The 56,937-nt window shown below is 68.3% G+C and carries 54 protein-coding genes (1 of these 54 cut by a window edge); 29 read left to right on the top strand and 25 right to left on the bottom strand.

Annotated features, from left to right (window positions below; genetic code table 11):
* The 6 genes from LFM09_RS05120 to LFM09_RS05095 form a co-directional block, all read right to left on the bottom strand.
* Nucleotides 1-2,336 carry the 5' portion of a glycosyltransferase gene (locus LFM09_RS05120; protein ID WP_414095075.1) on the bottom strand. 157 nt of this gene lie to the left of the window's left edge, so the window shows 2,336 of its 2,493 coding nt (coding positions 1-2,336); the start codon lies at nt 2,334-2,336; its stop codon lies off the left edge, out of view.
* Between the two features lie 3 nt (nt 2,337-2,339).
* Nucleotides 2,340-2,888: a hypothetical protein gene (locus tag LFM09_RS05115; protein WP_414095074.1), complete on the bottom strand. Its 549-nt coding sequence runs from the start codon at nt 2,886-2,888 to the stop codon at nt 2,340-2,342.
* The gene (locus LFM09_RS05110) at nt 2,885-3,403 is read right to left on the bottom strand and encodes a hypothetical protein (RefSeq protein ID WP_414095073.1); all 519 of its coding nucleotides are present in this window, start codon (nt 3,401-3,403) and stop codon (nt 2,885-2,887) included. The genes LFM09_RS05115 and LFM09_RS05110 overlap by 4 nt, the downstream gene beginning before the upstream one ends.
* 3 nt (nt 3,404-3,406) lie before the next feature.
* Nucleotides 3,407-4,255, bottom strand: coding sequence for a glycosyltransferase family 2 protein (locus LFM09_RS05105; protein ID WP_414095072.1), 849 nt, complete (start codon nt 4,253-4,255; stop codon nt 3,407-3,409).
* A gap of 25 nt (nt 4,256-4,280) precedes the next feature.
* Nucleotides 4,281-5,408, bottom strand: coding sequence for a glycosyltransferase family 4 protein (locus LFM09_RS05100; RefSeq protein ID WP_414095160.1), 1,128 nt, complete (start codon nt 5,406-5,408; stop codon nt 4,281-4,283).
* A gap of 80 nt (nt 5,409-5,488) precedes the next feature.
* Nucleotides 5,489-6,460 carry a glycosyltransferase family 4 protein gene (locus tag LFM09_RS05095; protein ID WP_414095071.1) on the bottom strand — a complete coding sequence of 324 codons (972 nt, stop codon included), beginning with the start codon at nt 6,458-6,460 and terminating at the stop codon, nt 5,489-5,491.
* Between the two features lie 20 nt (nt 6,461-6,480).
* Between LFM09_RS05095 and LFM09_RS05090 the strand changes: the two genes are divergently transcribed.
* A complete protein-coding gene (locus LFM09_RS05090; protein WP_414095070.1) occupies nt 6,481-7,389 on the top strand; it encodes a glycosyltransferase family 2 protein in 909 nt (302 codons plus the stop codon).
* Nucleotides 7,390-7,392: 3 nt separating this feature from the next.
* Here the strand turns inward: LFM09_RS05090 and LFM09_RS05085 are convergent, their stop codons facing one another.
* The gene (locus LFM09_RS05085) at nt 7,393-7,779 is read right to left on the bottom strand and encodes a hypothetical protein (protein WP_414095069.1); all 387 of its coding nucleotides are present in this window, start codon (nt 7,777-7,779) and stop codon (nt 7,393-7,395) included.
* A 101-nt stretch (nt 7,780-7,880) separates the two neighbouring features.
* Between LFM09_RS05085 and LFM09_RS05080 the strand changes: the two genes are divergently transcribed.
* Both LFM09_RS05080 and LFM09_RS05075 read left to right on the top strand, forming a co-directional pair.
* Nucleotides 7,881-8,948 (top strand): sugar phosphate nucleotidyltransferase, encoded by a 1,068-nt coding sequence (locus LFM09_RS05080; protein ID WP_414095068.1) that lies wholly within the window; start codon nt 7,881-7,883, stop codon nt 8,946-8,948.
* Nucleotides 8,941-9,819 (top strand): DNA-3-methyladenine glycosylase family protein, encoded by an 879-nt coding sequence (locus LFM09_RS05075; RefSeq protein ID WP_414095067.1) that lies wholly within the window; start codon nt 8,941-8,943, stop codon nt 9,817-9,819. The genes LFM09_RS05080 and LFM09_RS05075 overlap by 8 nt, the downstream gene beginning before the upstream one ends.
* Here LFM09_RS05075 and LFM09_RS05070 read toward each other — a convergent pair.
* From LFM09_RS05070 to LFM09_RS05055, 4 genes are read right to left on the bottom strand one after another with little or no spacing between them, the layout of a single operon-like run.
* Nucleotides 9,816-10,343, bottom strand: coding sequence for an NUDIX hydrolase (locus LFM09_RS05070; protein ID WP_414095066.1), 528 nt, complete (start codon nt 10,341-10,343; stop codon nt 9,816-9,818). The two genes, LFM09_RS05075 and LFM09_RS05070, sit on opposite strands and share 4 nt — an antisense overlap.
* Nucleotides 10,340-11,662, bottom strand: coding sequence for a coenzyme F420-0:L-glutamate ligase (locus LFM09_RS05065; protein WP_414095065.1), 1,323 nt, complete (start codon nt 11,660-11,662; stop codon nt 10,340-10,342). The genes LFM09_RS05070 and LFM09_RS05065 overlap by 4 nt, the downstream gene beginning before the upstream one ends.
* A complete protein-coding gene (gene cofD / locus LFM09_RS05060; protein WP_414095064.1) occupies nt 11,655-12,608 on the bottom strand; it encodes a 2-phospho-L-lactate transferase in 954 nt (317 codons plus the stop codon). Before cofD ends, LFM09_RS05065 begins: the two co-directional genes overlap by 8 nt.
* 33 nt (nt 12,609-12,641) lie before the next feature.
* On the bottom strand, nt 12,642-13,397 hold the full coding sequence (locus tag LFM09_RS05055) for a site-2 protease family protein (RefSeq protein ID WP_414095063.1): 756 nt from the start codon (nt 13,395-13,397) through the stop codon (nt 12,642-12,644).
* A 245-nt stretch (nt 13,398-13,642) separates the two neighbouring features.
* Here LFM09_RS05055 and LFM09_RS05050 point away from each other — a divergent pair, with 245 nt between their 5' ends.
* On the top strand, nt 13,643-13,939 hold the full coding sequence (locus LFM09_RS05050) for a WhiB family transcriptional regulator (protein WP_045315329.1): 297 nt from the start codon (nt 13,643-13,645) through the stop codon (nt 13,937-13,939).
* A gap of 30 nt (nt 13,940-13,969) precedes the next feature.
* Nucleotides 13,970-17,131 (top strand): glycosyltransferase, encoded by a 3,162-nt coding sequence (locus tag LFM09_RS05045; protein ID WP_414095062.1) that lies wholly within the window; start codon nt 13,970-13,972, stop codon nt 17,129-17,131.
* Between the two features lie 427 nt (nt 17,132-17,558).
* Here LFM09_RS05045 and LFM09_RS05040 read toward each other — a convergent pair whose 3' ends face one another.
* On the bottom strand, nt 17,559-18,002 hold the full coding sequence (locus tag LFM09_RS05040; RefSeq protein WP_414095061.1) for a metallopeptidase family protein: 444 nt from the start codon (nt 18,000-18,002) through the stop codon (nt 17,559-17,561).
* Between the two features lie 93 nt (nt 18,003-18,095).
* Here LFM09_RS05040 and LFM09_RS05035 point away from each other — a divergent pair, with 93 nt between their 5' ends.
* The 6 genes from LFM09_RS05035 to LFM09_RS05010 all read left to right on the top strand — a co-directional run bounded on the left by LFM09_RS05035 (nt 18,096) and on the right by LFM09_RS05010 (nt 23,394).
* On the top strand, nt 18,096-18,455 hold the full coding sequence (locus tag LFM09_RS05035) for a DUF3499 domain-containing protein (RefSeq protein ID WP_414095060.1): 360 nt from the start codon (nt 18,096-18,098) through the stop codon (nt 18,453-18,455).
* 84 nt (nt 18,456-18,539) lie between these two features.
* Entirely contained in the window at nt 18,540-19,892 is a 1,353-nt protein-coding gene (locus LFM09_RS05030; RefSeq protein WP_414095059.1) for a phosphomannomutase/phosphoglucomutase, read from the top strand.
* Nucleotides 19,893-19,905: 13 nt separating this feature from the next.
* A complete protein-coding gene (locus LFM09_RS05025) occupies nt 19,906-20,106 on the top strand; it encodes a Trm112 family protein (RefSeq protein WP_414095058.1) in 201 nt (66 codons plus the stop codon).
* Nucleotides 20,107-20,110: 4 nt separating this feature from the next.
* Entirely contained in the window at nt 20,111-21,175 is a 1,065-nt protein-coding gene (locus tag LFM09_RS05020) for a hypothetical protein (RefSeq protein WP_414095057.1), read from the top strand.
* A gap of 20 nt (nt 21,176-21,195) precedes the next feature.
* On the top strand, nt 21,196-22,410 hold the full coding sequence (gene manA / locus LFM09_RS05015) for a mannose-6-phosphate isomerase, class I (RefSeq protein WP_414095056.1): 1,215 nt from the start codon (nt 21,196-21,198) through the stop codon (nt 22,408-22,410).
* Nucleotides 22,411-22,470: 60 nt separating this feature from the next.
* Nucleotides 22,471-23,394, top strand: a complete 924-nt coding sequence (locus LFM09_RS05010; protein ID WP_414095055.1) for a cation diffusion facilitator family transporter — start codon at nt 22,471-22,473, stop codon at nt 23,392-23,394.
* Nucleotides 23,395-23,863: 469 nt separating this feature from the next.
* Here LFM09_RS05010 and LFM09_RS05005 read toward each other — a convergent pair whose 3' ends face one another.
* Nucleotides 23,864-25,000, bottom strand: coding sequence for a DUF222 domain-containing protein (locus tag LFM09_RS05005; RefSeq protein WP_414095054.1), 1,137 nt, complete (start codon nt 24,998-25,000; stop codon nt 23,864-23,866).
* 576 nt (nt 25,001-25,576) lie between these two features.
* Here LFM09_RS05005 and LFM09_RS05000 point away from each other — a divergent pair.
* From LFM09_RS05000 to LFM09_RS04990, 3 genes are read left to right on the top strand one after another with little or no spacing between them, the layout of a single operon-like run.
* Nucleotides 25,577-27,115, top strand: a complete 1,539-nt coding sequence (locus tag LFM09_RS05000) for an amino acid permease (RefSeq protein WP_414095053.1) — start codon at nt 25,577-25,579, stop codon at nt 27,113-27,115.
* Between the two features lie 60 nt (nt 27,116-27,175).
* Nucleotides 27,176-28,939, top strand: a complete 1,764-nt coding sequence (locus tag LFM09_RS04995; protein ID WP_414095052.1) for an alpha-L-fucosidase — start codon at nt 27,176-27,178, stop codon at nt 28,937-28,939.
* Between the two features lie 11 nt (nt 28,940-28,950).
* Nucleotides 28,951-29,406, top strand: a complete 456-nt coding sequence (locus tag LFM09_RS04990; RefSeq protein WP_414095051.1) for a MarR family winged helix-turn-helix transcriptional regulator — start codon at nt 28,951-28,953, stop codon at nt 29,404-29,406.
* On the opposite strand, the gene LFM09_RS04985 is transcribed toward LFM09_RS04990, so the two are convergent.
* Entirely contained in the window at nt 29,403-30,008 is a 606-nt protein-coding gene (locus LFM09_RS04985; RefSeq protein WP_414095050.1) for a hypothetical protein, read from the bottom strand. The genes LFM09_RS04990 and LFM09_RS04985 overlap by 4 nt on opposite strands.
* Between LFM09_RS04985 and LFM09_RS04980 the strand changes: the two genes are divergently transcribed.
* Entirely contained in the window at nt 30,007-31,260 is a 1,254-nt protein-coding gene (locus LFM09_RS04980) for a glutamate mutase L (protein ID WP_414095159.1), read from the top strand. The two genes, LFM09_RS04985 and LFM09_RS04980, sit on opposite strands and share 2 nt — an antisense overlap.
* On the opposite strand, the gene LFM09_RS04975 is transcribed toward LFM09_RS04980, so the two are convergent.
* Together LFM09_RS04975 and LFM09_RS04970 are read right to left on the bottom strand one after the other, a co-directional pair.
* The gene (locus LFM09_RS04975) at nt 31,257-31,478 is read right to left on the bottom strand and encodes a helix-turn-helix domain-containing protein (RefSeq protein ID WP_414095049.1); all 222 of its coding nucleotides are present in this window, start codon (nt 31,476-31,478) and stop codon (nt 31,257-31,259) included. The two genes, LFM09_RS04980 and LFM09_RS04975, sit on opposite strands and share 4 nt — an antisense overlap.
* On the bottom strand, nt 31,478-31,954 hold the full coding sequence (locus tag LFM09_RS04970) for a DUF2975 domain-containing protein (RefSeq protein ID WP_414095048.1): 477 nt from the start codon (nt 31,952-31,954) through the stop codon (nt 31,478-31,480). Before LFM09_RS04970 ends, LFM09_RS04975 begins: the two co-directional genes overlap by 1 nt.
* 77 nt (nt 31,955-32,031) lie before the next feature.
* On the opposite strand from LFM09_RS04970, the gene LFM09_RS04965 reads away from it, so the two are divergent.
* Nucleotides 32,032-32,610: a TetR/AcrR family transcriptional regulator gene (locus tag LFM09_RS04965; protein WP_414095047.1), complete on the top strand. Its 579-nt coding sequence runs from the start codon at nt 32,032-32,034 to the stop codon at nt 32,608-32,610.
* Here the strand turns inward: LFM09_RS04965 and LFM09_RS04960 are convergent.
* From LFM09_RS04960 to LFM09_RS04950, 3 genes are read right to left on the bottom strand one after another with little or no spacing between them, the layout of a single operon-like run.
* Entirely contained in the window at nt 32,603-32,902 is a 300-nt protein-coding gene (locus LFM09_RS04960) for a hypothetical protein (RefSeq protein ID WP_414095046.1), read from the bottom strand. The genes LFM09_RS04965 and LFM09_RS04960 overlap by 8 nt on opposite strands.
* Entirely contained in the window at nt 32,899-33,423 is a 525-nt protein-coding gene (locus LFM09_RS04955; RefSeq protein WP_414095045.1) for a GNAT family N-acetyltransferase, read from the bottom strand. Before LFM09_RS04955 ends, LFM09_RS04960 begins: the two co-directional genes overlap by 4 nt.
* A 10-nt stretch (nt 33,424-33,433) precedes the next feature.
* Nucleotides 33,434-35,839: a hypothetical protein gene (locus tag LFM09_RS04950; protein WP_414095044.1), complete on the bottom strand. Its 2,406-nt coding sequence runs from the start codon at nt 35,837-35,839 to the stop codon at nt 33,434-33,436.
* 98 nt (nt 35,840-35,937) lie between these two features.
* On the opposite strand from LFM09_RS04950, the gene ahcY reads away from it, so the two are divergent.
* Nucleotides 35,938-37,401: an adenosylhomocysteinase gene (gene ahcY, locus LFM09_RS04945; RefSeq protein ID WP_414095043.1), complete on the top strand. Its 1,464-nt coding sequence runs from the start codon at nt 35,938-35,940 to the stop codon at nt 37,399-37,401.
* A gap of 50 nt (nt 37,402-37,451) precedes the next feature.
* Nucleotides 37,452-37,913, top strand: a complete 462-nt coding sequence (locus LFM09_RS04940; RefSeq protein ID WP_414095042.1) for a hypothetical protein — start codon at nt 37,452-37,454, stop codon at nt 37,911-37,913.
* Here the strand turns inward: LFM09_RS04940 and LFM09_RS04935 are convergent.
* Nucleotides 37,903-38,073, bottom strand: coding sequence for a DUF397 domain-containing protein (locus LFM09_RS04935; protein ID WP_414095041.1), 171 nt, complete (start codon nt 38,071-38,073; stop codon nt 37,903-37,905). The genes LFM09_RS04940 and LFM09_RS04935 overlap by 11 nt on opposite strands.
* Nucleotides 38,048-38,902 carry a DUF5753 domain-containing protein gene (locus tag LFM09_RS04930; RefSeq protein ID WP_414095040.1) on the bottom strand — a complete coding sequence of 285 codons (855 nt, stop codon included), beginning with the start codon at nt 38,900-38,902 and terminating at the stop codon, nt 38,048-38,050. The genes LFM09_RS04935 and LFM09_RS04930 overlap by 26 nt, the downstream gene beginning before the upstream one ends.
* 69 nt (nt 38,903-38,971) lie before the next feature.
* Between LFM09_RS04930 and LFM09_RS04925 the strand changes: the two genes are divergently transcribed.
* Both LFM09_RS04925 and LFM09_RS04920 read left to right on the top strand, forming a co-directional pair.
* The gene (locus tag LFM09_RS04925) at nt 38,972-39,337 is read left to right on the top strand and encodes a hypothetical protein (RefSeq protein ID WP_414095039.1); all 366 of its coding nucleotides are present in this window, start codon (nt 38,972-38,974) and stop codon (nt 39,335-39,337) included.
* 21 nt (nt 39,338-39,358) lie between these two features.
* Nucleotides 39,359-41,401: a hypothetical protein gene (locus LFM09_RS04920; protein ID WP_414095038.1), complete on the top strand. Its 2,043-nt coding sequence runs from the start codon at nt 39,359-39,361 to the stop codon at nt 41,399-41,401.
* 193 nt (nt 41,402-41,594) lie between these two features.
* On the opposite strand, the gene LFM09_RS04915 is transcribed toward LFM09_RS04920, so the two are convergent.
* Complete coding sequence (locus LFM09_RS04915; RefSeq protein ID WP_414095037.1) at nt 41,595-42,563, bottom strand: helix-turn-helix domain-containing protein; 969 nt, start codon at nt 42,561-42,563, stop codon at nt 41,595-41,597.
* Between the two features lie 132 nt (nt 42,564-42,695).
* Here LFM09_RS04915 and LFM09_RS04910 point away from each other — a divergent pair, with 132 nt between their 5' ends.
* From LFM09_RS04910 to LFM09_RS04890, 5 genes are all read left to right on the top strand, one after another.
* Nucleotides 42,696-43,340 (top strand): dTMP kinase, encoded by a 645-nt coding sequence (locus tag LFM09_RS04910; RefSeq protein WP_414095036.1) that lies wholly within the window; start codon nt 42,696-42,698, stop codon nt 43,338-43,340.
* Nucleotides 43,341-43,416: 76 nt separating this feature from the next.
* The gene (locus tag LFM09_RS04905) at nt 43,417-44,247 is read left to right on the top strand and encodes an SAM-dependent methyltransferase (RefSeq protein ID WP_414095035.1); all 831 of its coding nucleotides are present in this window, start codon (nt 43,417-43,419) and stop codon (nt 44,245-44,247) included.
* A gap of 185 nt (nt 44,248-44,432) precedes the next feature.
* Complete coding sequence (gene mtrA / locus LFM09_RS04900; protein WP_030471262.1) at nt 44,433-45,110, top strand: MtrAB system response regulator MtrA; 678 nt, start codon at nt 44,433-44,435, stop codon at nt 45,108-45,110.
* Nucleotides 45,111-45,120: 10 nt separating this feature from the next.
* Complete coding sequence (gene mtrB, locus LFM09_RS04895) at nt 45,121-46,857, top strand: MtrAB system histidine kinase MtrB (protein WP_414095034.1); 1,737 nt, start codon at nt 45,121-45,123, stop codon at nt 46,855-46,857.
* Nucleotides 46,854-48,590: an LpqB family beta-propeller domain-containing protein gene (locus LFM09_RS04890; RefSeq protein ID WP_414095033.1), complete on the top strand. Its 1,737-nt coding sequence runs from the start codon at nt 46,854-46,856 to the stop codon at nt 48,588-48,590. The genes mtrB and LFM09_RS04890 overlap by 4 nt, the downstream gene beginning before the upstream one ends.
* A gap of 104 nt (nt 48,591-48,694) precedes the next feature.
* On the opposite strand, the gene LFM09_RS04885 is transcribed toward LFM09_RS04890, so the two are convergent.
* Entirely contained in the window at nt 48,695-49,312 is a 618-nt protein-coding gene (locus LFM09_RS04885; RefSeq protein WP_414095032.1) for a ComF family protein, read from the bottom strand.
* 964 nt (nt 49,313-50,276) lie between these two features.
* Here LFM09_RS04885 and hpf point away from each other — a divergent pair.
* Complete coding sequence (hpf, locus tag LFM09_RS04880) at nt 50,277-50,948, top strand: ribosome hibernation-promoting factor, HPF/YfiA family (RefSeq protein ID WP_414095031.1); 672 nt, start codon at nt 50,277-50,279, stop codon at nt 50,946-50,948.
* Nucleotides 50,949-51,227: 279 nt separating this feature from the next.
* Nucleotides 51,228-54,167 (top strand): preprotein translocase subunit SecA, encoded by a 2,940-nt coding sequence (gene secA, locus LFM09_RS04875; protein WP_414095158.1) that lies wholly within the window; start codon nt 51,228-51,230, stop codon nt 54,165-54,167.
* Nucleotides 54,168-54,814: 647 nt separating this feature from the next.
* On the opposite strand, the gene LFM09_RS04870 is transcribed toward secA, so the two are convergent.
* Complete coding sequence (locus tag LFM09_RS04870; protein WP_414095030.1) at nt 54,815-55,174, bottom strand: Rv3235 family protein; 360 nt, start codon at nt 55,172-55,174, stop codon at nt 54,815-54,817.
* A gap of 117 nt (nt 55,175-55,291) precedes the next feature.
* Here LFM09_RS04870 and LFM09_RS04865 point away from each other — a divergent pair, with 117 nt between their 5' ends.
* A complete protein-coding gene (locus LFM09_RS04865; protein WP_414095029.1) occupies nt 55,292-55,702 on the top strand; it encodes an HAD-IA family hydrolase in 411 nt (136 codons plus the stop codon).
* Between the two features lie 84 nt (nt 55,703-55,786).
* Nucleotides 55,787-56,086: a hypothetical protein gene (locus LFM09_RS04860; RefSeq protein WP_414095028.1), complete on the top strand. Its 300-nt coding sequence runs from the start codon at nt 55,787-55,789 to the stop codon at nt 56,084-56,086.
* A gap of 3 nt (nt 56,087-56,089) precedes the next feature.
* Here LFM09_RS04860 and LFM09_RS04855 read toward each other — a convergent pair whose 3' ends face one another.
* Nucleotides 56,090-56,842 (bottom strand): TrmH family RNA methyltransferase, encoded by a 753-nt coding sequence (locus LFM09_RS04855; RefSeq protein ID WP_414095027.1) that lies wholly within the window; start codon nt 56,840-56,842, stop codon nt 56,090-56,092.
* Nucleotides 56,843-56,937: the final 95 nt, after the last annotated feature.

The raw sequence follows: 56,937 nt of genomic DNA, 5'->3' as shown, positions 1-56,937 counted from the left end.
CCGTTGCTCGGCAGACGGTCCGCCGCGGGCCTGGGGTTGCGGCAGAACTCCGCCAGCGGCGCGAGCGCCGTCTCCCAGGTGAACCGCTCACGGACGACGGCGATGCGTTCACGGCAGGAAGCCGCGAACTCCTCGTCGTAGAGCACCTTCTCCAAAGCGTCGGCCAGCGCCACCGGGTCCTCCGGCGGCACGACGACGCCCAAACCTTCCCGCTCCACCAGGTCCGCGAACGAGTCGCCGGACGTGGTGACGATCGGCAGCCCCGCCCACAGGTAGTCCAGCACCCGCGTGCGGAACGCGAACGTGGTCTCGACGTGCTCGTAGTGGGTCGTGACACCACAGGAGGCGTCGAGCAGCCAGTTCTGCCGGTCGGTGTAGGGCACCCACCCGTCGTTGAAGAACACGTTCTCGCCGGTCAGCCCCAACGACGCGGCCAACGACCGCGTCTGGCCGGCGATGTCCATGTCCGGGACCTCGGGGTTCGGGTGCTTCATCCCCAGGAAGTACAGCTTCGCGGACGGCTGCCGCTGCCGCAGGTGGTCCATCGCGCGGATCAACGACAGCGGGTCGAACCACGAGTAGACGCCACCGGCCCAGATCACGACCTTGTCGGAGTCCAGCACACCCGGCACGACACCCTTGATCGCCGGGCCGGTGCGCTGCGGCGGCTTGCCCGACAGTCCGAAGGGGACGATCCCGAGCAACGAAGTCGTCGTGGGGTCGTTGTCGTACAACGTCGGCGTCAACCGGCCCAGCGCAGCCAAGTGGCCCAGCCAGAAGTGGCGCTGACGTTCCGATGCGCACAGGAAGAAGTCGCCGCGCTCCAGCTGGTTCGTCAAAACACGGGTGACGCTCTTCAGGTCCGCGGCGCGCTTCTCGTCGCTGTCGTCCTTGCCCTGCTCCAGCAGCTCCAGGTGCATCGGGTCGTAGATGTCGCAGACCACGATCTTGGTGGAGCCCGGCTGCTTGAGTTCGTGAGCCATCTCCAGAGCGTGGCCCTGCAGCACGATCACGTCGGCCCACGCGACGTTCTCCGGCAGCTGCTTCTGCTTCACGCCCTCGACCACGAACGGCGAGTCCGGCGGGTCGCACAACGGGTTCGTCGTGATCAACCGCACGGTGTGCTCGCCGGACAGCACGTCCGCCATGTGCCACGCCCGGATCGCCGGCCCGGCCATCCGCTCGGAGATCGCGTCACCGGTGATCACCAGGATCTTGCGCGGCTTGCCGAACACCTCGTCGATGCCCAGCGCCTCGACCAGGATGTCGTGCGCCACGATGTAGCGCCCGATGTCGTACGCGGGCTCCAACGCCTTGCGCATCAACGGAACCAGGTCGGTGTCCGACATCCGCCGCTCGGCCTGCTCGATCCGGCGCGACTCGGCCAGCGCCGGCATCATCTCGACGAACTGGTCGATCGCGAGGAACCCGGCCAACGACTGCCGCGGTACGGCAACCGGTGCGGCATCCGCAGAAACATCAGCGGGCCGGCGAGTGATCTCCAGCTGCGTCGCGTCGATGTCGCCACGAGCAGTCGCCCGGCGCACCACCAGAGCTAAGGCGGCGGGCAGCACCCGAGCCAGCGTCTCGTCGGAGAAGTTCTTGTAGAGCGTCGCGAGTGCGTTGCGCTCCAGCAGGTACAGCTCGCGGCTGTGGTCGATCGTGCTCATCGACGCGTGGTGGCGGTGGAACGTGAGCGACGCCGGCTCGTAGCGGACCCGCCAGCCGCGCAGGTTCAGCCGCCAGCCGAGGTCGACGTCCTCGTAGAACATGAAGAACCGCTCGTCGAACCCGCCGAGCCCGCGGTACAGCGCCGTCCGCACGAACAACGCGGAGCCGGTGCCGAACAGCACGTCGCGCGGGGCGTCGTGGCTGCCGTCGTCGACCTCGCCGACGTGCCGCTTGTAGCCCATGCCGAACCACGTCAGGCCGCCGTCGACGAAGTCGATCTTGCGACCGTCCCAGTCCAGCACCTTGCTCGCGACCGCGCCGACCGACGGTTCCGCGTGGAAGACCCGCACAGCGGCCTTGATCCAGTTGCGGTCCGCGCGCGCGTCGTTGTTCAGGAACGCCAGCACGTCGCCCGTGGCGTACTCGACACCGAGGTTGCAGCCACCGGCGAAACCGAGGTTGCCCGCCGACGGGACGATCTTCACGCCCGGCAGCTCCGCCTTCAGCCGTGCGGTGTCGTGCTGCTCGTTGTCGACGACGATCACCTGGAGCAGCTCTGCCGGGTAGTCCACCTCGGCCAGGCCACGCACACAGGTGATGGTGTCCTCCGCGCCGCGGTAGTTGACGACGACGACAGAGACGACGGGCAGAGATGCGCGATCCACGTGCTAAGCCTGCCTCATCACTCTGCGCGCCCGCAGTGTGGTTGCACAGATCAGCAGCAGGACGACAGCGATTGGTACTCCGAAGACCCACTCGACGGACCAGTTGTTGCGATCGGCGAGCAGCGGGCGCATCACCGGATGACGCAGCACGGTGGCCGGACCAGGCTGCATCTTCTTGTCCTGCTCGCCCAGCACGATGATCCGCTCCTCCATCCCGTCGGGGCAGACGACCTGGTGCGCGAACGCCGGGTTGTCCGGACCGGGGAGGTCGCCGACCGTTTCGATCACGCAGGTCTCGGGCGTGCCGAGGAGATCCATCAACGCGCGGTGACCGTCGCTGACCAGCACCGCTGTGCCGGGAATCACGATCATGAAGGCGGGCAGCATCAGCCACGCGGGCCCGAGCTTGCCCAGGCCCCACGCGAACGCGAGCGACAGCAGCGCGCACGGGCCCAGGATCGCGATCTGGTACTTCTCGGGCGCGATCGCACCCAGCACGACGGCCGCAGCCATCCCGGCCAGCCCGATCACGATCAACGGGACCGGCTTCACGGCACTCTCCTGACCGCCCTGGCGACGCCAACGAGAAGAATCATCGCCAGGGGGACGCCTGTGACCAGCCAGAGGTTCCATCGGGTGTCGTCGGCGAACTTCGGCTCCAACGGCGGAGCGACGAGCACGTCGGTCTCCTGGATCAGCAGCCGGTCGTTCCAGGAGCGGCTCAGCTCGACCTCACCGCTCGGGCACGCCAGCACGTAGTCGACCGACGGGTACTTGGTGAACGGGTGCTCCTCGGCCTGCGTGACCGTGCAGTGCTCGACGTGCCCGATCCGCTGCATCAGCACGCTGTGCACGCCGAACGCGAGGAAGAACGCCGCCCCGACCCCGAGGATCAACGCCGGGATGATGATCCACCTGCGCTCGGCCAGCCCGCCGACGCCCAGGCCGTACGCGAGGCCGCCGACCACGCCGATGAAGACCAGCCCGAGCCCGAACGTGGCGCCGAGCGCGGTGCTGAGTGCCAGAGCGGCGAACCCACAGCCGATCAGCAGCAAGGGCCCGCGCATCCCTCAGCCTCTCGTGAGGAGCTTCACCCGCAGGGTCAGTCCGGCCTTCACCGCGAACCGGAACGGCGCCCACAGCACGCCGGTGTGCCGGTCGGCGAGGTACCGGTACGCGCTGCGGTGGTGCTCGCGCAGCATCCGGTCCGACGACCGCGCCGTGGAGTGCCCGCCGATGTGCGTGACCTCGGCCTCGGGCACGTAGACGTTCTGCCAGCCGGCCTTGCCGACCCGGTCGCCCAGGTCGACGTCCTCGAAGTACATGAAGTAGCGCTCGTCGAACCCGCCGACCGAGTCGAACGCCTCGCGCCGCATCAGGAAGCAGCTGCCGGACAGCCACTCCGCGGTCCGCTCGACCGGCGTCTGCTCCTGCCGGTACGCCTTCGTCCACGGGTTCGAGGGCCACACCACGGCGAACAGCGCGTGTCCGATGCCGCGGCCGACCGACGGCAACAGCCGCGCCGACGGGTACACCTCGCCGTTGGGCTCGCGGATCAGCGGACCGAACATGCCTCCGCGCGGCCACCGCCCGGCCGCCTCGATCAACGTGTCGATGCTGCCCGGCCCGAACTCGATGTCCGGGTTGGAGATCAGGATCCAGCCGACCTCGGGGCCGAGCGCCGCGACGCCGCGGTTCGCGCCGCCGCCGTAGCCGAGGTTGCCACCGGTGGGCACGAACGAGACGTGCTCGCGTTCGGCCGCCACCTGCTCGGGCACGCCGTCGGTGGAGCCGTTGTCGGCGAGGATCACCCGTGTCTCCCGGGTGGTCGCCTTCGCGAGGGTGTCCACGAACGGTGCCAGCGTCTCGCCCGGCGAGTACGTGACCGTCACGACACCAAGTCCGTCGCCGTAGTTCACGGCCGACACATTAGTGGTGTCCGATTCACCGTCGGCGACGCACCAGAGCCGCGCGCTCGTACGCCAGCCGATGACGTTCGGCGCTCACGGCCCACGAGAAGTCCTTCGCACGTTGTTGCCCTGATGCGGCCAGCGACGAACGACGGGCGGGGTCGTCCAACAAGTCGGCGATCGCGGCTGCGATGTCCCCCGCTCCGACACCGCAATACGCGACCGCCTCACCACCGACTTCGGGCAACGACAGTCTTCGGGTGGTCAGCACGCAGGCGCCGCACGCCATCGCCTCCAGCACCGGCAGGCCGAAGCCCTCGCCGAGCGACGGGTAGGCGACCAGCTCCGCACCGCCGAGGAAACCGGCGAGCTGCTCGAACGGCAGGTAGCCCGCGCGGATCACGCGGATCCGGTGCGGCACCGAGTCCAGCGCCCGCTCGACCTGGCTGTCCCAGCCGGGCTGACCGGCGAGCACCAGCGCAGGCGGGTTCGCCCGTCCGACCATGGCCTGGGCGAATCCGCGGATCAGCGCCGGGACGTTCTTGCGCGGCTCCAGCGCGCCCAGGAACGCCACGTAGGGCATGTCTCCCAACGACAACGTGGTCCGCACCGCCGTGATCTCGTCCGGCGACGGCGGGTGGAACCGCTCGGTGTCGACGCCGTGCTGCGCGATGTGCAGCACACGCCGTTCGGCTCCGGCGACCCGTACGAGCTCGTCAGCCGTGGCCTGCGACGGCACCACGCACAGTTCCGCGCGCTTCAGCGAGGCACGCGTCCACGTGCGGAAGAAGCGCGCCTTGACCGACGAGTGCAGCACGGCGTCGGTGAAGAACGTGGCGTCGTGCAGCGTCACGACCGAAGCGGCCTTGCTGGCCAACGGGAGTGTGTAGTGCGGTGAGTGCACGACGTCGATGCCCAGTGTTCGCACCAGCCGCGGCAACGTCGTCTGCTCCCAGGCCAGGCGCGCTGTCCTGGTGGCGACGGCGTCCGCGGCCCGCACCACGCGGGCGTTCGGGGCGATCTTGGTGAACAGCTCCTCGTCGCGCGGCTGGCAGACGACCGACAGCTTGGCGCCGTCCGCATCCAGTGCCGCGACAAGCGAATCCACGTAACGGCCGACGCCACCACGGTCTGCGGGCACCGCGGTGGCGTCGATCAGCACGCTGGGTTCGACGGTCGACACGATCAGCAAGCGTAATGTCATTTGCGAAAGCGTTTAGCGGGAATGCGCTAATCAGGTCGTTACGCGTGTGTGTCCCAGACACCGCGCGCAGTCTTTTCCCAGGTGAACTCACTCGCGCGGGTGATCCCGGCCTCGACGGTGTGATGAGGATCCGCCAACACGGCCCGCAAACCTTCCGTCAACGAGGCCAGATCTCCGCGCCGCACGACGGTGCCCGTGCCGCCCGCGACCTCCACCAGAGCCGGGTCGTCGGAGTGCACGACCGGTACGCCCGCGGCCATCGCTTCGAGCACGGGCAGCCCGAATCCCTCGGCGAGGCTGGGGGCGGCGAGCACGGTCGCGCCGGCCAGCACGTCCGCCAGTCGTTGGTCGTCGGTTCGGCCGAGCAACGTCACGTGCGGGGCGCGCAGATCGACATCTCCCCAGCCCTGGGGGCCGATCACGACCAGCGGAACCTTGAGCCGTTCGGTCGCGCGGACCAGGAGGTCGAAGCCCTTGCGCGGCTCGATCGTGCCGATGGCCAGCACGTAGGTGCCGGGAAGATCGTCAGGCTTCTGGCCAACGAGCCGCGTCACGCCGTTCGGCACGACGTGGACCGGAACCTTGACGGGGACGAGGTTCTGCAGCTGGTCCGCGACGGCCTGCGTCGGCACGACCAGAGCGCGTGCTTGAGCCGCGGCCTTCGTGATGACCTTGCGGTGCCACGCGACGCCACGCGGCGTCAGGGTTTCGGGATGCGTCCACGGCACGACGTCGTGCACCGTCACGACCGCGCCCGGCAACGGGGCGAGCGGCGTCGGGGCGTGCACGTGCCGGCCGAGCTTCGGTGGCAGACCGCGTTCCCACAACGCCACCAGCGCGCGGCGCGGCACCTTGATCACGCGGTCGGCGTTCGCCGTTGCCGCGGTGGTGACGGTCCAGCTCTCCGGCGCGGTCTCCCGGAGAGCCTTGAGCAGCTCCGCCGTGTAGCGACCGGTACCGCCGGGGACCGGGGCGTTGAGTTGCTCGGTCAGCACTACTAGCTCGGGCACGTCGCGTACCGTCTCACGCCGTGTCGGCACTCAGCACCGTGGTGGTCGTGACGTGGCGCGGCCGTGACCACATCACGGCGTGCCTCGACGCCCTCGAAGCCCAGAAGAGTCCACATAGGACGATCGTCGTCGACAACGCCTCCGACGACGGCACAGCCTCGTTGATCAGCGGACATGAGGTCGTGCGGCTGCCGCGCAACCGCGGCTACGCGGGTGGGCTCGCCGTCGTGCTGGACCTCGTCGACACCCCGTACGTCGCGTGGCTCAACGACGACGCGGCGCCTGATCCGTCGTGGCTGACCGAGCTGGAGAACGCTCTCGAAGCCGATCCCGGCGCGGCCGCGGCGACCTCGTCGATCCTGCTGACGGACGGCTCGACGCAGTCCGTCGGGGTGGCGCTGACGGCGGACGGCTACGGCAAGGACGTCGTGCTGGCCGGGCGCGAGGTGTTCGGGTTCTGCGGCGGCGCGGCGTTGCTGCGAACGTCTGAGCTGCGGGCTGCTGGTGGCGTGCCGGCGGATTTCTTCTGCTACTACGAGGACACCGACACCGCCTGGCGGTTGCGGCTGGCGGGGCACCGCGTGATCTCGGTCGGACCGGCACGGGTGCGGCACCGGCACGGTGCCAGCACGCGGCCGGGTTCGGCGCTCTTCCACCGGTGGAACGAGCGCAACCGGCTGCTGATGCTGCTGCGGTGCGCGCCGTTGAGCGTGGCTGTGCGGGAGTTGGCGCGGTTTCTGGTGATCACGGCGTTGCTGCCGTTCCGCAAGGACGTGCCGCAGGCCGCGAACTTCCGGGTCGGACTGCGGTTGTGGGTGCTCGGCGAGGTGCTGCTCAGGCTGCCGGTGACGGTGATCCAGCGGCTGGTGATCGGGGCGCGCTCGAAGATCGCCCGCCGCACCGTGTGGCGCGACTGGGCCGGGCGCTGAAAGTCACAGACCGCCGTCGAGCCGCTGGGTCAGCGAGGTCCTGGTCTGCTTGTGGTTCGTCGCGGTAGGGATCACACCCTGCTGCACGACCTGAGTGATCTCCGCGTCATCCGCCTGCACCGGCATCGGCTGCGTCGGCATGGGCATCGGCTGTCCCGGCCGTTGCTGAGGTGGCCGCTGCTGCTGGGCCTGCTGCCCCATCTGGGCGGGCTGCAAGATCATCGTTGAGTCCGGGTCACGCCTCGGGTCCATCGCGTTGACCAGCGTGCGAGGGATCTGCTGCGTGTCGGACGCGTCCATCGGGGACGTCATGTTGTCCGGCGTCACGATGTTCCGCCCACGTGCGCGGGCGCGGGCGAGCATGGCGTCGGCCCGGTCGCGGGGGTCCATGTCGGATTTAGCTCCTTGCCGGGACCAGATCCCGTATGACGATCTGCTTCGTGTCAGAGTATTCCGTCGAACGGCTTGCTGTAACGCGGAGGAGGAAAAAGGTGCACGGCGTCGAAGCTGTGGTGCTGGTCGGGGGCAAGGGCACCCGTCTTCGCCCGCTGACCCTGTCCGCTCCCAAACCCATGCTCCCGACCGCGGGGGTGCCATTTTTGACGCACCTGTTGTCGCGGATCAAGGAGGTCGGGATCACCCACGTGGTGCTCGGGACCTCCTACAAGGCCGAGGTGTTCGAGGAGTACTTCGGCGACGGATCGAGGCTCGGGCTGGAGCTCGAGTACGTGGTCGAGGAAGTGCCGCTGGACACCGCGGGCGCCATTCGCAACGTCGCGGACAAGCTGCGCGAACCGGACGTGATGGTCTTCAACGGCGACATCCTGTCGGGCGTCGACCTGACGGGGATCGTGGACACGCACCGCAAGCACGAAGCGGACGTCACGCTGCACCTCGTGAAGGTCGCGGACCCCCGTGCGTTCGGTTGCGTGCCGACCGACGACGAGGGGCGCGTGCAGGCGTTCCTGGAGAAGACCGACAACCCGCCGACCGACCAGATCAACGCGGGTTGCTACGTGTTCCGCCGCGAGGTGATCGACGCGATCCCGGCCGGTCGCCCGGTGTCGGTGGAGCGCGAGACGTTCCCGGGGCTGTTGGAGGCCGGTAAGCGGCTGCAGGGTCACGTGGACGCGACGTACTGGCTCGACCTCGGCAAGCCTGAGGCGTTCGTGCAGGGCTCCGCTGACCTGGTGCGCGGTGTCGCGCCGTCGGCCGCGGTCGCTCAGCCCGGCGACTACCTGGTGCTGGAGGGCTCGTCGATCCATGAGGGCGCCACGGTTCGTGGTGGCTCGGCGGTCGGTGCGAACTGCACGGTCGCAGACGGCGCGGTGCTCGACGGCGCGATCCTGTTCGACGGCGCGGTCGTCGGCGAGAACGCGGTCGTGGAGCGGTCGATCGTCGGTGCCGGTGCGCTGGTCCAGTCCGGTGCGGTGCTGCGGGACGCGGTTGTGGGCGACTCGGCCGTGATCGGTGCGCGGTGCGAGCTGATCGGTGGAGCGCGGGTCTGGCCGGGCGTTGTGCTGCCCGAGGCCGGCGTGCGCTTCAGCACGGATGCCTAGCAGATCTTGGACACCACCGTTCCCCCTCGACCTGGGCGCGGTGCTCGGACCGCTGCGCCGCGGACCCGGTGATCCGTCCTTCTCCACGGAGGGCGGCATCTGGTTCGCGGCGAACACCCCGTGCGGTCCGGGAACTCTGCACGTTCGTCGTACCGATGTGATCGAAGCCGAAGCGTGGGGCGAGGGCGGGGTCTGGCTGCTGGACGGCCTGCCCGCCCTGCTCGGCGCGGACGACCCGCTGGACGAGTTCGTCGCCCACCACCCGATCGTCGCGGAAGCCCGTCGCCAACGGCCAGGGCTGCGGCTCGGGTCGACCGGACGCGTCTGGGACCTGCTGTTCGCCTCGATCCTGGAGCAGAAGGTCACCGGCAAGGAGGCGTTCCGGACGTGGCGCGAGCTGGGGCGCCGGTTCGGCACGGCGGCACCGGGGCCGTTGCCGCTGAAGGTTCCGCCCACGCCTTCTCGGCTGCTCGGCCTGCAGGACTGGGAATGGCACCAGTGCGGCCTCGACGGGGCGCGGCGGAGGACGTTGATCAACGCCGCCCAGGTGGCGCACCGGCTGGAGAAGGCCGCTGAGATGCGCAGCCGGGAGTTGCTGGAGAAGGTGCCCGGGATCGGCGTGTGGACGTCGGCCGAGGTGGCTCAACGGTCGTGGGGCGACCCGGACGCGGTCAGCGTCGGCGACTACCACGTGGCGAAGAACGTCGGCTGGGCGTTGACCGGCACGCCGACGGACGACGACGGGATGATGGAGCTGCTGGAGCCGTACAAGCCACAGCGCCACCGGGCCGTTCGCTACCTGGAGGCCGCGGGCATGCAGCGGCCGCGGCGAGCCCCGAGGTTCTCGCCGCGGGACTACCGCAAGTTCTAACGCAGACGCTGAAGGGCCGACTCGATCAGCGGATGCAGGTCGTCGACGTTGTCCGGCAACGAGTCCAGCGGCCACCACTGCAGGTCGACCGACTCGGCGCTCCTCACTGGTTGCGCGCCGACCGGAGCCCGCACCAGGAACCGCACGTCGAAGTGCCGCGTCGGCTTCCCGAGCGAGCACGTGATCGGGTGCACGTCGAGGTGGATCGGCGTCGGCTCGATCCGCAGCCCGCGCATGCCGGACTCCTCGGTGGCCTCGCGCAAGGCGGCGGCCGCCAGCGAGACGTCACCGGGCTCGCAGTGGCCGCCCAGCTGCAGCCACCGGCCCACGCGCGGGTGCAGCGTCAGCAGTGCATGCTCCGCTGTGGCGTCCAGGACCAACGCTGAGGCCGTGAGATGCCCAGGCTCGCAGGAACGCTGGCAGGCGTCCTCACGGGCCGCCAGAAAGCCCAGGTAGGCCTCCTTCAACGCGTCCTGTCCGACGAACCGGCTCAGCGTCGAGACCGCGTCGGCGTGCAGTGTCACAGCTCGATCAGCCCTTCCAGCGGTTCGCGGGGCGTCAGCGGTTCGGTCGGGTGCCCGATCGCCACCGCGCCCAGCGGTTCCCAGTCCTCCGGCACGCCCAGCACGGCGCGCACCACGTCGGCGCAGAAGATCGTCGACGACACCCAGCACGAGCCGAGCCCCTCGGCGGCCAGCGCGACCAGCAGACCCTGCACCGCGGCACCACCGGCGACTGTGAACATCGTCTTCTCGGCCTCTGACCTGCGCGGATCCGGGTAGCTGTGAGATCCGTCGCGCACCAGGAACGGCACCACGATCTCCGGCGCCTCCACCAGCAGGTCGCCGCGCTTGAGCCGCCGGGCGATCTGCTCGTCGGTGAACCCGTCACCGCGCAGGTCGGCGGTCCACTGCTCGCGCATGGCCTTCAGCAGCTCTTGGCGCTTCTCCCGCACCAGCACGAACCGCAGCGGCTTCGTGTGGTGCGGCGCGGGCGCGGTCAACGCGGCCCCGACAGCGCGTTTCACCACAGCGAGATCAACAGGCTCGTCCGAGTAGAACCGCACGGACCGCCGCATCAGCACGGCCTCGGCGCGGCCCTGGGCCAGCGCCTCCTCGGTGCCGAGCCGGAACAGGTCCTCGTCGGTCGGCCGGGTCAGGTCGCGGGCGGACGACCCGTCGTCCACCACGTCGAACCCGCGCAGCACCGCCACCGGCATCGCACCGAGCTTGCCCTTCACCAGGTCCGCGGCCGCCGCGATCTCGTCGGCGATCGCGATCTGGGTGACGACCAGCTCGTTGCCGTGCTCGTCGACCGAGCCGGCGTAGTCGTGCAGCACGCGGATGCCGGACGCGCCGATCGCGGCGTCGGTCTGGCCCATCCGCCACGCGCGGCCCATGGTGTCCGTGACGACCACGGCCACCTCGACGCCGAGCAGCCCCTTCAACGCGCTGCGCAGGGACGCCGCGGAGCCGTCCGGGTCGACGGGGAGCAGCGCGATCTCGTCGCCCGCCACGTTCGAGGCGTCGACGCCGGACGCGGCCTGCACGATGCCGAGCTTGTTCTCGGTGATCAGCGTGCGCATCTTGCGGGCGAGCACCCGCACCGACTCCGCGTCGACGTGCTCACGCCGGATCCGGTCCCGTTCCTCCGGGTCGGCCGGCACGCGCACGAGCCGTCCTTCCACTTTGGACAGCACCTTGGACGTGACGACCAGCACGTCGCCGTCGCGCAGCCAGGGCGCGGCCGCGGCGATCGCGCCCGCCAGATCGTCGCCGGGGCGAAATTCCGGCAGACCCGGTACCGGCAGCAGCTCCAGCGCCGCGGCGGCGTGGTCAGTCAACGTCCACCCCGGCCATTTCCAGCGCGACGCGGGCCATCTGCGCCGTGGCGTCCACATCGGACATCAGCAGCGGAACCGCGCGCACCGCGACACCGGGAACGTCCGCACGGTCGCCGGTGTGCACCAGCCACGCGTCGAGGATGCCCTCGTCAGAGCACTTGCGGGAGCCGTAGAGCCGCCCGACCGCCTCGGCGGAGGTCTCGACACCGATCGCGTCCAAACAAGCGTCGGCCATGCCGCGCAACGGTTTCCCGCCAATGATTGGCGACAGGCCGACGACGCCGGCGTCGGTCTTGCGCAGCGCCTCGGCCACGCCGGGAATGCCGAGAATCGTGCCGATGCTCACAACGGGGTTCGAGGGGGCCAGGATCACCGCGTCCGCCTCGGCGATCGCGTCCAGCACGCCGGGCCCGGCGGTGGCGTTCTCGGCACCCACGAACGCGAACGACTGCGCGGGCACACCGGCCCGGTGCTTCACCCACCACTCCTGGAAGTGGATCGCCTTCGGTTCGTCGTCGAGCTCGACGACGACGTGCGTCTCCACCCGGTCGTCCGTCATCGGCAGCAGCTTCACGCCCGGCTTCCACCGGTCGCACAGCGCCTCCGTGACGGCCGACAGCGGGTAGCCGGCGCGCAGCATTCTGGTGCGGATCAGGTGCGTGGCGATGTCGCGGTCGCCGAGCCCGAACCACGTCGGGTCGGCGTCGTACGCCATCAGCTCTTCCTTGACGGTCCACGACTCGTTCGCGCGGCCCCAGCCGCGTTCGGTGTCGATCCCGCCACCCAGCGTGTACATGCAGGTGTCGAGGTCGGGGCAGATGCGCAGCCCGTGCATCCACACGTCATCGCCGGTGTTCACCACCGCGGTGACGTCGGCTCCCAACGTCTTGAGCCCTTGCAGGAACTTCGCGCCGCCGACCCCGCCGACCAGTGCTACGACCTTCACGCCTTGCCATGCTTCCACAGCGCGTGCGCACGCCTAGAGGGAGCGCCAGAACATGAAGGTGCCGGCCCCGTAGCTCGCGACGGGGTAGTTGCCGCCGAGCAGCTCGAAGACGGCCTGGGCCAGCCCGAAGAACAGCGCGCTCACCTGGGAGAAGCCGATCAGCACGGCGAAGAGCACCAGCGGCGCCCACGGCCGGGCCTTCGCACCGAACTGCTGCGCCTGGTACGACATGAACGGCTCCAAAACACCCCAGCCGTCCAAACCGGGAATCGGCAGGATGTTCAACACGAACGCGAACACCTGCAACAAAGCCAGGTACGAAATCGCGGCGGCGAGCACGAGCGGCGGCGAGAACAGCGTGACGACCAACGCCAGCAGCACGCCGATCACCAGGTTGGTGACAGGTCCCGCGAGTGACACGAGTGACTCGATCTTCTTCGACCGCAACGCGTGGTGGTTGATCCACACCGCGCCGCCCGGCAACGGGATTCCGCCGAACACGAGCAGCACCAGCGGCAGCACGATGCTCAGCACCGGATCGGTGTAGCGTCGGATGTCGAGGGTCAGATATCCCTTGTCCCGCACGGAGAAGTCGCCGCCCTTGTAGGCGACGGCGGCGTGCCCGAACTCGTGCAGGCAGAGCGTCACCGCCCACCCGCCGAGTACGAAGAGGATGGTGCCGGAGATGGCGGCGACCTTGCCCTCCAGCAGCGTGAGGACGGCTCCGGCGGCCGTCACCGCGAGCAGGCCGAGGAACAGTGGACTGGGGCGCACCGCTGATCGCTTCACCCCACCAGTGTGGCGTGTCGGCTGGCGTGGTGGGCCGTTCGGGCACCTGTTGCGACAGGCGGATCACTGTCCGTGCGACCAGTCAAGGTTTTTGCGGCCATCCGCGCGAATATCCCCCGACGTGTGGACTCCACTTGACCCCCTGCTGTGACGCAGGTGTAATCACATCGGTGTCATTCGTCGTTGTGGGAGCGGCGACTGGCGTCCGCCAACCGGGGAGAGCGGAAGGCGAGGAGGCGGACGAAATGCAGGAATTCGAAGAAGATCACGTCGCGCAGCCGGTTGTACAGGGCGAGCTGTCGTACCTGTTCGACCCCGCCGACGAGCAAGATTGGCAGGAACGCGCCCTGTGCGCACAGACGGATCCCGAGGCGTTCTTCCCCGAAAAGGGTGGATCGACGCGGGAGGCCAAGCGCATCTGTCTGGGCTGCGAGGTGCGTTCGGAGTGCCTTGAGTACGCGCTCCAGCACGACGAACGCTTCGGCATCTGGGGCGGTCTCTCGGAGAGGGAACGCCGCAAGCTGAAGAAGCGAGCCGTCTGAAGTGTGATCTTTTTGCCTTAACTTGAGGGCGTGACAAGCCCTCACCCGAGGCTCCGGACCGCGCCGGTGCTGTGCGTCCTGGTCTGCCACGACGGCGACCAGTGGCTCAGCACGGCGCTGTCCGCGTTGCGGCGCCAGCGAATTCGCCCGAGGCACGTGATCGCGGTCGACACCGGATCCCACGACCGCACGCCGAAGGTGTTGGCGGAGGCGGAAGATCTGCTGGACGGAGTGCTGACCGTGCCTCGCGGCACCGGTTTCGGCACCGCTGTGCGCATCGCCGTCGAGCACGCCGTCGAACGGTGGGGCGACCCCGGCAAATGGCTGTGGTTGCTGCACGACGACAGCGCGCCCGAACCCGACTGCCTGGCCGCGTTGCTCACCGCGGCCGAGGTGTCGCCCTCGGCCGCCGTGCTGGGCCCGCTGTGCCTCGATTGGGTGGATTCTCGCCTGGTCGTAGAGGCAGGTTTGTCGACGGATTCTTCAGGACATCGACAGACGGGCCTCTCGTCCTCCGAGCATTCGGCTTCGTTCCAGCAGAGCACCGAGGTCCTCGCGGTGTCGTCGGCGGGTTCGTTGATCCGCCGCGAGGTCTGGCACGCGCTCGGCGGCTACGACGAAGCGATGCCGTTGCTGCGCGACGACGTCGACTTCGGCTGGCGCGCTAACCGCGCAGGTCATTTGGTCCTGTGCGTACCAGTCGCACGCATGCGACATGCGCGCGCCGCAACTAAAGGCGCACGTCGTTTGGACGCGGCCATGGCACGTCCTGGCCCCTCTTTTCGTGGCGTCGACCGCGCACACGGCATGCGCACATTCTTGGTCAATTGTTCAGGTTTCTCGTTCCTGATCGGACTTCCACGCCTGCTGCTGCTGTCTTTGCTGCGCGCTTTGGGATTCCTTCTCCTCCGACGTTTCGCCGACGCACACGCCGAAGTAGGGGCCGCCCGCTACCTCCTGACCCGAGGCCGCCTGCTCGAAGGCCGCCGCGCGCGCCGCGGTTCCGCCGTCGTCCGCGGCCTGTTCACCTCACGCCTGACCCGCTTCCGCAACGCACTCCGCGCCGGCGCGGCGTTCCTGATCCGTCGGCGTGTCGAGGCCGACGCGGCACTGGGCCGTTTGCCCGCCTCCGATGCCCGCTCGGCGTGGCTGGAACCGTCCGAAGTGGACTCCCGTCTGGTCGGCCCCTCTGCTCTGCCCGCCGGCGCCGCCCGCGGACGTCCTCGGGTCGCCGGCCTCCGCCGACCACCCGTTGTGGTGACAGTCGACGCGGCTCTGCCGGGGGCGCTACGTCCTTCGCCTCGGCCGCGCCCATCTCCAGGGCCTCGCCCGGACATGGTCTTCGTCGAAGTCGATCAGTGGCGAATGCTCCGGTCGCTGCTGCTGGCGCCGCCGGTCTGGTTGCTGCTGGGGCTGTCCTTGGTCGCTCTTGTGGCGAACTGGTCGCGGCTCGGCCTGGACCTCGCCGGCGGGCGCTTGCTGCCGGTCGGGTCTTTGGGCTCGGTCTGGTCGACGTATCTCGCGTCTTGGCATCCGGTCTTCGGCGGGACCGCGGCGCCGGCTCCCGCCGCGTTGGCCGTGCTCGGCCTGATCCCCGGCGGGCCTTCGTTCGCTGTCGCCTTGTTGTTGCTCGGCGATATCCCCCTCGCGGCGTTGTCGGCCTACATCGCGTCACGGGGCATGCGTGTGCGGCGCTCCGTGCGCGCGGTGGTGGCGGCGTTCTACGGCTTGCTTCCCGTGGCCACTACGGCCGTGGCCGAGGGTCGGCTGGACGTCGTCGTCGTCCACGTCGTGACCCCCGTGGTGTTCGCCGGCGTGTACGCGGTGTTGCGCGCGTCGTCCACGCACGCCTGGTTGCCGATGGCCTCCGGGACAGCCATCGGGGTTGCGGTGTTGGGCGCGTTCTCGCCGTTGACCCACGTTTTGGTGATCGTGGGGGCGCTGGGCGGGTTCATCGCGGTGTCCGGTGGGGCGCGGCGGATCGCGGCCTTGTTCGTCATCGTGTTGCTGCCGATGGCGTTGCTGTTGCCTTGGCCCGCTGTGCTGTTGCAGCACCCGGAGATGGTGTTGAACGGGCTCGGCGCGGTCTTCGAGTCTCCGCCGCCGAACCTGATCGTGTGCTCGGTGTTCGTGGCTGCCGCTTTTGCTGCCGCTGTGCTGCGACCGAGCTCGGCGATGTTGCCCGGGTTGTTCGTCGTCGTGCTGGCCATCGGGTCGTTGGCTGCTGTGGCTGCGGTGCGCGCGTGGCCCGGGACGCCGTTGGTGGTCTTGGCGTGGGGGCTCGTGTGTGTGGTGCTGGCCGGGTGTCAGCGTGGGGTGGCGCCCGGAGTTGCTGGTCAGGCGCGCGTGCGTCGGGCCGTGTACGTCGTTGGTGTTGTGACTCTTGTCAGCCTCGGGGTGGCCGGGTTTTTGGATCTTCGGTCTGGGCCGTTGCGGGCTGACGGCGGGGTGCAGCTCAACTCGTCGTTGACGGCCGAGTTGGAGCGGACCGGGCGGTCGGTGTTGATCCTCGGGTCGCCGGTGCGGCAGGTGGCTGGGCGGATGCCTGCGTTCGGGGACGACGATCTGGTGCCGACGGTGTCTTCGCCTGCTCGGTTGCGGCGGTGGAACTCGGCGTTGTTGGACGGGGCTGCGCCTGCTGTGAAGGTGGCGCTGGCTCAGGCTGCTTCGTCTGGGGTTTCGTTCGTTGTGTTGCCGTCGGAGGAGGTTGCATCGCGGGTTCGGGGGGCTGCGGGGGAGTTGGTGTCCGTTGCTCCGGGGGCTTCGGATGGGCGGCCGGTTTTGCGGCTGCGGTTGGCTGGGGACACCGGGGTGTTGTTGGCGCCGGAGTTGGCTCGGCGGGCTCGTACCGGTGGGGAGCCTCCCGTTGAGTTGGCTGCTGCTGGGGTTGCGCCGGTGAATGTTTCGTTGCCGGATGTGGCTGTTCGGGTTTCTGCTGGTGGGGAGGGGCGGGTTCTCGTTCTCGCCGCTGAGGACGAGCCTGGGTGGACTGTGTCTGTTGACGGGGCTCGGGTGCCTGTGGTTCGGGCTTGGGGGCATTTGGTCGGGGTGCCGCTGCCTGCGTCTGCTGCTGAGGTTCGGGTTGGGATGTCTGGGACGTTGAGGGACTTTTTGTTGTTGGGGCAGGCTGCGGCGGTGTTGTTCACGGTTTTGACTGCGGTTCCTGGGAGGCGGCGCGCGGCTGGGGTGTAGGGGCGCGCGGGTTGCGTAGGTCGTCCCCCTGGTGTGTTGGCGGGCGGCGAGTCACGTTCAGGGCTTTCGGGACCCCGCCAATCTGATCAAAGACCGGCCAGCGCCGCGGGCGCGGCAAACGATCGGGCACGACTCGTGACGGGACCACCCACCGGAACCGCACGGGAAAGCTTGCCTCGGCTTCGCCGTCGGGACGGCGCGGCTTCGCCATCGCGCGAGAGTGGCGTCTGCAAGTACCGCCAACTCATGATCGAAACGCCTCTGACCACCGCCAAATCGGGCTTGCCCGCTCGACTGGTGTGAGAGCCGCCACTCTGCGGATCGCCACCCAGCGGCTCTGCCCCCAGGCGTCCCTTGCCAACCCGTGGCCCGGCGACCCGGGCGTGCCCTGCCCACCCTGCGGATCCAGCGGACCCCGAAAGGCGAGTCAGCCCTCGTCGATCACGTCCGGGTCCAGGCCCAGGTAGTTGGCCACCTGCTCGACCAGCACGTCGTGCACCAGATCGGCCAAGTCGGCGCCGTCCTTCGCCCGAGCCTCCAGCGGGCGCCGGTACAGCACGATCCGAGCCCGGCTGTCGGTGGCGGCGGGCAGAAGGCGCGCGAGCGGGACGGAGCCGTCCTCGACCACGCCGTCCTCGCCTTCGACCTGCACGTCCGGGACGTCGTCCACGGCCACGTCGAGCTGGGTGAGCTCGGTGCGCCAGCGGGCCTCGATGGGTTCCAGGGCCTCGATGACCAGCGCGTCGAAGCGTTCGGCTCGGGAGCGGGCTGCTGGGAGCGTGGCTGGGTACAGCGGGCCGCGCAGGCCGCGGCCGTGTCGGTCGCGGTTGCGTCGGCGGGGCGAGTCTTGTCGCCGTGAACCCCGTGCCATCACCACAACCGAGCAGCCTAGTTGTTGCCGCGGGCGAGCAAACACAGCGTGCCTCACACACAGGTTCGTGTGGACGCGCTATCGTCCCCGATCGTGCGGAGCGTGAGACGGTGCTCGCGAACCGGGTGTGCTAACCCGGCTGTCGCCACGCTCACCTACGCCTATGCGGACTCCACCGCAGTCGTCGGACCGCTCGCCACGTACTCCGAACCGCACAGCTACGACCTGTGCGAGGAGCACGCGTTGCGGCTCACGGCGCCGCGCGGGTGGGAGGTCGTCAGGCATCAGGGTGAGTTCGCGGCGCCCGAGCCGAGTGTGGACGACCTGACGGCGTTGGCCGAGGCCGTGCGTGAGGCCGGGCGCGCTGATGTGACCCCGGTCGTGTCCGATGTGCCCATCGGCACGCACAGGCGCGGTCACCTGCGGGTATTGCCCGATCCGCACGAGGACTGAACGACCACACGCATCACTAATCCGCTCGCCGGTAGGCTGCCCAACCAGTGGCCGTCAAGAGCGAGTTTCCTGGGAGTGTGCGGCGTGCGTGACCTGTCCGGCATCGTCAAGGCGTACGACATCCGCGGGGTGGTCGGTGAGCAGCTGGACGCCGCCGTGGTTCGCGACTTCGGCGCAGCGTTCGCACGGTTGGTCGGTGGACCCGCGGTCGTGATCGGTCACGACATGCGCGACTCCTCGCCGGGGCTCTCCAGGGCCTTCGCCGAGGGGGTTCAGGCGCAGGGCGTGAACGTCATCAGCATCGGGCTCGCGAGCACGGACATGCTGTACTTCGCGTCCGGCAAGCTGGACCTGCCGGGTGCCATGTTCACCGCGAGCCACAACCCGGCGCAGTACAACGGCATCAAGCTGTGCCGTGCGGGCGCGTCGCCGGTCGGGCAGGACTCGGGTCTCGCGCAGATCCGCAGCGACGCGGAGAACCAGGTCCCGGATGCCGAAGGCGTCGAGCAGGGCACCTACGAAGAGCGCAACATGCTCGTCGACTACGCGGCGTACCTCAACGACCTGGTCGACCTGAAGGGCATCCGTCCGCTGAAGATCGTCGTGGACGCCGGCAACGGCATGGGTGGCTACACGGTTCCGCAGGTCTTCGAGGGCCTGCCGATCGAGGTCATCCCCATGTACTTCGAGCTCGACGGCAGCTTCCCGAACCACGAGGCGAACCCGCTCGACCCCAAGAACATCGTGGACCTGCAGGCCCGCACGAAGGCCGAGGGTGCGGACGCCGGTGTCGCGTTCGACGGTGACGCGGACCGCTGCTTCGTCGTCGACGAGAACGGCAACCCGGTCAGCCCCTCCGCGATCACGGCGCTGGTGGCCGTGCGCGAGCTGGCCAAGGACCCCGGCGGCACGATCATCCACAACCTGATCACCTCGCACGCCGTGCCGGAGATCGTCAAGGAGCACGGCGGCCAGCCCGTTCGCACGCGCGTTGGCCACTCGTTCATCAAGGAGGAGATGGCCAAGACCGGCGCCATCTTCGGTGGCGAGCACTCGGCGCACTACTACTTCCGCGACTTCTGGCGTGCGGACACCGGCATGCTGGCCGCACTGCACGTGCTGGCCGCGCTGGGTGAGCAGGCCGGGCCGCTGTCGAAGCTGACCGAGGTCTACAACCGCTACGCCGCCTCCGGGGAGATCAACTCGACCGTCGCCGACCAGGCCGGCCGGATCGCCGCCATCAAGGACGCGTACGGCTCCAAGGACGGCGTCACGATCGACGAGCTCGACGGTCTCACCGTGCAGCTGGCGGACGGGTCGTGGTTCAACCTGCGGGCCTCGAACACCGAGCCGTTGCTGCGCCTGAACGTCGAAGCCGCCACCCCCGAGGCCGTCGTCGCGCTCAGCGACGAGGTCCTCGCGATCGTGCGGGCCTGAGGGAGAGAACACCGTGGCCGTCAAGCTCGAAGAGCAGTTGCTGGAGATCCTCGCCTGCCCGTGCCCAGAGCACGCGCCGTTGCAGGTCGGGACGCCCGATGATCCTGAGGCGGACTTCCTCACGTGCACCGCGTGCGGCCGTTCGTTCCCGGTCCGCGACGGCATCCCGGTGCTGCTGCTGGACGAGGCGGTCGAGCCGCCCGCGGCTGGGTGATCCGGTGCTCGACGACACGCTGCTCGACGACCCGAGCCGCCTCGCCGACGCCGACACCGGTGGTTGGTTGAGGGCTGCCGCACGGGCGGGAGCGCAGGTTCGGTCCACCGCCGAGGCCGCGGCCGAGGCGGGGGTCGAGCGGATCTTCTCCGAACGCCCCCGCGCGGTCGTGCTGGTCACCCGGCCCGGCCACGCGGTCGCCGTCGCCAACGTCGTCGTGGCGTTGCTCGGCTCGGGCTGTTCGGTGCCCGTGGTGGTGTCCGACGAGGTGCCGCCGTGGGTCGGCGCGCTCGACGTGGTGCTCGCGCACACCGAGGACCCCGGCGACCGGGTGCTGGCCGAGTCGATCGACCGCGCTTCACGCCGTGGCGCGCGCACTCTGGTGACCGCGCCGGACTCCGGTCCGGTCGCCGCGGCCGCCGCGGGGCAGGCGATCCTGCTCTCGCCACGGGTCGAGGTGCCGCCGGGCTTCAGCTTCCACCGCGCGCTCGCCGCGTGGCTGGTGGTGCTGAACTCGCTGGGGCTGCTCAAGGTCGATGTCGGACTGGTCGCGGACGAGCTCGACCGCGAGGCCGAGCGCGACCACCCGATGCACGAGTCGTTCGTGAACCCGGCGAAGTCGCTCGCGCTGCGCGTGGCCGACCGCACGCCGCTGCTGTGGGGCCTCGACGAGGTCGCCACGTCGGTGGGCGTGCACGGGGCCGGCGTGCTGGCGACGTTCGCCGGAGTGGCGAGCGATGTGGCCGGGTATCCGCAGGCACTGACCCGTTCGGTGCTGCACCGCCGCGCGGTCCAGGGGACTTCCGGTGCAGATCTGTTCGCGGACCCGGACGACGAGCCGGGCAGTGGACTTGTGCGCGTGCTCTTGCTGGCCGTGCGCCAGGGCCCGGTGGCCGATGCTGTGCGGCACGCCGCCGAGGACGCCCTGCCAGGAGCCGACGTGCTGGAGCCGGCCGTCGAGGTGGCGGGAGGCGACGCGGTCAGTGCCGCGCTTCTCGCCCTCCGCTTCGAACTGGCCGCGCTGTATCTCGGGCTCGCCGCCGGAACGCTCGGCGGCAACCCGTACTGATTTGGGAGCTGAGTAGAGAAGTGGACCTGCTGCACAACGCGGTAAGGCCGTACGCGTGGGGCTCACGCACGGCCATCGCCGAGCTGCTCGGGAAGGAGGTGCCCGCACCCCATCCCGAGGCCGAACTGTGGATGGGCGCCCACCCCGGCGACCCGTCCCGCGTGACCGGAGCGGACGGCGTGGAGCGCTCGTTGCTCGAACTGCTGTCCCAGGACCCCGACGGCCAGCTGGGCACGCGCGTGTCCGAGCGGTGGGGCAGCAGGCTTCCGTTCCTGCTCAAGGTGCTCGCCGCCGAGGAGGCGCTGAGCCTGCAGGCGCACCCGTCCGCCGAACAGGCGGCCCAGGGCTTCGCTCTGGAAGAGGCCGCCGGTGTGCCGCGTGACGCCGCGGTGCGCAACTACAAGGACCCGGCCGCCAAGCCGGAACTGATCTGCGCACTGACCGAGTTCCACGCGCTGGCGGGCTTCCGCGAGCCGTCCCGGACCGTCGCGTTGCTGCGCACGCTGGACGCGCCCGCTCTCTCGCCGTACACCGAAATGCTGGTGGCACAGCCGGATTCCTCGGGCCTGCGCGCGTTGTTCACGATGCTGATCACGCTGCCGCAGACGTCGTTGTCGGTGCTGCTGCCGCAGGTGCTGGACGCGTGCGTGCTGCACGTGAAGGAGCACGGCGAGTTCGACCTGGAGTGCCGCACGATCCTGGAGCTGGGCGAGTCCTACCCCGGCGACGCGGGCGTGCTGGCCGCGTTGCTGCTGAACCGCATCGTGCTGCAGCCCGGCGAGGCGATCCACCTGCCCGCCGGCAACCTGCACGCGTACCTGCGGGGTACGGGCATCGAAATCTTGGCGAACTCGGACAACGTCCTGCGCTGCGGCCTCACGCCCAAGCACGTCGACGTGCCCGAACTGCTGCGAGTGCTCGACTTCACGTGCGGCGACATGCCGGTGTCGACGGGCGAGGAGGTCTCGCCGGGCGTCCGCGTCTACCGCACACCCGCACCGGAGTTCGAACTCTCCAGGTTGGACCTGGTCAACGAGACGCGCATCAACCACGACGGCCCGCAGATCCTGATCTGCACCGCCGGCGCCGCTCTGTTGACGAACGCCCGCGGCGAGGAGCTGCGCCTGGTCCGCGGCCAGTCCGTGTGGCTGCCCGCGTCGGACCCGGCGGTGCTCGTCCGCCCGGATGGTGTTGAATCCGCCCAACTTTTCCGCGCGACAGCGGGAACGGACTAAGGTTCCGACCGGACAAAGCAGACTTATTTTGGCCGGGACGGGCTAGCAAGGAGACATGGCGTGTCAGCAGGGGGCGGAACCAAGGCAATCGTCGCGGCATTGGTGGCGAACGCCGGTATCGCGGTGGCCAAGTTCGTCGGATTCTTGATCACCGGCTCGTCGTCGATGCTGGCCGAGTCGGTGCACTCGGTGGCGGACACGTCGAACCAGGGCCTGCTGCTGCTGGGCCAGAAAACGGCGCAGCGCAGGGCGACCAAGCTGCACCCGTTCGGCTACGGCCGCGACCGCTACTTCTGGTCGTTCGTGGTGGCACTGCTGCTGTTCAGCCTCGGCTCGGTGTTCGCCCTGTACGAGGGCATCCACAAGCTGCAGCACCCCGAGGGGCTGACCAGCCCACTGGTCGCGGTCGGCATCCTCGTGGTCGCCATCGGCCTGGAGACCTACAGCTTCATCACCGCGATCAGCGAGTCGAAGAAGATCAAGGGCGACGCCAGCTGGTGGGGCTTCATCCGCAACTCCCGCACGCCGGAGCTGCCGGTCGTGCTGCTGGAGGACCTGGGCGCGCTCGTCGGTCTGGTGCTCGCGCTGGCCGGCGTGGGTCTCACCATGATCACGGGCAACCCGGTCTTCGACGCGCTCGGCACGGTCTGCATCGGTGTGCTGCTCGGCATCATCGCGGTGATCCTGATCATCGAGATGAAGTCGCTGCTGATCGGTGAGGGCGCGTCCGACAAGGACCTCGATGTGATCATCGACGAGCTGGCCGCCGGGAAGGTGCAGCGGGTCATCCACATCAAGACGCAGTACATCGGTCCTGAGGAGATGCTGGTCGCGGCCAAGATCGCGCTGGAGCCGCAGTTGCCGTTGGATCAGGTGGCTCAGGCGATCAACGATGCTGAGCAGCGGGTGCGGAACAAGGTGCCGCATGCTCGGTTGATCTACTTGGAGCCGGATTTGGACCGGACCACGGTCAGCAGCTCCTGAGTTTGATCTGCTTTTAGGCCGTCCCGGTGGTTGCTGGGGCGGCCTTTTGGCGTCTTTTGGGCAGGTTGTGGTCCCGTTGCGGGCGGGTCGGTTTGCGTGCGACCGTGCCAGTTCCAGCGGAGGGGTTGCCTGGCGTGCGGGTGGTCGCCTTGCGTGGGTGGTTGCTCAGGTCCTTAGACGGGCTTTGGTTGCGTCATCGCCGCTTCGCGACGATTGCGATTGGGGCTTGACTTCGGGGCCCTTACGAGGCGCTGGTCGGCCTTAAAAGCCGGGCATGTAAAGCGCCCGGCCGATCCGAAACGGTAGCGCCTCGAACCCAAAGTCAAGCCCCAATCGCCGTCGTGCGTGGTTGCGTTGACACCGGACCTCACCATTACCGGTACCCATGCGGGCATTAGGCCTTTACGGGCTCGCTTCGCTTCGCGACGGCAGGCGTCCGTTACACGGCATGGCAGTTAGTGCCGTGCCCCTAGAAAGCGTGGATCAGATTTCGTCTGGGTCTGCGGTCTGGGTCCAGCCACTTCGGCGGAGTGAAGATCGGTATGCCGTTGGCCATTTTCACCGTCCAGCCGCTGTGGTGGATCAGCCGGTGGTGGTGGCGGCAGAGCAGCACGCCGTTGTCGACGGAGGTGGCGCCGCCGTCGGCCCAATGCTGGATGTGGTGGGCGTCGCAGTGCTTCGGGTGCCGGTCGCAGCCGGGGAACGCGCAGCCTCGGTCTCTTGTGACCAGGAGTCGGCGGATTCCGGCAGTGAAGGTGCGGGCCTTGCGGCCGACGTCCAGCGGCTGCGACTGCGTGCCCAGCACCAGCGGGATGATGCCCGCACTGCAGGCGAGCTGGCGGACCTGATCGGCCGAGACGCGTTCGCGGGTGTCCAGCGTCGCGGCGCCGACCTGGGCCGCGAGGTCGTCGTAGCGCATGGTCAGCGTGAGAGTGACCGGCTCGCCGCCGTGTTCGGGCATCTGGTCGGCGCGCAGCATCAGGTCGATCAGCTCAGCGAACGCGTCGCCTTGGCGTTGCGTGCGGGTACGCGGGTCTGGGCCTTCCCCCGGCGTGGTCGGACGGGGCTTGGCCAGCGGGTCGATCAGCGCCTCGAACTTCGCGCCGGTGATCTTGTCCAACGTTCCCGAGACCTTCAGCAGGTCGCCCCGCCAGTCCAGCGTGAGGTCGTTGACCTGCGGTGCGGGATCGGAGTCGCGCGGCTCGGGATCGTCCTGGTAGAGCCGGTAGGCCAGCTCCCTGCCGAACGACCGCACCGCACTCGGCTCATGCTCACGGGCGAAATCCACCACCGAGGCTTCGGCTTCGGCGGGCAGCTTCTTCATGACCTCGGCGACCACCTTGACGTGCTCGACCGACAACGCGCCCTCGGCCGCCGCGGACGCGGTGGCAGGGAGTTTCGGAGCGAGCTCGGCGCCGGTAGGCGTGATCTCGGCGCTCAGCAACGCCGCGTTCTCGACCCATTGCTTGGCAACAGTCCGATCCCACCGCACGGCATGCTTCAACACATACGGCAGATCCTTATAACCAAGCTCGGATGCGGCGCCTCGCCGATCCAATTCGGCGATCATCTCCATCAACTCGTGCTCGCCAGCACGGATCTCCATCGCTTTACCGACGATACGCCGGAGCACATCGTCAGTGGAGAGAAGCGCGAGACCGTCGATCACGTGTTCTAATCTACCGCAAGATCACGATTAGATTACGCGTAAAGCGACACACGATCGGATGAATCGACCGAGCCCGCCCGCTAGTGGCAAAGGCGAAGCCGAGCCCGAAAAGGCCTAATACCCGACCGGGTACCGGTAATGGTGAGGTCCGGATGTCAACGCAACCACGCACGACGGCGATTAGGGCTTGACTTTGGATTCGAGGCGCTACCGTGTTCGGATCGGCCGGGCGCTTTATCTGCCCGGCTTTTACAGGCCGACCAGCGCCTCGTAAGGGCCCCGAAGTCAAGCCCCAATCGCAATCGTCGCGCAGCGGCGATGAAATGACCCGGCCCGTCTAAGGACCCGCCCAGCCACGCACGCAAGGCGACCGCCCGCACGCAACGGGACCACCAGGCCACCGCGCCCATTCGAGACAAGATCTCCGTACAACCCCCGTACAGAGCTGTAGGGATCCCGCATGCTGGATACCTCTAGGGTGGGCCGAATAGGTACATCAAGGAGGTATGCACCGTGCCGGGGAACGGGTTGTGGCGCACCAAGTCGATCGAGCAGTCGATCGCTGACACGGACGAGCCGGACACCAAGCTCCGCAAGGACCTGACGGCCTGGGACCTCACGGTCTTCGGTGTCGCGGTCGTGATCGGTGCCGGCATCTTCACGCTCACCGCGAGTACCGCGGGCAACATCGCAGGCCCGTCGGTGAGCCTGTCGTTCGTGCTGGCGGCGATCGCTTGTGCGCTGGCGGCGCTGTGCTACGCCGAGTTCGCCTCGACGGTGCCGGTTGCGGGTAGCGCGTACACGTTCTCCTACGCCACGTTCGGTGAGTTCGCCGCGTGGATCATCGGCTGGGACCTGGTGCTGGAGTTCGCGGTCGGGTCGGCGGCGGTGGCCAAGGGGTGGTCGGCGTACCTGCAGACCACGCTCGGGTTGATGGGTATCGAGGCCAAGACCGAGGTTGCGGTCGGCAGTTTCAAGTTCGACTGGGGTGCGGTGCTGCTGGTCGCGGTGCTGACGGTGCTCCTCGTGGTCGGCACGAAGCTGAGCTCGCGGGTCAGTGCGGTCATCACGGCCATCAAGGTCGCGGTGGTGCTGCTGGTGATCGTGCTCGGCATCAGCTACATCAAGGCCGAGAACTACAGCCCGTTCATCCCGCCGGCCGCGGAGAGCGGTCCGGCTGCGCACACGGGTATCGAGCAGTCGCTGTTCTCGTTGATCACCGGGTACTCGGGCAGCACGTACGGCGTGCTCGGCATGCTGGCGGCGGCGAGCATCGTGTTCTTCGCGTTCATCGGGTTCGACGTCGTGGCGACCACGGCGGAGGAGACGAAGAACCCGCAGAAGGCTGTTCCCAGGGGCATTCTCGGTTCGCTCGCGATCGTCACCGTGCTGTACGTCGCCGTCACGCTGGTGATCACCGGCATGGTGCCGTACACGAAGCTCGCGACCCAGCCGGACGGCACGCGCGCGACGCTCGCCAGTGCGTTCGCGGACAACGGGGTCGACTGGGCGGCGACGGTGATCTCGGTCGGTGCGCTCGCCGGTCTCACCACCGTCGTCATGGTGCTCATGCTCGGCCAGAGCCGGGTGCTGTTCGCGATGTCGCGGGACGGGCTGCTGCCGCGCAACCTCGCGAAGACCGGTAGCCACGGCACGCCGACGCGCATCACGATCATCATCGGTGTGCTGGTCGCGGTCGCCGCGGGCTTCTTCCCGGCAGGCAAGCTCGAAGAGATGGTGAACGTCGGCACGCTGTTCGCGTTCATCCTCGTCTCGGCGGGCGTGATGGTGCTGCGCAAGACGCGGCTGGACCTCTCGCGCGGGTTCAAGGTGCCGCTCGTGCCGTTGGTGCCGATTCTCGCGATCCTCGCCTGCCTGTGGCTGATGTTGAACCTGACCGCGCTCACCTGGGTCCGGTTCCTCATCTGGATGGCGCTCGGCGTGGTCGTCTACTTCGTCTACAGCCGGCGCAACTCGGTGCTCGGCAAGACCGGTCACGGTGCGGTCGAGAACGAGCCCGTGATCAAGCGCGGCGAAGAACCAGGGCACTAGACATCGGACCTCTTCTCCTCCAAGCTCATGGTGCCGCCATGAGCTTGGAGGAGGAATCCGATGCTCCACGCGCTGGTCGCAGCGCTGCTGGCGGTGCTGCCTTTGGCTGGTCCCGGCACGAATCATGCGACAGACGATCCGTTCACGTCACCCCGCACGCAGTGGTTCCAGGACGCGCGGTTCGGCATGTTCATCCACTTCGGTGGCTACTCACAGCTCGAAGGTGAGTACAAGAGGTCCGATGGCTCGATCTGTCAGGACGCCGAGTGGATCATGAACAAGTGCAAGGTCCCGACCGCCGACTACGAGCGGCTGGTCAAGCAGTTCAACCCCGCGCAGTTCTCGGCCAAGGCCATCGTCGACACGGCGAAGGCGGCGGGGCAGAAGTACATCGTCATCACGTCGAAGCACCACGACGGCTACGCGATGTGGCCCACGAAGGTCAACAAGTGGAGCCTGCGCGACCACTCGGCGTTCGACAAGAAGCGCGACGTGCTGGCCGAGCTCAAGGCCGAGGCCGATCGTCAGGGCATCAAGTTCGGGCTCTACTACTCGACCTGGGACTGGCACGACCCGGACGCCCGCAGCACCCAGAACTTCCAGCGCTACAAGGCACGCATGCGCGCCCAGCTCGTCGAGCTGATCGACAACTACGACCCGGCGCTGCTGTGGTTCGACGGCGACTGGGACACCAACAACCCGCCGAACCCCTGGACCAAGCAGGACGGCGCGGACCTGGAGGCCTTCCTCAAGGCCAAGGACCCGGACCTGCTCATCAACAACCGGATCTCCAAGCGCGCGCCGGGCGTGAAGGAACGCCGGGTCGTCGACGGCGACTTCGGCACGCCGGAGCAGACCTTCCCGTCCGCGCCGATCGACGGCCAGCTCTGGGAGTCCTGCATGACGATCCCGACGAAGTGGGGATACGCCAAGTGGGACAAGAACTTGAAGAGCGCCACCACGCTGACCCGCAACCTGGTCGACATCGCGAGCCGCAGCGGCAACTACCTGCTCAACGTCGGCCCGGACAAGCTCGGCCGCATCCCTGCCGGCGAGTCGGATCGCTTGCGCGCCATGGGTTCCTGGCTCGCGCAGCACGGTGACGCGGTCTACGGCGCGGGTGCCGCGAGTTGGGTCGCCGACCCGGCCTGGGGAGCCGTGTCGCGCAAGGGCGACAAGCTCTACCTGAGCGTCTACGACTGGTCGAACTCCTTGCACCTCAAGGTTCTCGAACAGTTCGACGTCCTCAACGCCCGCGTCCTGAACAGCCCGCAGGCCGTCACGGTCACGAAGGCCGGCGACGGCTACGACGTGAAACCCAGTGGTGCCAAGACGAACGACGTCGCCACGGTGATCGAGCTGACCGTCAAGGGCGAACAGGCGGCACCCAAAGGCACGGGCAACGGCCTGAACGCGCAGTACTTCCCGACGAACAACTGGACCGGCACGCCGACCTCGCGAGTCGAGCCGACGCTGAACTTCGCCTGGCGGTTCGACGGCTCACCGGCCACGAACATCAAGGCGGACAACTTCTCCGCGCGCTGGACCGGGTTCGTGCAGCCGAGGTTCAGCGACACCTACACCTTCCTCGCGGTCTCCGACGAGATCGCGAAGGTGTGGGTCGACGGCAAGCTCGTCATCGACGCGTCCGCCGCCCACCAGGCCCGCATCGACAAGGCCACCATCGCCTTGCAGGCCGGGAAGAAGCACGCGATCAAGGTCGAGTTCGCGGAGCAGACCGGCGAGGCCCACTTCAAGCTCCTGTGGTCTTCGGCGAACCAAAACCAGCAGGTTGTCCCCAAGGAACAGCTCTACACCAACTAACCTGCGGACCTATGGGAAACGCGCGGTGGCTCTCTGAGGAGGAGGGCCACGCCTGGCACCACTTCGTTCAGGCGTACCACCTCCTCGAGAGACAGATCGAACAGCAGTTGCAGCGCGATGCGGGCCTCTCGCACGCGCAGTACAACGTGCTGGTCGTGCTGTCCGAACAGCCGGGCAACCGCATGCGGATGACCGAGCTGGCGCGCCGTGTGGTCGTGTCGAAGAGCTCGCTGACCTACCAGATCGGCAAGCTGGAGAAGGCCGGACTCGTGCGGCGTGAACCGCACGAGTCCGACGAGCGCGGCATCCTCGCCGTGCTGACCGACGCCGGCAAGGAGCTGCTCAAGACCACCGCGCCCGGTCACGTCGACACGGTCCGCGAGTACCTGATCGACCTCTTCACACCGGAGCAGCTCGCGCAGCTCGGGTCGTTCATGCAGGTCGTGCACGAGAAGGCGGACGACTAGAGCGTCAGCAGGTCCCGTTCCTCCAGGAAGTCGGCCACGTCGTCGGGCCCGTGCCGGGTCACGTCGAACTCGAACACGGGCAGGACCGACTTCTTGGCCAGCTCCCGGAGTTGTTGCTGCTCCTCGATGAACGGCTCCAGCGACACGTACTGCTTCGGGTTCGCGCTGATCTTCAACCGCTCCTCGCGCGCCTCCTCGAACGTGTCCTCCGGCCGGGTGCACAGCACGATCGCGAAGTTGAGCGGCTTCAGCCGTTCCTCCAGCCACGCGAAGTCGAACTCACGCCCCTGCTGCGCCTGATAGGCCTGCGTGGACAGGTGGAAGCGGTCGACGATCCACGAGTAGAAGCGCTGCAGTTCGAACAGCCGCACCCACGTCTCGTAGGTCTCCAACGCGTGTTCCGTCTCTTCGGGTGCGAAGTTGATCAGCCCACGGCCCCACGGTTCGTTGCTGAAGGAGCTCCACTCCGCCGAGATCAACGGCGAGTGGTAGCGGTACTTGCGGTGACCGACGAGGCGGGGGTGTTCGTTGAGCGCGTAGGCGAGGTCCGTCTTGCCGGTCAGCCGCGTGCCTTCGAGGATCACCTTGGGCGTGAGCTTCATGCTGTTAGCTTGCCTTGTGATCCTGTGCCTCGACGTCGGTTCCACCTGGACCAAAGCCGCGCTGATCTCGCACGAGGGCGAGCTGATCCGGACCGGACAGCACCCGACCACGCCACCCGAGGTGCTGCACGGCATCGACGCGCTGCGCTCCGAAGTGGGCGACGGGGAGATCCTGGCGTGCTCGTCGGCCGGCGGTGGGCTGCGGCTCGCGGTCGTCGGCCAGGAACGCGTCGTGAGCGCCGAGGCCGGCTACCGGGTCGCGCTGTCCGCAGGCGCCAAGATCGTGCACGTCAGCGCGGGTCCGGTGGATGTCCGGGCACTGCGAGCCTCTGCCCCTGATCTGGTGCTGCTGGTCGGCGGCACGGACGGCGGCGACCAGTCCGTCCTGCTGCACAACGCCGCCAAGCTCGCCCGCGTGGCCGTGCCGATCGTGCTGGCGGGCAACATCGAGGCGCAGCCCGAGGCGTTGCGGCTGCTGAGCGCTCGCACGGTGGTGGCCTGCCCGAACGTGCTCCCCGACGTCGGCCGGCTCGCCCCCGAGCCGGCCCGCAAGGCGATCCGCGCGGCGTTCCTGCAGCACGTGATCGGCGGCAAGGGCCTGTCGCGAGGCCCACGGTTCCGGCAGCTCGTGCGTGCCGTGACGCCCGACGCCGTGTTGGCGGGCGTCTCGCGGTTGGCGGCGCAAGACCGTGAGGGCGCCGTGTTGGTGGTGGACGTCGGCGGCGCGACCACGGACGTCTACTCCGCGGTGTCCACGGCGGACAGCGAGGGTCTGGAACGGACGGTCGCCCTGCCACCGGACCGCCGCACCGTCGAGGGCGACCTCGGCATGCGCTGGTCCGCGCCCGGAGTGGTCAAGGAAGCGCACGCGGAACGCCTGACCACCGAGGATCTCACTGAGGAAGCCCGCTTGCGAGCCGAGAACGTCGGCTGGCTTCCCGACGACCCGGCCGTGGACGTGAAGCTGGCGTCGTTCGCCGCGATCTTGGCTGTGCGCAGGCACTTGAGGCAGGTCGACGGCCAACTCGGACCGCACGGCGCGGGCCTGCTGGTGCTCTCCGGCGGCGTCTTCCGGCACACGCCCGACCTGGGCCCGGTGGTCGAAGCTCTGCGCGGTGACCCGGTGCTGCGGCCGATCCTGCGCACTGCCGAGATCACCGTGGACCGCGACTACGTGCTGGCGCCGGTGGGCCTGCTCGCCGAGTCGGGGCGGCTCGAAGCCGCCGACCGACTGGCGAAGCGCTTGGGTTAGGAGGCTTCTTCTTCCTCGTCGATGAACTCCAGGAGGTCGCCGGGCTGGCACTCCAGCACCCGGCACATCGCCTCCAAAGTGCTGAACCGCACGGCCTTCGCCCGCCCGTTCTTCAGCACCGCGACGTTGGCCGGCGTCAGCCCGACCTTCTCCGCGAACTCGCCGACGCTCATCTTGCGCTTGGCGAGCTCGACGTCGATGCGCACGACGATGGCCATCAGATCACCGCTTCCATGTCGGCACGCAGCGTCGTGGCGCGCTGCAGCAGCGCCCGCATCACGATCAGCACGAGCCCGAACGCGGTGACACCCGTCGTCAACAAGAACAGCACCATCGGCGCGCCAGGGTCGTCGGCGTTGAAGCCGACCCAGAGGAACACACCCACCAACACCACCCACCCGGCTGCGATTGCCCACACCATCACGTCGACCCACCTGAGCGCGGCCTCGGTGAAGATCAGATCTTTGCGCACCAGCGTGAGCAGTTTCCACGTCGCGACGATCACCACCTGGACGCAGATCACCCAGAAGATCGAGATGATCGCGCCGGGCCAGATCAGGGGATCGTTCGGGTTCTGCTGCGCCATGTACATGAACTTCCCCGGCAGGGACAGCGTCTCGAACACGACGAGGATCCCGAACAGGATCACCAGGAAGACCCGGAGGGCGGTCACCGCCCAACGCTCAGCAATCATGCGATCGAGTATCGGTAGTGATCTATCGAAAGTCAATCGGTAGTGATCGTGTTGCAACAGGTCTCTAGAGTGATCGCGTGGGCCTGCGTGAGCGCAAGAAGACCGAGACCCGAGCGGCACTGGCGGCCGCCGCCCTGCGGTTGGCGCTGGAGAAGGGCGCCGACACCGTGCGGGTCGACGAGATCGCCGAGGCGGCGAACGTCTCGCCCCGCACCTACAACAACTACTTCGCGAGCCGCGAACACGCGATCGTCGCGGGCATCACTGCCTCGCGCGCCCTGGCGGTGGCTTCCGCGCTGCGCTCCCGGCCGGCTTCCGAGCCCCTGGTCGAGTCGATCATTGCCGCATTCGCCGAGCAGTACCGCGAACCGCCGTCCGAGGCGCTGGCCCTGATCACCTCGTCGCCGTCGTTGCGCGAGGCCTACCTGGACTCGGTGTCGTCGATGGAGCCGCCGATCGCCGAGGTGATCGCTGCACGGCTGGGGACGGACGCGCTGGGTGCCGAGGTGCTGGCCGCCGCGGTGTCGGCGGCGGCGCGCGTCGCCGTGCAGCGGTGGGTGGACCTGCGCCCGTCCGGCCTGGTCGTGGTGTCGGAGGCGTCCGTCGACGACTGTTTGCGTGAGGCGATCGGTCACCTCGCGCCCGCGCTCAGGTGAGCTCGACCTCCGCCACCACCCGGGGTCCTTCCATCACGGGCAGTCTCACGCCAGGGGACAGGTGGGGCTGAGCCAGCTCGCGCACCAGGAAGTCGAGCTTGCAGGTGCGGCTGCCGTCTTCTCGCTCTTCGAGTTGTTCGATCAGGATGCTGAGATGAAGGTCGAGGTGCTCGAACACGGTGGTCGCCATGTACACGGCGGCGGTGGGCGGACCGGACAGCCGCCCTCCCTGCTCCGCGGTACGCCACCTGATCACGGCTTCCGCCATCGGGGCGTCGATGTGCTCTCTCACGTGAGCTCGTCCTGCAGCACGCACATCAGCAGCTCGTCGTGCCACTCGCCGTCACGGAAGAACGCCTGCCGCAGCCGCCCGTCGACCTGAAAACCGATCTTCTCGTAGGACCGGATCGCGCGGGCGTTCGCCTCGACCACGGTGAGCTCGATCGAGTGCAGCCGCATCGTGTCGAACCCGTACCGGCACACCCTGCGCAGCGCGTCGGTGCCGTAGCCGCCACCCCAGTACTCCTGCTCACCGATGTAGATGTCCACCTTGGCGCGCGCGTTGATCGGGTCCGCGTCCCGCAACGCCACGATGCCGATGAGCTTGCGCTCCTCCAGCGTCTCGATGCAGAGCGTGACCTTCTCGTGCGAGTTCTCCTCGCGCTCGGCAATGCGTTTGCGCAGGCCCGCCAACGACTCGTGGAAGTAGCTCTGCAGCCAGCGCATCACGTCGTCGTCGTTGTGCCAGCGGTAGAGCGCGTCTGCGTCTTCAGGCTCGACGGGCCGCAGTCGGACAAGATCCCCGGTCAGCATGAGCGGCAGACTAAGAGCCGCCCAACGCGTCCCGCGACCGAGTTTCGGGCTTGCGCGCGAACGGCAGCGAAGGCGACTCCGGCGCGTCCACCTGCAGCAACCCGGCTGCGATCGCCACCGCCCGATCCCACTCGGGGTCCGACGTGTAGTCGGAGTGCGCCGACACCCCGGACCGCCACCGCCGCCCGGGAAAAGGCCCCCGCTGCGGATCCGGCAACCAGTGATCGCCACCCAGCACCAAAGCCCCGGTAGGCCCGCGCAACGCCGGCGCCAGCGCTCCCTCCGAGCCGTCCTCCCGATACCCGACGCCGAGCAGCATCCCGTCGAAGACCTGCCGCCGCCACGTCATCACCGCGCCACCCAACGGATCGGTACCCCGGCACAGTGCACGCCAGCGCCCGTCCAACCCACCGGCAAGCCGCGCCAGAGACGCATGCGGCACCACGGCGGGAAACGCCCGCGGATAAGCCCACTGCAGCTGCGAACCGGCCGTGAGAAGCCCGATCCGTTCGCGATCGTGGGCGGGAAGCTCCTCCAACAGCCGTGCCGCAGCAACAGTGACGAGCAACGACCCCTGAGAGTGTCCACAGAGGACCACCCGAGTGCCGGGATCGCGCAAGTGGTCCTGCACGCGCGCCACCAGCTCCGGCACGACCTTCAACGCGTAGCAAGGAGGAACGATCGGGTGAGCTTCGCGCGGCCAGAACTGCGCGATGTCCGCGATGATCCCGAGCCGCCGCCCGGACTCCGGCTGCCGCGCCGCGAGATACACGGCCCGAAGCAACGACACGGCCAGCAAGCCCAGCACGAACACACCGAAAGCCGAGAACGGCACGGTCCAAGAGGCAAGGGGCACGTCACGCACGCGCAGCAAAGTGGCCAGCACGGCGCCGACGAACAGAACACCCGCGACGATCATGATCAGGTGATGGCCGTGGTTGCGTTCCCAGCGCGCCCACCACCACGCCCGCGTCGCGGCGCGGAGGTCACGCATCCGGCCGGAGTGCAGCAGAGAAGCCTCGCGCGCCCACAGCTTGCCCTTGCGGAACGCCCGCCACCGCACGGCGCCGGTGAAAGAAGCCACCGCGGCCATGCTGATCAGCGCCAACACTCCGGCAACGCCCCACAGCAGGGTGATGTAGGAGTACCCGACGGGCAGCTGCAACCCGTCGCCCAGCGCCTTCCGCACCGGCAGAGCGACCCCGGCACCGAAGCCACCGCCCAGCAGACCCGCGATCGCCAGCACCGGCGCCGAGAACCAGCCGCCCGCCCACGGCCGCAGCTCGCGCGGCAACGAAGTCCACGTCCGCCGCGCCAACAAAGCAGCAGGCACCAGCATCAGCCCGAACAAGATCAGCACGAAAGCCATCAGCAGCGCGATCACCTGCACGGTCACGTCAGCGCCGGGCACGCGCAAAGGCAGCTGCTCCTGCAGACCCAAAGTCGTCAGCAGAAGCAGCGCGGACAGCATCAAGAAAACCCGCCGAGGCCGTCGAGCCAACGCCGCGCGCAACCACCGTCCGCCGCGATGGGGCGCACCGCCCGTCGGGTCGTCGAGCAGCAGCACGCCCAAGAACGACAGTCCGATGAACACGAGCGACACGACCCACGCGACGGTCACAGCCACGCCCATCGCCCCCGAGGCCGTGAGCTGCTTCAACGGCCCGCCCAAAGCGATCAGAGAAGCCGTCGCCAAAGCCGCCACGACATGAAGAGACCGCAAGGCCGGCGTGTCCGGATCGGTCGCGACGTGCGCGCCGGGCAACCCGGACGAAGGCTGGCGTTCCTCTTCTTCGGCCTCGGCGATCTCCCGGCGTTCGATCCGCCAGTCGACGTGCGACACCCGCCGCATCACCGCGATGACCAGCACAATCGGCAAAAGTCCCAGAAACGTGCGGAACCACGGGAACGTGCGCACATCGGTTGGAATGCTGGTCAAACACGCAGTGCCCGGTCGCAGACACTGGGCGGCGAGCAGGTCGAGGCTGACCACGGAGGCCTGCGCGATCAGCAACACCGTCAGCAGCAGCGCGAACACCCGCAACAACGACCGCAGACCCAGTCCGAGCAGGTGGGCGGGCAGGTTCCGCTCCGGAACGGGAGGCAGCATCCAGTGCGCGACGTTCGCGATGCTGAACGGGAACAGCAGCGCCCAGGTGGCCTTGGCCACACCTCCGGACGTCATGCCTCCCCACAGGTATCCCTCGACGACGCGGGGCACCGGCCGCCCCTCCGTCTGCAGCACCGGACCCGGCGCGGGCCTGCGGAGTCTGTCGGCCGGGCGCACGATGCGCCCGATGCCGTCTCCTGCAACGTCCACGGCCGCGACGGCGTCGACCAGCGTTTGCGGCGTCGTGCCCTGCACGCCGTGCACCCGCAGTTCGACGACACGTGTGTCCGGGCCCGCAATCAACACCCGAGACCTCCCTCACCCAACGTGGGGGTCATAGTGGTGCATCGGCGGGCGGTATGGTCGGACGACACCCTCTCTGAAGTGCCCTGGAGGACTTCGCAATGACCGCGGACCGCTTGCAGACCCGCAACGGGATCGACTTCGCCGTCGCCGATCTCTCACTCCACGAGTTCGGCCGCAAGGAGATCCGCCTGGCTGAGCACGAGATGCCCGGCCTGATGGCGTTCCGCCGCGAGTACTCCGGCGTCTACCCGTTGAAGGGTGCCCGGATCTCCGGCTCGCTCCACATGACCATCCAGACGGCCGTTCTCATCGAGACGCTGGTCGACCTGGGTGCGGAGGTCCGCTGGGCCTCCTGCAACATCTTCTCGACCCAGGACCACGCGGCCGCGGCCGTCGTCGTCGGCCCGTACGGCACCGAGGAGGAGCCCAAGGGCGTCTCCTGCTTCGCCTGGAAGGGCGAGACGCTGCCGGAGTACTGGTGGACGTGCGAGCAGATGCTGACCTGGCCCGACGGCAAGGGCCCGAACATGATCCTGGACGACGGCGGCGACGCGACGCTGCTCGTTCACAAGGGCGTCCAGTACGAGGCGGCGGGCGTCGTTCCCGCAGCTTCCGAGGACGACTCCGAGGAGTGGACGATCGTCCTCGAGACGCTCCGCAACTCGCTCGCCAAGGACGGCAAGAAGTGGACGAACATCGCCGAGGGCATCCGCGGCGTCACCGAGGAGACCACGACGGGCGTCATGCGCCTGTACCAGCTGGCCGCCGCCGGTGAGCTGCTCTTCCCGGCCATCAACGTCAACGACGCCGTCACCAAGTCGAAGTTCGACAACCGCTACGGCATCCGCCACTCGCTGATCGACGGCATCAACCGCGGCACGGACGTCCTGATGGGCGGCAAGGTCGCGGTCGTCTGCGGTTACGGCGACGTCGGCAAGGGCTCGGCCGAGTCCCTGCGCGGCCAGGGTGCCCGCGTGATCGTCACCGAGATCGACCCCATCTGCGCCCTGCAGGCCGCCATGGACGGCTACCAGGTCGCGCGCCTGGAGTCGGTCCTGCCGATCGCGGACATCGTGATCACGACGACCGGCAACAAGGACGTCGTCACCGCCGAGCATATGTCGCAGATGAAGCACCAGGCGATCCTGGGCAACGTCGGCCACTTCGACAACGAGCTCGACATGGCCGGCCTCGCGCGCTACCCCGGCATCCGCAAGAACAACATCAAGCCGCAGGTCGACGAGTGGGTGTTCCCGAACGGCCGCACGATCATCGTGCTGTCCGAGGGCCGCCTGATGAACCTCGGCAACGCGACCGGCCACCCGTCGTTCGTCATGTCGAACTCCTTCTCGAACCAGGTGATCGCTCAGATCGAGCTGTTCACCAAGCACGAGGAGTACGACAACGAGGTCTTCCGCCTGCCCAAGGTGCTGGACGAGAAGGTCGCCCGCATCCACCTGGAGGCGCTCGGCGGTGAGCTGACCAAGCTCACCAAGGAGCAGGCCGAGTACATCGACGTCGACGTCGAGGGCCCGTTCAAGCCGGAGCACTACCGCTACTGAGTTCTGGTTTTCAGGGGCCTCCCGCGCGCGTCGCGGGAGGCCCCTGTTTCATGTCCGGCGTGGGATTCTTCGGCACCTATGCCTACGAGCACGGCCAGTGGAAGACGTTGTCCGAGGGTGAGCTGCCGCCCTTGGACGAGCCGTCGCTGTGGATCGACATCCACGACAGCGACATCACCTCGGTCGTCTACGCGCCGGCCGGTCCGGGCAGCGGCGTCGCCTACCTCGGCCTGACGCCGCGCACCTACTTCGAGAACCCGAACGCCTCAGACCCCACGGACGTCCTGCGCGAGGCGGCGGGGCTGGCCGCGTGGTGGGCGCTGCAGAACTCCGGCGATGCCACCGCCAAGCAGGCGGAGATCCTCGGCTACCTGGCCTCGGACGAGAACCCGGACGACTTCTCGCTGGACGAGGAACAGGACGTCGAGGACGTCGACGTGTTCGTCGAGCTCAAGACGGCGCAGTTCCTGACGGCGCTGGACCTGCCGCTGCCCGCCGAACTCAGTCGATGAACGCCCGCCAGGCCTCGACGCTGAACTTCAGCTCGGGGCCAGCGGCGTTCTTGGAGTCACGGACGCGCACGACCTGGGCAAACGCCACCTCGACGCAGTCGTCATCGACGTCGTCGCCGCCGCTGTAGCTGCTCTTACGCCAGGTGCAGTCTCCGGCCACTGAGGTCCTCCCGCGATCGGCTGGCGAGATCCGCCACCATCGTTCGCGATTGTTCCTCATCGAGAGCGAGCGCATCCAGGCGCGCAAAGATCGACTTACAACGCTTGACCCCGACTTCGTCCTGCACAAACACCTTGGCGAGATCGGAATGGGTATAGGCGACGCTGCTGCGCTTCTCGTACTCCCACAACACGTAGTGCCCCATGAAGACACCTGCCGGACCACTTGCCGACGGCACGATCCGAAGGGCATGTGTGTTGAACAGGAGCCTCATGAGCTGCTCCTCCATGATCTCGTCACTGCCGACCTTCAGCCGCAGTGCGTTCTCGTGAACATAGAAGGTGCACGTTGGGCGATCGTGTCGCCGCATGATCGCCTGTCGTTCCATGCGGAAGCGGACCGCTGCCTCGATCCGTTCTGGAGCGAGTACGCCACGGGCTTCGTAAAGCGCTTTCGCGTACTCCTCGACCTGCAGTAGCCCTGGGATCGTCGTCAGGTCGTAGGTGGTGATCTTGTCTGCGCTCGACTCCGCCATCGACATCGTGCGCAAGTTGGTCGGCACTTGCACAAAATAGTGATCGAACGCGGACCGGTACCTGTTGAGGAAGTCCTCGATGAAGGTCTGGGGGCGGCCGCAGCGGCCCAGGTACTGGACGATGTCGATCTCACTCGCCCGCACCTTGCCGTGCTCGATGTTGGAGACCTTGCCCGGATCCCACCCGAGCATTCGGGCGATCTTCCGCCCCCGGAACGTCGTGTAGCGCTCCCGCACCTGACGCAACTCGTCGCCCAGGTCACGGCTGTACGGAGTGGACGGATCGCCGTTCATGGAACTCGACGTTAGGTGATGGAGGAAAAACAACGGCGTGCCCAAACGGGTGGAATTACCCTCAGATCCATGAACGAGCTCGGCATCGATGCGGAGACGCGGGTGCCGTTGATCGACGGTGTCCCGTTGACCGAGCGCATCGACACCTTCGAGCTGCGCGCCAGGATGAAACCGGCCGGCGACGCGTACGGCGGGCTCACCTCGGGCTCCAATCTGCTCAGGCCTGGCCGCGGCGTCGCCGTGCTCGGCTGCTCGTGTGGCGACGTGGGGTGCTGGCCGCTGCTCGCGGACATCACCGTCGACGGCGACACGATCGTCTGGAACGAGTTCCGTCAGCCCTACCGCGAGGATCGCGACTACACGCGCTTCGGGCCGTTCCGCTTCGACCGGGCGCAGTACGAAGCCGCGCTGGAAAAGCTCTCGGAACTCGGTTGACGTGCGGGTTTTACTGACGTGGTGCGGACGACCATCATCAAGAAGACCTTGCGCGTGCCTCTGTCCGACGGTGCGGCGGGCGATGGCGGCACGACCGCCAGACAGCTCGACGTCGCACTGATCAAGGCCGGCTTCAAGGCCTCGCGCGAGCTGCTCGACCACGTCGGCACCCTCGCCGATGCCGAGGAGTACGCCGTCACGGTCGTGCGTGCGGTTCGGGAGCTGGTCGGCGGGCAGGCCCAGCACAACCCGTACTTCAAGGACTTCCCGCACAACGTGCCGGACACCGTCGAGTTCTGGCTGGAGTGCATCGACGACGCGTTCGCGCAGGGCATCGGCTTCCGCGGCAACCTGCTCGACCTGCCCCGGTACGGCCGCGTCCAGCACGCCTACGAGGAGATGCTCGAAGCGCACGACGAGCTGATCGGGTCGCTGAAGGACCGCGCCACCGTCCTGCACCTCGGCGGCACCCTCGACGACGAGATCACCCGCCTCTACCTGGAGCTCGCGGCGAGCCCGATCCCGCTCGGCGAGGACGACCGCGCCCTGCTCGGTGAGCTCGCGACGCAACGCCTCGACCTCGTGCCGGAAGCCGTTCCGACCAGGGAGAACCGCGCGATCCTCAACGCCGCGCGGCTCGTCGCGCAGCGGCCGCTCATCGACGTCGACACCGTCACGGACGTCCTGCGCCTGGCCTGCGAGGCTTCCGGCGGTGACGTCACGTTGCGGGAACCCACGCGCTTCCGGTCGTTCCGCAGGCCTGAGCGCCGGGCGCTGCTCGCCGCGTTGAACGAGGTGGACACGAGCAAGTTCGGGGATGTCAACCAGCACCGCGAGGCGTGGAAGCGGCTCGGTGAGCGGCTGCACCCGCACGAGCACCCGTTCGAGCAGGCCCAGGACGTGTTCGCCGTGGCGCGCAAGGAGAAGACCGCGCGGTCGTTCGCCGGGCAGGTCGAAGTGGCGTTCGCGGACAACGACCCCGACCTCGCGTTGCGCATCCTGAGCAAGGCGCCCGGCATGCTGCTGCGCCAGGTGGACCGGCTGGTCCGCACCGGCGCCACGGGTGTTGCCGAAGCCGTTCGCGCGGCCGTGCCCGACGTGTCCGGCCGCGTGCTGGTGTCGGTGCTGGAACACCTGGGCAACCGCGAGAAACCGGACGCCGCAAGGGTGTTCGCGAACCGCAGCCGGAAGGTGTGGATCGCGGACGACACGCGCCCGCCGATCGACGCCGCAGCGATCATCGGCGTCATCGAGGACGAACTGGTGCGCAGGCTGCCGGACTTCTCCGAGCTGATCGTGGATCCGGAGGTGCTCGATGTCGCCGTGCCGGTGTCGGGCGCGGCCACCGAGGAAGGCTTCGGCGTGCTGCCGCGCGGCTCGAAGCTGCGGCTCGACGGCGACGTGTTGCGGTTCTTCGTGCATTGGCGGCAGACGTCCAAGCGCACCGACTACGACCTGTCCGCCGCGCTGCTCAACGAGAACTTCGAGTTCTGCGGGTACGTGTCGTGGACGCGGCTGAAGGACTCCGGCGCCTTCCACTCGGGTGACATCACCGACGCCACCGACGGTGCGACCGAGTTCATCGACCTGCATCACAACGCGTTCAACGCGAAGTACGTCGTGCCACAGGTGAACATCTACACGGGGGAGGGGTTCGACGACGTCGCCGAGTCGATGTTCGGGTTCATGAGTCGCGACCTCGACCAGCAGGGCAAGCCGTTCGAGCCGAGCACGGTGCGGGCGCGTTCGTCCATGCGCGGCAGGGGAAAGGTCGCGCTGCCGATCATGTTCGAACGCGACGGTGACACCTGGCACGGCACCTGGCTGCACCTGTACCTGCGCGGCATCACCTGGGGAAACCGGATCGAGGAGAACCGCGACCTGGTCAAGCTGATCACCTCGGCGGCGTTGCACCGCAGGTACTTCACCGTGCGCAGGCTCGTGGAGCTGTTCGGGCGCAAGGGTTCCACTCCGGACGCACCGTCCATCCACATCGGACTGACGCGGTCGGAGGCGGGCGGCGTGACGACGGTGGCCGAACTCGGAAACCTCCTGTCGGACTAGAGGTTTCGCTGCTACCGTGGCAGAAGCGAGGCCATGAGAGAGCTTCCTTCTAAACTCCGGAACCGGAATGGTCTTCGGACCGCCGGTCTTCTTAGCCCTCTCGCTTTCCTCGCTCGCTCAGGGGACGTGTGTCCGCGGAGTGCGCGGACCACGTCACTCGCCGTGTCCTCTGGGGACACCCCAGACCCCGGGTCTAACTCCACTCGACGGCGATGCCCGCGATTCCGGGCCCCACTTCACCGAAGTAGGCGCTGACGACGCCGCCGAGCCCGCACACGAGCTCCTCGACGTCGACCGGCGTCGCGTCGGCCGAGGCGCGGAACTGCTTCATGCAGCGCGCGGGCATCGCACGTCGGTGGAACGAGAGCTGCACCAGGTAAGAGCCGCAGACGTCGCGGAAAGTCCGGTGGTTCCCCGAGGTCGAGCCGCCGGTGTCGTCCACGATGGTGAAGCTGAAGACGTGCTCCTCACCCGCCGCGAGCCGCCGGTCGAACAGCATCTCCACGGCCAGGTTGCGGGAAGCGCTTTCCCGGCGCAGACGCCCCTGCCGGCAGCCTTCGCCGGCTCTCACCAAGGCGTTCTCGATCAACGAACCCTCGTCGCCGTGGTGCAGAGCCAGGTAGCGATCAGGGCCCTGCCGCACCGCGCGCACGACGAGCCGCGTGGTGATCGAGCGCTGTTCGCGGTGCATGCCGATCTGCACGGTGTCGTGCACGGACAGCACTTCGAGGTCGGCGTTCCCACGCGCGGCCTCAGGTACGGAGTCGAACGACGCGAGCAGCGGCGCGGGCTCCGGCCAGGTTGCGACGGGGCGCGGGGCGTAGGTGTTCGCGTTGCGCGGGCCAATCAGGTCGAGCAACGACGACGGCGGTAGGCGCAGCACGGTCTCCAGCGCGCGCACCGTGCTGATGGCGCGGGGGACCTCGGGATGGCGCAGGCCGCGTTGCCAGTACGACAGCGTTGACTGGCCGACCTGGACGCCCAGTTGTTCGAGGTGGGCGCGCAGCCGGGCGAGCGAGAGGCCCCGGTGGGCGATCGCCTCCCGCAGAGCGCGGTGGAACGGCCCGTAGCGCAGCGTCTCGGCGAGCGGGGTCGGCAGACCCCCGGTCGGGTTACCGATCGGTTCTTCGACCGACCCGGCGTGCCCGGATTCCGCGGCCACCGCGGCACCTACCCTTCACACACGCGCCGTGTGACTGTTCACCGTAGTCACTCGTTCTGGTGATCGAAAGATCGGATTTCGCCCGTGTGGGGGATGCACGGCGGCCGTGTGAGTGGCCACTAAGGTCGCGGCGTGGGAAAGCTCGTAGTCATCGAAGGCCTGGACGGGGCCGGCAAGCGCACTCTCGCCAACGGGTTGACCGAGGCGCTGCACGCCCAGGGCAGGACCGTGACCAGCCACGCCTTCCCTCGCTACGGCATCAGCGTGCACGCCGATCTGGTCCGCGACGCCCTCTACGGCAACCTCGGCGACACCAGCGACTCGGTCTACGGGATGGCCGTGCTGTACGCGTTGGACCGGCGCGGCGCGGCCGACGAGATCCGCAAGGACCTCGATGAGCACGACGTCGTGTTGCTCGATCGCTATGTGGCCTCCAGTGCCGCCTACAGCGCCGCGCGACTGCACCAGGACGAGCACGGCGAGTTCGTGCGGTGGGTCCGCGAGTTCGAGATCGACCGCTTCGGCCTGCCCGTTCCCGATCTTCACCTGCTGCTGCGCGTGCCCGTGGAGGTCGCGGCGGAGCGGGCGGCCAAGCGCGAGCAGGACGACGACTCGCGTGCCCGGGACATTTACGAATCCGATGGCGGGCTGCAGGCGCGGTGCGGCGCGGTCTACGACGGACTGGCGAAGATCGGCTGGCTCGCCCCGTGGCAAGTGGTCGACGGGCGGTCAAACGTGAACTTTCATTCGCTTCTGGAACCACTCTTCACTCCTTGAGTGGTCGCTCACGTGCGTACCGGTTGACACGATCGTGAATCCGGCACGTCACTGTGAGTGAATAGGAGATCACAACTTGAAGCGTGTTCTGCAGCGCCCCCCGGTCGGAGTCGCCCGTACGGCGGTCCTGATCGCTGCCGCCCGCGCCAACGAGCAACGTCATCTCCGCCGCCTCTTCGATGACCCGCTGGCCGCAGGACTCGTGGAGGCCGCCGGCTCCGCGAACGACCTGAACGGCGTCCGCACCCTCGCAGGGGAGCACTTCGTCCTGCGCACCCGGTACTTCGACGACCAGCTCCTCAGCTCGGCCCAGCCCCAGGTCGTGATCCTGGCAGCGGGCCTCGACACCAGAGCGTTCCGGTTGACATGGCCACCGGGCACAACACTCTTCGAACTCGACTTACCCGACCTGCTCGAGTTCAAAGAAGACGCTCTGCACGACCTGCTCGCCCGGCCCGCCTGTGAACGGGTCGTCGTCCCCTGCGACCTGCGGGAGGACTGGGCGACAGCGCTGATCCACGCCGGATTCGACCCGAAGAGGCCCACAGCCTGGTTGCTGGAGGGCCTCTTCATGTTCCTGCCGCCCGACGCCGGCGAGCAGATCCTGTACTGGGTGAGTGCGCTGTCCGCGCCCGGCAGCACGCTCGCGCTCGAACACGTCAACCGCGAGTTCCGCGAGTTGCCGCAGATGAGGGCCGTGCACGAGCGGTTCGGCAGGATGGACGCGCGCTGGCAGTCCGACGTGGAGGACCCGATCGAGTGGCTGGCCGGGCACGGCTGGCACGCGACGGTGACCCACCAGGTCGACCTGGCCGCCCAGCACGACCGCGCGGTTCCGGCGATCACCGACCCGCGGAAGGTGGGTGATGCGCGCATCTGGCTGGCCTCGGCCATCCGCACGGCCTGAGAACGCCTGGTAACGAAAGGTGAGCGTCGCGCGGATAACCCCGCGACGAACAGGCCGAATCGGGCGAGGTGGGGTACGTGGAGCGACAGTTCCGGCCGGTTACCGAGCGAGCGCACACCGCCACCAGCGGCAACGGAACGTGGGTGGTGCGCGAACGTGCGACCGGGAGTGCGACGATGTTGAGCATGAAGGCACGCGTGCTCGTCGTCGATGACGACCCCGCCCTGGCGGAGATGCTGACGATCGTGTTGCGCGGGGAGGGCTTCGACACCGCGGTGGTCGCCGATGGTGCCCGTGCCCTGCCCGCGCTGCGCGAGCTCAAGCCCGACCTCGTGCTGCTCGACCTGATGTTGCCGGGAATGAACGGCATCGACGTCTGCAAGGCGATCAGGTCCGAGTCGGGCGTGCCGATCGTGATGCTCACCGCGAAGAGCGACACGGTCGACGTGGTGCTGGGCCTCGAGTCCGGTGCGGACGACTACGTGGTCAAGCCGTTCAAGCCCAAGGAGCTGGTGGCCCGCATCCGGGCGCGCCTGCGCCGCACGGAGGCCGAGCCCTCCGAGGTGCTGCAGATCGGTGATCTCACGATCGACGTCCCCGGCCACGAGGTGCTGCGCGAGGGCAGGCCGATCCAGCTCACGCCGCTGGAGTTCGACCTCCTCGTCGCGCTGGCGCGCAAGCCGCGTCAGGTGTTCACCCGCGAGGTGCTGCTCGAGCAGGTGTGGGGTTACCGCCACGCCGCCGACACGCGCCTGGTGAACGTCCACGTGCAGCGGCTGCGCTCCAAGGTCGAACGGGACCCGGAGCACCCCGAGGTGGTGTTGACTGTCCGCGGTGTCGGGTACAAGGCCGGCCCTCCGTGACAGGTGGCGTATGAAGTTCGTTCGTCCGGTCGTCGCGAAGGCGCAGTTCCTCGTCGAGGAGGCGCGTAAGCGGTGGGCCGCGTTTGGTGACCTGTGGCGTCGTTCGCTGCAGTTGCGCGTCGTCGTGTCCACGCTCGCGCTGTCGTCCGCCGTGGTGTTCGTGCTGGGCATGGTGCTGCAGATGCAGATCACCAACCAGCTGCTCGACACCAAGGAGCAGGCGGCGGTGCGGCAGGCGAACGCGTCGCGCAACCTGATCCAGTCCGACCTGATCGGGCTGAACCCCGGCCCGGACAGCGTGCAGACGCGGTTCACCAGCGCGATCAACAAGCTCGCGACCGGTGGCGTCGGCACGGACGCGACGACGGCCGGTGCCGGTGCGTTCGAACCGGTGCTGGCCGACGGGCTCGGCGCCGGGCGCGTGCCGTTCGTCGGCCCGCTCGACGACGTGCCGCGCGGCCTGCGCGAGATGGTCGAGCTCGGCGACGAGGGCACCCAGATCCACACGGTGCAGCGCAACGGACAGCCGACGACCCTGTACGTCGTCGGCATGCCGATGAGCACGTCGGCGCGCTCGATGCAGCTGTACCTGATCTTCCCGCTGGCCGCCGAGCAGCGCACGGCCGAGGTCGTGCAGTCGACGCTGGTGATCGGCGGCATCGTGCTGCTGGTCCTGCTCGCGCTGATCGCGAACCTCGTCACGCGCCAGGTCGTGCGGCCGGTGCGGCAGGCGGCCGAGGTCGCGGAACGGTTCGCGGACGGCACTTTGCACGAACGAATGCACGTCGTCGGTGAGGACGACGTGGCGCGCCTGGCCGAGTCGTTCAACGAGATGGCCGAGTCGATCCAGGCCCAGTTCAAGCAGCTGGAGGAGTTCGGCCAGCTGCAACGCCGGTTCACCTCGGACGTCTCGCACGAGCTGCGCACGCCGTTGACGACCGTGCGCATGGCCGCGGACGTCCTGCACGCCTCGCGCGAGCAGTTCCCGGCGGGGCTCGCCCGTTCGACCGAGCTGCTGGTCGACGAGCTCGACCGGTTCGAGTCGCTGCTGGGCGACCTGCTGGAGATCTCCAGGCTGGACGCCGGTGTCGAGGAGCTGACCGCGGACCAGGTCGACATCCGCGTGCTGGCGCGCCGCGCGCACGACTCGGTGCGCGCGATCTCGACGACCGCGAACTCGCCGGTGGTGCTGGACCTGCCGGACACCGAGCTCACCGCGGAGCTCGATTCCCGCCGCGTGGAACGGATTCTGCGCAACCTGCTGGCGAACGCGATCGACCACGGCGAGGGCCAGCCGGTCGAGCTGACCATGCGCGGCAACGCCGACGCGGTCGCGATCACCGTGCGGGACCACGGTGTCGGCCTGCGCAAGGGCGAGGCCGAGCTGGTGTTCAGCCGGTTCTGGCGCGCCGACCCGTCCCGCAACCGCCGCACCGGTGGCACGGGCCTGGGTCTCTCGATCTCACTGGAGGACGCGCGGCTGCACGGCGGCTGGCTGGAGGCCTGGGGCGAACCGGGCCACGGCGCGGTGTTCCGGTTGACGCTGCCGCGCCGCCACGGCGAGGAGGTGCGGGAGAGCCCGCTGCCGCTGGCGCCCGCGCTCGAGCTCGAACCCGTTGCGGTGGTTGAGGAACCGGCCGTGGCGGAGGAACCCGAGGAGGTCGAGCTGACCCCCGAGGAGATCACCTGGCAGCCCGCGGAGCCGGTGGACGCCGTGGCTGATGAGGTTTCGGAGGAAGTGCGGTGAAGCGGCTGGCGTTGTTGGCGATGGTGCTCCTGACCTTGAGCGGGTGCGCGGCGATCCCGACGAACACCCAGCCCAAACCGATCGGGTCGAAGGACAGCAAGGCGTCGAACACGGTCAACGCACCGGAACCGTCGCGCGGCGCCGACCCGTTCCAGATCGTGCGCGACTTCATCGAGTCGACCTCGAACCCCGGCGGCAGCTTCGCGGCCGCCAAGGCCTACCTGACGCCGGAAGCCGCGAAGAACTGGGACACCCGCAACCCCACCATCATCGAGACGTCGTTCTCCACCGTGCCGACCTCGCAGGCGCCGCAGGAGAAGACGCAAACCGTGCTGCTGCAAGGCAAGAACGTCGGCCGCCTGGGCAACGACAACGCGTTCACGCCGCAGCTCGGCGACTTCCAGCAGCCGGTGAAGCTGGAGAAGAACAGCGACGGCCAGTGGCGCATCTCCGAGCCGCCGCCGGGCGTCTACATGCCGCAGAACCTCTTCAGCACCACGTACCGCCGCGTGACGTTGTACTTCTACAACCCCGAGTTCACCGTGCTGGTGCCGGACGCGCGCTACGTCGTCGTCCCGCCGGCCACCTCGATCCCGTTCCGCGTCACCGAACTGCTCACCAAGGGCCCCGGTGAGGCGCTGCGCGACACGTTGGTGAGCGCGCTCGGTCCGGACACGGAAGCGTTCTCGGAGACGAAGGAATCCGACGACGGGGCCTTGGAGGTCAACCTCACCAAGGTGGGCAAGGACCTGACGCCGGAGAAGAGCAAGCAGATCGTGGCGCAGGTGGTGAAGTCGTACTCCGGTGTGACCACCTCCCGGGTCAGGGTCTTGGTCGAGGGGCAGCAGATCCTGCCGGACCAGCGCGACTACCGGCCGTCCGACGTGTCGGCGATCGCGGGCGAGGCGTTGCTGGCGCTGAATTCGAACCTCCAGGGCTTGGTCACGATGGACGGGGCTGTGCGGTCGCTGGCCGACGGCAACCCGATCAAGGGCCCCGCCGGCGCAGGCGCGTACAACGCGGTGAGCGCGGCCCAGTCACTCGACGGCTCGCGCCTGGCCGTGGTGTCACGCGGCGGCGGCCAGATGCGCCTGCGCGTCGGTGAGCTGGAGGGCGACCTGTCCGAAGTGGACCTCCGGGCGACCACGCTGAGCAGACCGACGTGGCAGCTCTCCAGCGGCCCGAAGGAACCGGGCAGCGAGGTGTGGACCGTGGTCAACGGCTCCTCCGTGGCGCGCGTGACCCGTTCCGACAACGGCAGCTGGACGGACAAGGGCGTCAACATCACCGAGCTCGCGCCGTTCGGCTCGATCAGCGAACTCCGCCTGTCCCGCGACGGCACCCGCGCGGCACTGGTGATCGCGGGCAAGCTCTACGTCGCGTCCGTGGTGCGCAACAACCAGGACGTGGCCCTGCGCGCTCCACGCCCGGTGCAGCCGTCCGCGTTCGGCTCGTCGGTGCAGTCGATCGACTGGCTCTCCCAGGACGTGCTGGTCGTGTCGTCGTCCCTCCCTTCGTTGCCGGTCAGCAAGGTCTACACGGACGGGTCCAAGCTGGACCGCTACAGCCAGTCGAACCTGACCGTGCCGGTCGGTCCGGTGGCGGCGGCACCTGCGCGGCAGGTGCAGGTGATCGACTCGTCCGGTCTCTGGTCGGCGGCGGACATCACCGACGTGTGGAAGTCGAGCGCGATCCGGGTCTCGCCGGGCGCGTCGGTGTTCTACCCGGGCTGAATCAGTTCTTCGGGCGTGCAGAGGTCGGCACGAGCGCGGCATGGGTGCGCACGCCTGCCTTGCGTAAGGCGCGTACGGATGCGGCCCTAGTGCGCGTGCCGGTGTCAGGCGTGGCCGGTTGCTGGACGTGCCGAGGTCAGCACCAGCACCGCATGCGTGCGCACCCCCGCCTTGCGCAAGGCACGCACAGACGCAGCCGCCGTGGCGCCTGTGGTGATCACGTCGTCCAGGAGCACGGTCGTGCCCGGCGGCGGTCTGCCGTGGACCTCGACCCGCCCGGCGAGGTTCGCTCTTCGCCCGGTCGCGTTCAGCCCCACCGAATCGGCCACGCCAGCGCCGAACCCCAGCACCGGAGCCACCGCGGCGAGGTGCACCGCCTCGGCGATCCGCAGCATGTGGTCTCCACCGCGAGCCCGCGCGGCGGTCCTCCGCGACGGAGCCGGGATCAGCGTCCACGGACGCGGGCCCACCACGACGAGCGCCGCCGCGACCATCGCGCCGAACCACGCTGAGAGCGCTCGTGCGCCACGTTCCTTGAAGCCCAGCACGAGTTCCCTTGCGGCACCGTCGTAGGCGGCCAGCGTCCACACAGGCGGCCCGACACCGGGCACCTGGATGCGTTCGGGCGGCCCGAAACCGTCGAGGCACGAGACGCAGCAGGCGGCGCCGCGCGCACCGCAGCCCGAGCAGTAGGCCGGCAGGAGCAGGTCGAGTCCGTTCATGGCACCAGGATGACGACGGGGTCTGACAGAAAATCGTGGTCGCGCCGGGCGGGACTTTCGGCACCGCCCACAAGGGTGAAGTTCCGGTGACGTTGTCGATCTCCGGTGGGTCCTGGATGGACGAAATCCCCTGCTCGCGAAGGCTTCTGTGACGACCGGGCAAGATCACGTAACTCGTTTCGACCCGTTTGTCCCAACGTCTGTTGACGGGATGTTTCTGAACTGAGCGGTCCGCACGTTGGGCGTCCGCCAGGCCGCGAACCTGGTCGCAGCCGCACGCAAGGCCTGACCCGCGGTCTGTCCGGCGAGACCGCCGGCGGGGCGGGTACTGGTTAACGATTATTCACTTGTCGATCTGACCAGAGGAAATGCCGGGATGTCCGGTGAGGGTGGTGATCAACGCCGTTGTCCGCCATTGGGCGAAATCCCCCGTTCAGCCAGGCGTGACTGGCTCGTGATCGGGCATCGGAACGGATCAGTTCCCTCGGAAGAAGTGCGCCGCGGTCCCACTTGGTGGATCGGAATCGATCTCTTCCAGGTTTCGGGAACATGACGCGGCGGTCGCCCGTTGGCTGGGTATGAGGCCGCGACTGGACCCGTTCGACGCAGCGAGACTGCCGTCGAGTGCCGGTCTGGGGCTGCGCCGTACGGGTGAGCGAGATGCCGGTGAGCTCGGTTCGTGGCACGCTCGGGACACGACTGGCAACGCGGTGTCGTCGCGCTGCGTAGTCACCAAAAAATCTGCGTGTTCCCCCGTCAAGGGGGCTTACGCGACGGTGAATCCCAAGCTAACGTGCACCGCTATCAGCGTTCCCGGCCCGCGGGGAGGAGGCGAACAGCCCATGACCCTGGCGCCGTGAGAGCTGAGGGAGACGACCCTCTGCGACACATCCGCGATCCAAGATCGCCACGGCGCTTTAAAGCAGTCCAGCCATAGCTCGCAGCAAAGCGAGGGAGGTCGTGTATGGACATCGTCGTTAAGGGCCGCAACGTCGAGGTGCCCGATCACTACAGGGTGCACGTCGCCGAAAAGCTGGCCCGGCTTGAGCGCTACGACCGCAAGGTCATCCGCTTCGACGTGGAGCTTTTCCACGAGCCGAACCGCCGACAGTCGAAGAACTGCCAGCGGGTCGAAATCACCGGCAAGGGACGTGGACCTGTGGTCCGTTCCGAAGCCTGCGCGGGTGACTTCTACGCCGCGCTCGATTCTGCGGTCGCGAAGCTCGAGAACCGCCTGCGTCGGTCGCACGACCGCAGGCGAGTCCACCACGGGGCGCGGGCCCCGATCTCGGTGGCCGAAGCGACAAGCGGACTGGGGGACATCTCCTCCGCCGCCGGCGAAAGCATGACGTCGCGCCGCGCGAAGACCGCGGTGCTCGACGCACCCGAGGCCGACTACGAGGGCATGGCGGAAGTGCCCGCGCAGCGTTGGGACGACGGCCTCGAAGACAAGTTGCCCGGACGCGTCGTACGCGAAAAGGAGCACGCCGCCAAACCGATGACCGTCGACCAGGCCCTCTACGAGATGGAACTGGTCGGACACGACTTCTACCTGTTCGCCGACACCGACAGCGGGCGCCCGAGCGTCGTCTATCGCCGGAAGGGATTCGACTACGGCGTGATCAGGCTGGCCTGACACCGGTAACCACACCTTCGACCGCCGATCGGAGCCGGAGCGTTCACCGTCAAGGTGAAGTTGCGCCGACCAGGAACCTTTACGCGGGTCTCATGCGTTCAGAACACCAGTAGCTCAAGGTGGCGGCACACCTCGCGTAGGCACCTGACCTGCATATACCAGGTCGTGGGGCCCAATCCGCCTGTGTCTGTGCGCACATCTTGGCGACTTGCCTACGATGGGCAGGGGAAAGGCGTCCGACGTGGGCGCGCCGCGATACAGGTGATGAGGTCTATCCAGATGGTGCTGTCCCGACTGCTCCGCTCCGGCGAGGGCAAGATGCTCAAGCGCCTCCGCAACATCGCACAGCACATCAACCACCTGGAAGAAGAGGTGGTGGACCTCTCCGACGCCGAGTTGCGCGGCAAGACCGAGGAGTTCAGGAAGCGCCACGCCGAGGGGGAGTCGCTCGACGAGCTGCTGCCCGAGGCGTTCGCCGTGGCCCGCGAGGCCGCGAAGCGCACCCTGGGCCAGCGCCCCTACGACGTCCAGATGATGGGCGGCGCAGCGCTGCACCTCGGGCAGATCGCCGAGATGCGCACCGGTGAGGGCAAGACGCTGACCTCGGTCATGCCCGTCTACCTCAACGCGATCGCCGGCAAGGGCGTCCACGTCATCACCACGAACGACTACCTGGCCAAGCGCGACGCGGACTGGATGGGCCGCGTGCACCGCTTCCTGGGCATGTCCGTCGGCGCGATCCTGTCCGAGATGACGCCGGAGCAGCGTCGTGCGTCGTACAACTCGGACATCACCTACGGCACGAACAACGAGTTCGGCTTCGACTACCTGCGCGACAACATGGCGTGGAGCCTGGACGAGTGCGTGCAGCGCGGCCACTACTACGCGATCGTCGACGAGGTCGACTCGATCCTCATCGACGAGGCCCGCACCCCGTTGATCATCTCCGGCCCGGCCGAGCAGTCGGCCCGCTGGTACACGGAGTTCGCCCGCCTCGCCCCGCGCATGCGCGGCATCGACGTCACGCAGCTCTCCCAGAAGGACCGCATCGAGGTCATCGAGGAGAAGTCGAAGTCGTACCACTACCAGTACGACGAGAAGAAGCGCACGGTCGCCGTCACCGAGCTCGGTGTGGAGTTCATCGAGGACCAGCTCGGCATCGACAACCTGTACGAGGCGGCGAACACGCCGTTGGTGGGCTACCTGAACAACGCCCTCAAGGCGAAGGAGCTCTACAACCGCGACAAGGACTACATCCTCCGCAACGGCGAAGTGATGATCGTCGACGAGTTCACGGGTCGTGTGCTCTCCGGTCGTCGCTACAACGAGGGCATGCACCAGGCCATCGAGGCCAAGGAGGGCGTGGAGATCAAGGCGGAGAACCAGACTCTCGCCACGATCACCCTGCAGAACTACTTCCGCCTGTACGAGAAGCTCGGCGGCATGACCGGTACCGCCGAGACCGAGGCGGCCGAGTTCCACCAGACCTACAAGCTGGGCGTCGTCCCGATCCCGACGAACCGCCCGCCGCAGCGCACCGACCAGCCCGACCTCGTCTACAAGAGCGAGGAGGCGAAGTTCGACGCGGTCGCGGACGACATCGCCGAGAAGCACGAGAAGGGCCAGCCGGTCCTGATCGGCACCACGAGCGTCGAGCGCTCCGAGTACCTGTCGAAGCTGTTGCTGCGCCGCGGAATCCCGCACGAGGTCCTGAACGCGAAGCACCACGACCGCGAGGCGTTGATCATCGCGAAGGCGGGCCGCAAGGGCGCCGTCACGGTCGCGACGAACATGGCCGGCCGCGGTACCGACATCGTGCTGGGCGGCAACCCGGACATCATCGCCGACCACGAGCTGCGCGACCGCGGCCTCGACCCGGTGACCACGCCGGAGGAGTACGAGGCCGAGTGGGCCAAGGTCGTCGAGGAGCTCACGACCCAGGGCAAGGCAGAGGCCGACGAGGTCCGCGAGGCCGGCGGCCTTTACGTCCTCGGCACTGAGCGCCACGAGTCGCGCCGCATCGACAACCAGCTCCGCGGCCGCACCGGCCGTCAGGGCGACCCCGGCGAGTCGCGCTTCTACCTGTCGCTGCAGGACGAACTGATGCGCCGCTTCAACGCGTCCATGGTCGAGATGGTCATGACGCGCCTGAACGTGCCGGACGACGTGCCGATCGAGCACAAGATGGTCACCCGCGCCATCCGCAGCGCGCAGACCCAGGTCGAGCAGCAGAACTTCGAGATCCGCAAGAACGTCCTCAAGTACGACGAGGTCATGAACCGCCAGCGCACGGTGATCTACGCCGAGCGCCACCGCGTTCTCGCGGGCGAGGACCTGAAGGAACAGGTCCAGCACATGATCGAGAGCGTCGTCGAGGAGTACGTCAACGGCGCCACCGCCGACGGCTACGCCGAGGACTGGGACTTCGACAAGCTGTGGACGGCCCTGAAGACCCTCTACCCGGTCAAGCTGGACGCGAAGGAACTGCTCGAGTCCGATGAGGACATCACGCGCGAGTACCTGCGCGACCTCCTCGTCGCCGACGCACTCGAGGCCTACCAGGCCCGCGAGGACGAAATCGACAGCCGCGTGGGCGAAGGCGCGACCCGCGAACTGGAACGCCGCGTCCTGCTGTCCGTCCTGGACCGCAAGTGGCGCGAGCACCTGTACGAAATGGACTACTTGAAGGAGGGCATCGGCCTGCGCGCGATGGCGCAGCGCGACCCCCTCATCGAGTACCAGCGCGAGGGCTTCGAGATGTTCGGCGCCATGCTCGACGCGCTGAAGGAGGAAACCGTCGGCTTCCTCTTCAACCTCCAGGTAGAAGCCGCCGAGCCCGAACCGGCAGAGCCCGAGGTCCCGGTGACCCTGGGCGCGGCCCCGCAGGCCCTCCCGCAGGTCTCCGGCAACGGCGGAGGCGCCCGAGCCCGAGCCCGCGCAGCAGCAGCCGCCCAGCAACAGGCCCAGCAGCAGGCCCAGGCCCCGGCCGGCCCGGCAATGGCCCAGCTGGCCAGCGGCAACGCCATCCCGCCGGCCCTGCGCGGCAAGGGCCTCGGCGGCCCCGGCCAGCAGAACCTGAGCTACAGCGGCCCGGCCGAAGACGGCGGCGTCGAACAGCACGGCGAGCCCACGGGCGGCGGCCAGCAGGGCGGCGGCACCCGCAAGGAGCGCCGCGAGGCAGCCCGCCAGGAGGCGAAGAACCAGCGCAAGAAGCGCTGACACGCACGGTTGCACCACCACGTGGGCCGCGTTCCTCAGGGAGCGCGGCCCACGCGCATTCCGGACCAAGCAACGGCACCGCGCACCCGCCACAGCCGCGCGGGCAGGTCGGCTGGCGGGGGCGAACAGGGCTGGCCCGGAGCAAGCACCCGCCACCGCATCTCCGCAGTCGGCGCGTCGACACCCCGGCTGACGGCCAACGCCAAGGGCGAAGCGAGGCGAGCCCGAAACGGCCTGCTGCCGCGCTGGGCAACGGCGCAGCCGAGCCGCCCTTCCCCCACTGGCGAAGCGAAGCGAGCCTGTAAAGGCCTGGTGCCCGCATGGGTAGCGGTGATGGTGACGTGTCGTGTCAACGCGCCCACGCACGACGGCGATTGGGGCTTGACTTTGGGTTCGAGGCGCTGCCGTTTCGGATCGGCCGGGCGCTTTATCAGCCCGGCTTTTTAAGGCCGACCAGCGCCTCGTAAGGGCCCCGAAGTCAAGCCCCAATCGCAATCGTCGCGAAGCGGCGATGACGCAACCAAAGCCCGTCTAAGGACCTGAGCAACCACCCACGCAAGGTGACCGCCCGCACGCCAGGTGACCACCCCGCTGGAACGCGACCAACGCCCGCAAGCCGACTCGCACGTCCGGCCACTGGGGACCACTCACTCCAGCACCGAGAACGCCGTGAACCACCACCGCCCACCCCGGTGCTCAACCCGAGCAGCAACCGCAAGCACCCGCCGTTCCCTCCGCACAACCGCGGAAATCTCAGCCACCAACCGCGACGGATGACAAACCCGAGGTGGCCGCATCAGCCGAGTAGTGCGAGCCCGAACCGCAGCTCCCAGCCGGGCAGCCAGCCGAGGCACAGCGACCTCCCGCAACAACCGCCCAGACCGCCTCCCGTCCAACACCTCCAACACCACCGATACGAGCCGCCCGGCATCCAGCACAGGCGGCGGCGGATCAGGCGGAGGCACCCAAGGCGCCAGCGGAGGCCGCGGCCGAGGAATGACACCCATCCCGGCCGGAGGCTCATAAGCAGCAAGACGACGAACAACTGGGGGCATGCCGAACCAGGCGCGCCACCGCGAACATCAGGACGCGATCCACCCCAAAGAGTGGGTACCGTCCACAAGGTGCTCAAAGCCCTGGTGCTCGACTACGGCGGCGTACTGACCGATCCCGGCGAGGACAACGCCGAAGAACCCCCGCTCCTCACCGCCCTCAGAACAGTCAAACAACACGGCCTGAAAACCGCCCTGCTGTCCAACGCGGACGGCTGGTGGCAGCCACCGGCAACCTGGCAAGCGCTCTTCGACGCCACGATCATCTCCGGCGAGGTGGGCCTGGCGAAGCCGGACACCAAGATCTACCTGCTCACGGCCGCCAAACTGGGACTCCAGCCGAGCGAGTGCGTCTTCGTGGACGACCTGGCCATCAACGTGAGAGGCGCCGCAGAGGCGGGCATGGTAGGCGTCCACCATCGGTCGACACGGTCCACCCTCGAGGAGCTGGAAATCCTGCTAGCGATCGCACTCCGCGATTGACCATTCACCCCGCAGCGTAATTGCCGAGTATTCGACGACGCACTACGGTCAATTAGGCAAGCAGTCGAATACATAGGGGAGAAAATGCGAAGAATTGTCGCTTGTGTTGCAGTCGCCATTGCAGCCACGGCAATTGCATCACCCGCGCAGGCGCAGGAGCGCGGTTGTTTCGAGGAGTTCCTGCGGGACGGTCGCAGCGTCGAGGTCTACTGCGACGAGGGCAGGCCGGGGCGCTTCCGGGCCGTCGCCCACTGTTCGAACGGGCTGGCGTTCTGGGACCAGTACGGCACGATCGGCCGGGTCAGGGGCTCGTCGTCGGTCGCCGTGTGCACGTCACTGCTGGGCTACCCGAGGGTCGACGGGTACCACGTCTACTGGCTCTGAGCGTTATCGGTCCTGAGAGCGGCGCACGAGTTCGAAGCAGAGCACGGCCGCCGCTGACGCCACGTTCAGGGATTCCACGCCTGCCGCCATCGGAATCGACAGCCACGACGTGATGTGTGGTCGCACGTCGTCGGTGATTCCGGAGGTTTCGCTGCCCAGCACAAAAGCAGCGCGTCCGCCGAAAGAGGCGGAATACAGGGTGTCGGACGCGTGTGAATCCAGCGCGTAAAGCGGGAAGCCGGACGAGCGCAACAATGCCGAGGCCTCCGCCGCGGTGCCGCAGCGCAGCACGGGCGCGCGGAAAGCCACCCCGGCGGAGGCCTTCACCACGAGCGGGTCGATCGAGGCGACGCCACGGCGCGGCACCACGATGCCGTCGATGCCCGCGGCGGTCGCGGTGCGCAGGATCATGCCGACGTTCGCGGGCGTCGTGATGCCGTCCAGCACCAGCACGGACCGCAACCCGCCCTCCGAAAGGGCCAGCTCAAGGGGCTTCATCCGGGGCGCCACCACGTCGGCGAGCACGCCCTGGTCCTGCTTGCCGTTGCCGGCCAGCACCTTCACGCGCTGCGCGGTGGCGCGCTGCACGGCAACACCACGGGAACGCGCTGCGTCGAGGATCTCGCGCGCCGCCGGGCCGCGAGCCGTGTCGGCGAGCACCACCTTGTCCACGGACAGCGCCGGGTCGTCCAGCGCCTCCAGCACGGGCTTGCGGCCGTAGACGGTGACGAAGCGGTCCTTGGGTGAAATTTCCACAGCAAGAGGGTGTCAGAGGGCAGCACAGTCGGCTCAAACGGGTGAAGAGCTCCAGTAGAGCCGTTCGGCCCTTGTGCTTTGGATCATATGCATGA

Source organism: Lentzea alba, from assembly GCF_047445655.1.
Taxonomy (GTDB): Bacteria; Actinomycetota; Actinomycetes; order Mycobacteriales; family Pseudonocardiaceae; genus Lentzea; species Lentzea alba_A.
Note: the sequence above shows the minus strand (reverse complement) of the source record. Positions and strands in the feature narration are given on the sequence as shown.

Bases quoted from the DNA above. Each gene is read 5' to 3' on its own strand.
- LFM09_RS05110 (WP_414095073.1), bottom strand. From the start codon at position 3,403: ATGCGCGGGCCCTTGCTGCTGATCGGCTGTGGGTTCGCCGCTCTGGCA.
- LFM09_RS05085 (WP_414095069.1), bottom strand. From the start codon at position 7,779: ATGGACCCCCGCGACCGGGCCGACGCCATGCTCGCCCGCGCCCGCGCA.
- LFM09_RS05075 (WP_414095067.1), top strand. From the start codon at position 8,941: ATGCCTAGCAGATCTTGGACACCACCGTTCCCCCTCGACCTGGGCGCG.
- LFM09_RS05050 (WP_045315329.1), top strand. From the start codon at position 13,643: ATGCAGGAATTCGAAGAAGATCACGTCGCGCAGCCGGTTGTACAGGGC.
- LFM09_RS05040 (WP_414095061.1), bottom strand. From the start codon at position 18,002: ATGGCACGGGGTTCACGGCGACAAGACTCGCCCCGCCGACGCAACCGC.
- LFM09_RS05005 (WP_414095054.1), bottom strand. From the start codon at position 25,000: ATGGAGATCCGTGCTGGCGAGCACGAGTTGATGGAGATGATCGCCGAA.
- LFM09_RS04995 (WP_414095052.1), top strand. From the start codon at position 27,176: ATGCTCCACGCGCTGGTCGCAGCGCTGCTGGCGGTGCTGCCTTTGGCT.
- LFM09_RS04990 (WP_414095051.1), top strand. From the start codon at position 28,951: ATGGGAAACGCGCGGTGGCTCTCTGAGGAGGAGGGCCACGCCTGGCAC.
- LFM09_RS04980 (WP_414095159.1), top strand. From the start codon at position 30,007: ATGCTGTTAGCTTGCCTTGTGATCCTGTGCCTCGACGTCGGTTCCACC.
- LFM09_RS04985 (WP_414095050.1), bottom strand. From the start codon at position 30,008: ATGAAGCTCACGCCCAAGGTGATCCTCGAAGGCACGCGGCTGACCGGC.
- LFM09_RS04975 (WP_414095049.1), bottom strand. From the start codon at position 31,478: ATGGCCATCGTCGTGCGCATCGACGTCGAGCTCGCCAAGCGCAAGATG.
- LFM09_RS04970 (WP_414095048.1), bottom strand. From the start codon at position 31,954: ATGATTGCTGAGCGTTGGGCGGTGACCGCCCTCCGGGTCTTCCTGGTG.
- LFM09_RS04955 (WP_414095045.1), bottom strand. From the start codon at position 33,423: ATGCTGACCGGGGATCTTGTCCGACTGCGGCCCGTCGAGCCTGAAGAC.
- ahcY (WP_414095043.1), top strand. From the start codon at position 35,938: ATGACCGCGGACCGCTTGCAGACCCGCAACGGGATCGACTTCGCCGTC.
- LFM09_RS04940 (WP_414095042.1), top strand. From the start codon at position 37,452: ATGTCCGGCGTGGGATTCTTCGGCACCTATGCCTACGAGCACGGCCAG.
- LFM09_RS04930 (WP_414095040.1), bottom strand. From the start codon at position 38,902: ATGAACGGCGATCCGTCCACTCCGTACAGCCGTGACCTGGGCGACGAG.
- LFM09_RS04925 (WP_414095039.1), top strand. From the start codon at position 38,972: ATGAACGAGCTCGGCATCGATGCGGAGACGCGGGTGCCGTTGATCGAC.
- mtrA (WP_030471262.1), top strand. From the start codon at position 44,433: ATGAAGGCACGCGTGCTCGTCGTCGATGACGACCCCGCCCTGGCGGAG.
- mtrB (WP_414095034.1), top strand. From the start codon at position 45,121: ATGAAGTTCGTTCGTCCGGTCGTCGCGAAGGCGCAGTTCCTCGTCGAG.
- LFM09_RS04885 (WP_414095032.1), bottom strand. From the start codon at position 49,312: ATGAACGGACTCGACCTGCTCCTGCCGGCCTACTGCTCGGGCTGCGGT.
- hpf (WP_414095031.1), top strand. From the start codon at position 50,277: ATGGACATCGTCGTTAAGGGCCGCAACGTCGAGGTGCCCGATCACTAC.
- secA (WP_414095158.1), top strand. From the start codon at position 51,228: ATGGTGCTGTCCCGACTGCTCCGCTCCGGCGAGGGCAAGATGCTCAAG.
- LFM09_RS04870 (WP_414095030.1), bottom strand. From the start codon at position 55,174: ATGGGTGTCATTCCTCGGCCGCGGCCTCCGCTGGCGCCTTGGGTGCCT.
- LFM09_RS04860 (WP_414095028.1), top strand. From the start codon at position 55,787: ATGCGAAGAATTGTCGCTTGTGTTGCAGTCGCCATTGCAGCCACGGCA.